The sequence below is a fragment of the Bacteroides sp. 11BF genome (genome assembly GCF_019633765.1).
Taxonomy (GTDB): Bacteria; Bacteroidota; Bacteroidia; order Bacteroidales; family Bacteroidaceae; genus Bacteroides; species Bacteroides hominis.
Genome location: NZ_JAFKPJ010000018.1, coordinates 57,672 through 115,342 on the forward strand (window position 1 = coordinate 57,672; position 57,671 = coordinate 115,342).

The 57,671-nt window shown below is 43.0% G+C and carries 54 protein-coding genes (1 of these 54 only partly in view); 20 read left to right on the forward strand and 34 right to left on the reverse strand.

Annotated features, from left to right (window positions below):
- The 4 genes from JZY04_RS17215 to JZY04_RS17230 all read left to right on the forward strand — a co-directional run.
- Positions 1 to 737, forward strand: the 3' portion of a protein-coding gene (locus JZY04_RS17215; protein ID WP_032541604.1) for a glutamate-5-semialdehyde dehydrogenase. 511 nt of this gene lie to the left of the window's left edge; the window shows 737 of its 1,248 coding nt (coding positions 512–1,248); the start codon falls outside the window, past its left edge; the stop codon is at positions 735 to 737.
- 491 nt (positions 738 to 1,228) lie between these two features.
- A complete protein-coding gene (locus JZY04_RS17220; protein WP_022011448.1) occupies positions 1,229 to 2,251 on the forward strand; it encodes a L,D-transpeptidase in 1,023 nt (340 codons plus the stop codon).
- Between the two features lie 39 nt (positions 2,252 to 2,290).
- Complete coding sequence (locus tag JZY04_RS17225; protein ID WP_122142906.1) at positions 2,291 to 3,019, forward strand: murein L,D-transpeptidase catalytic domain family protein; 729 nt, start codon at positions 2,291 to 2,293, stop codon at positions 3,017 to 3,019.
- A 52-nt stretch (positions 3,020 to 3,071) separates the two neighbouring features.
- Entirely contained in the window at positions 3,072 to 4,025 is a 954-nt protein-coding gene (locus JZY04_RS17230) for an acetylornithine carbamoyltransferase (protein ID WP_005810784.1), read from the forward strand.
- 59 nt (positions 4,026 to 4,084) lie between these two features.
- On the opposite strand, the gene JZY04_RS17235 is transcribed toward JZY04_RS17230, so the two are convergent.
- The 7 genes from JZY04_RS17235 to rpmH all read right to left on the reverse strand — a co-directional run bounded on the left by JZY04_RS17235 (position 4,085) and on the right by rpmH (position 9,451).
- Positions 4,085 to 4,480 carry a rhodanese-like domain-containing protein gene (locus tag JZY04_RS17235; RefSeq protein ID WP_122142907.1) on the reverse strand — a complete coding sequence of 132 codons (396 nt, stop codon included), beginning with the start codon at positions 4,478 to 4,480 and terminating at the stop codon, positions 4,085 to 4,087.
- 19 nt (positions 4,481 to 4,499) lie between these two features.
- Positions 4,500 to 5,180 carry a NigD-like protein gene (locus JZY04_RS17240; protein WP_032542901.1) on the reverse strand — a complete coding sequence of 227 codons (681 nt, stop codon included), beginning with the start codon at positions 5,178 to 5,180 and terminating at the stop codon, positions 4,500 to 4,502.
- Entirely contained in the window at positions 5,177 to 6,325 is a 1,149-nt protein-coding gene (locus JZY04_RS17245; protein WP_032542931.1) for a 1-acyl-sn-glycerol-3-phosphate acyltransferase, read from the reverse strand. The genes JZY04_RS17240 and JZY04_RS17245 overlap by 4 nt, the downstream gene beginning before the upstream one ends.
- A gap of 99 nt (positions 6,326 to 6,424) precedes the next feature.
- A complete protein-coding gene (locus tag JZY04_RS17250; protein WP_022011444.1) occupies positions 6,425 to 7,399 on the reverse strand; it encodes a D-alanine--D-alanine ligase in 975 nt (324 codons plus the stop codon).
- Positions 7,396 to 8,469 carry an RluA family pseudouridine synthase gene (locus tag JZY04_RS17255; protein ID WP_005810796.1) on the reverse strand — a complete coding sequence of 358 codons (1,074 nt, stop codon included), beginning with the start codon at positions 8,467 to 8,469 and terminating at the stop codon, positions 7,396 to 7,398. Before JZY04_RS17255 ends, JZY04_RS17250 begins: the two co-directional genes overlap by 4 nt.
- A 29-nt stretch (positions 8,470 to 8,498) precedes the next feature.
- Complete coding sequence (locus tag JZY04_RS17260) at positions 8,499 to 9,140, reverse strand: PASTA domain-containing protein (RefSeq protein ID WP_005822974.1); 642 nt, start codon at positions 9,138 to 9,140, stop codon at positions 8,499 to 8,501.
- A 149-nt stretch (positions 9,141 to 9,289) separates the two neighbouring features.
- Entirely contained in the window at positions 9,290 to 9,451 is a 162-nt protein-coding gene (gene rpmH / locus JZY04_RS17265) for a 50S ribosomal protein L34 (protein WP_004292199.1), read from the reverse strand.
- Positions 9,452 to 9,643: 192 nt separating this feature from the next.
- Here rpmH and efp point away from each other — a divergent pair, with 192 nt between their 5' ends.
- From efp to radC, 3 genes are all read left to right on the forward strand, one after another.
- Entirely contained in the window at positions 9,644 to 10,210 is a 567-nt protein-coding gene (gene efp / locus JZY04_RS17270) for an elongation factor P (protein ID WP_005778982.1), read from the forward strand.
- A gap of 138 nt (positions 10,211 to 10,348) precedes the next feature.
- A complete protein-coding gene (locus JZY04_RS17275) occupies positions 10,349 to 11,338 on the forward strand; it encodes a glycosyltransferase family 2 protein (RefSeq protein ID WP_032542900.1) in 990 nt (329 codons plus the stop codon).
- A gap of 58 nt (positions 11,339 to 11,396) precedes the next feature.
- The gene (radC, locus tag JZY04_RS17280) at positions 11,397 to 12,092 is read left to right on the forward strand and encodes a DNA repair protein RadC (protein ID WP_122142908.1); all 696 of its coding nucleotides are present in this window, start codon (positions 11,397 to 11,399) and stop codon (positions 12,090 to 12,092) included.
- 28 nt (positions 12,093 to 12,120) lie between these two features.
- Here radC and JZY04_RS17285 read toward each other — a convergent pair whose 3' ends face one another.
- From JZY04_RS17285 to JZY04_RS17320, 8 genes are all read right to left on the reverse strand, one after another.
- Entirely contained in the window at positions 12,121 to 12,885 is a 765-nt protein-coding gene (locus JZY04_RS17285; RefSeq protein WP_032540312.1) for a UDP-2,3-diacylglucosamine diphosphatase, read from the reverse strand.
- A 45-nt stretch (positions 12,886 to 12,930) separates the two neighbouring features.
- Positions 12,931 to 13,242 carry a metal-sulfur cluster assembly factor gene (locus tag JZY04_RS17290; RefSeq protein WP_005778989.1) on the reverse strand — a complete coding sequence of 104 codons (312 nt, stop codon included), beginning with the start codon at positions 13,240 to 13,242 and terminating at the stop codon, positions 12,931 to 12,933.
- Between the two features lie 191 nt (positions 13,243 to 13,433).
- A complete protein-coding gene (locus JZY04_RS17295; RefSeq protein ID WP_122142909.1) occupies positions 13,434 to 14,834 on the reverse strand; it encodes an alkaline phosphatase in 1,401 nt (466 codons plus the stop codon).
- Between the two features lie 221 nt (positions 14,835 to 15,055).
- Complete coding sequence (locus JZY04_RS17300; RefSeq protein WP_122142910.1) at positions 15,056 to 16,252, reverse strand: acetate kinase; 1,197 nt, start codon at positions 16,250 to 16,252, stop codon at positions 15,056 to 15,058.
- Between the two features lie 18 nt (positions 16,253 to 16,270).
- On the reverse strand, positions 16,271 to 17,290 hold the full coding sequence (gene pta, locus JZY04_RS17305; RefSeq protein ID WP_005810809.1) for a phosphate acetyltransferase: 1,020 nt from the start codon (positions 17,288 to 17,290) through the stop codon (positions 16,271 to 16,273).
- Between the two features lie 133 nt (positions 17,291 to 17,423).
- The gene (locus JZY04_RS17310) at positions 17,424 to 18,977 is read right to left on the reverse strand and encodes a hypothetical protein (protein WP_181996446.1); all 1,554 of its coding nucleotides are present in this window, start codon (positions 18,975 to 18,977) and stop codon (positions 17,424 to 17,426) included.
- Positions 18,978 to 19,021: 44 nt separating this feature from the next.
- A complete protein-coding gene (locus JZY04_RS17315) occupies positions 19,022 to 19,819 on the reverse strand; it encodes a DUF4384 domain-containing protein (RefSeq protein WP_005778994.1) in 798 nt (265 codons plus the stop codon).
- A 25-nt stretch (positions 19,820 to 19,844) separates the two neighbouring features.
- Positions 19,845 to 20,528: a hypothetical protein gene (locus tag JZY04_RS17320; RefSeq protein ID WP_005778995.1), complete on the reverse strand. Its 684-nt coding sequence runs from the start codon at positions 20,526 to 20,528 to the stop codon at positions 19,845 to 19,847.
- A gap of 208 nt (positions 20,529 to 20,736) precedes the next feature.
- Here JZY04_RS17320 and JZY04_RS17325 point away from each other — a divergent pair, with 208 nt between their 5' ends.
- Genes JZY04_RS17325 through eis form a run of 4 tightly spaced genes read left to right on the forward strand, consistent with a single transcriptional unit; the run spans position 20,737 to position 23,764 of the window.
- Entirely contained in the window at positions 20,737 to 21,075 is a 339-nt protein-coding gene (locus JZY04_RS17325; RefSeq protein ID WP_122142912.1) for a CidA/LrgA family protein, read from the forward strand.
- On the forward strand, positions 21,072 to 21,767 hold the full coding sequence (locus tag JZY04_RS17330; RefSeq protein ID WP_005778997.1) for an LrgB family protein: 696 nt from the start codon (positions 21,072 to 21,074) through the stop codon (positions 21,765 to 21,767). The genes JZY04_RS17325 and JZY04_RS17330 overlap by 4 nt, the downstream gene beginning before the upstream one ends.
- Before the next feature lie 55 nt (positions 21,768 to 21,822).
- A complete protein-coding gene (locus tag JZY04_RS17335; protein ID WP_005778998.1) occupies positions 21,823 to 22,740 on the forward strand; it encodes a DUF2156 domain-containing protein in 918 nt (305 codons plus the stop codon).
- Between the two features lie 7 nt (positions 22,741 to 22,747).
- Positions 22,748 to 23,764: an enhanced intracellular survival protein Eis gene (gene eis, locus JZY04_RS17340; protein WP_122142913.1), complete on the forward strand. Its 1,017-nt coding sequence runs from the start codon at positions 22,748 to 22,750 to the stop codon at positions 23,762 to 23,764.
- An 87-nt stretch (positions 23,765 to 23,851) separates the two neighbouring features.
- On the opposite strand, the gene JZY04_RS17345 is transcribed toward eis, so the two are convergent.
- The 11 genes from JZY04_RS17345 to folP form a co-directional block, all read right to left on the reverse strand.
- Complete coding sequence (locus JZY04_RS17345) at positions 23,852 to 24,946, reverse strand: BF3164 family lipoprotein (protein WP_182007626.1); 1,095 nt, start codon at positions 24,944 to 24,946, stop codon at positions 23,852 to 23,854.
- A 70-nt stretch (positions 24,947 to 25,016) separates the two neighbouring features.
- The gene (locus JZY04_RS17350) at positions 25,017 to 26,930 is read right to left on the reverse strand and encodes a discoidin domain-containing protein (RefSeq protein WP_122142915.1); all 1,914 of its coding nucleotides are present in this window, start codon (positions 26,928 to 26,930) and stop codon (positions 25,017 to 25,019) included.
- A gap of 117 nt (positions 26,931 to 27,047) precedes the next feature.
- On the reverse strand, positions 27,048 to 27,461 hold the full coding sequence (locus JZY04_RS17355; protein ID WP_147347883.1) for a hypothetical protein: 414 nt from the start codon (positions 27,459 to 27,461) through the stop codon (positions 27,048 to 27,050).
- Positions 27,462 to 27,543: 82 nt separating this feature from the next.
- Positions 27,544 to 28,554 (reverse strand): hypothetical protein, encoded by a 1,011-nt coding sequence (locus tag JZY04_RS17360; RefSeq protein ID WP_122142917.1) that lies wholly within the window; start codon positions 28,552 to 28,554, stop codon positions 27,544 to 27,546.
- Positions 28,555 to 28,728: 174 nt separating this feature from the next.
- A complete protein-coding gene (locus JZY04_RS17365; protein ID WP_122142918.1) occupies positions 28,729 to 29,007 on the reverse strand; it encodes an NVEALA domain-containing protein in 279 nt (92 codons plus the stop codon).
- A 134-nt stretch (positions 29,008 to 29,141) separates the two neighbouring features.
- Positions 29,142 to 30,029, reverse strand: coding sequence for a DUF1573 domain-containing protein (locus JZY04_RS17370; protein WP_122142919.1), 888 nt, complete (start codon positions 30,027 to 30,029; stop codon positions 29,142 to 29,144).
- Positions 30,029 to 30,256, reverse strand: coding sequence for an NVEALA domain-containing protein (locus JZY04_RS17375; RefSeq protein ID WP_005801623.1), 228 nt, complete (start codon positions 30,254 to 30,256; stop codon positions 30,029 to 30,031). Before JZY04_RS17375 ends, JZY04_RS17370 begins: the two co-directional genes overlap by 1 nt.
- A 65-nt stretch (positions 30,257 to 30,321) precedes the next feature.
- Complete coding sequence (locus tag JZY04_RS17380; protein WP_122142920.1) at positions 30,322 to 31,392, reverse strand: response regulator transcription factor; 1,071 nt, start codon at positions 31,390 to 31,392, stop codon at positions 30,322 to 30,324.
- Entirely contained in the window at positions 31,389 to 31,616 is a 228-nt protein-coding gene (locus JZY04_RS17385; protein ID WP_005811873.1) for a hypothetical protein, read from the reverse strand. The genes JZY04_RS17380 and JZY04_RS17385 overlap by 4 nt, the downstream gene beginning before the upstream one ends.
- 419 nt (positions 31,617 to 32,035) lie before the next feature.
- Positions 32,036 to 32,800 (reverse strand): diadenylate cyclase CdaA, encoded by a 765-nt coding sequence (gene cdaA, locus JZY04_RS17390; RefSeq protein ID WP_005779023.1) that lies wholly within the window; start codon positions 32,798 to 32,800, stop codon positions 32,036 to 32,038.
- A 33-nt stretch (positions 32,801 to 32,833) separates the two neighbouring features.
- Positions 32,834 to 33,694 carry a dihydropteroate synthase gene (gene folP / locus JZY04_RS17395; RefSeq protein WP_122142921.1) on the reverse strand — a complete coding sequence of 287 codons (861 nt, stop codon included), beginning with the start codon at positions 33,692 to 33,694 and terminating at the stop codon, positions 32,834 to 32,836.
- A gap of 110 nt (positions 33,695 to 33,804) precedes the next feature.
- On the opposite strand from folP, the gene JZY04_RS17400 reads away from it, so the two are divergent.
- Complete coding sequence (locus JZY04_RS17400; RefSeq protein WP_181996444.1) at positions 33,805 to 35,817, forward strand: HAMP domain-containing sensor histidine kinase; 2,013 nt, start codon at positions 33,805 to 33,807, stop codon at positions 35,815 to 35,817.
- Positions 35,818 to 35,894: 77 nt separating this feature from the next.
- On the opposite strand, the gene glsA is transcribed toward JZY04_RS17400, so the two are convergent.
- Positions 35,895 to 36,860 carry a glutaminase A gene (gene glsA / locus JZY04_RS17405; protein WP_005811878.1) on the reverse strand — a complete coding sequence of 322 codons (966 nt, stop codon included), beginning with the start codon at positions 36,858 to 36,860 and terminating at the stop codon, positions 35,895 to 35,897.
- A 14-nt stretch (positions 36,861 to 36,874) separates the two neighbouring features.
- The gene (locus JZY04_RS17410; RefSeq protein WP_005779031.1) at positions 36,875 to 38,317 is read right to left on the reverse strand and encodes a glutamate decarboxylase; all 1,443 of its coding nucleotides are present in this window, start codon (positions 38,315 to 38,317) and stop codon (positions 36,875 to 36,877) included.
- Between the two features lie 261 nt (positions 38,318 to 38,578).
- On the opposite strand from JZY04_RS17410, the gene JZY04_RS17415 reads away from it, so the two are divergent.
- Together JZY04_RS17415 and murF are read left to right on the forward strand one after the other, a co-directional pair.
- Positions 38,579 to 39,814 carry an MFS transporter gene (locus tag JZY04_RS17415; RefSeq protein ID WP_005779036.1) on the forward strand — a complete coding sequence of 412 codons (1,236 nt, stop codon included), beginning with the start codon at positions 38,579 to 38,581 and terminating at the stop codon, positions 39,812 to 39,814.
- A gap of 88 nt (positions 39,815 to 39,902) precedes the next feature.
- On the forward strand, positions 39,903 to 41,201 hold the full coding sequence (gene murF, locus JZY04_RS17420; protein ID WP_005811881.1) for a UDP-N-acetylmuramoyl-tripeptide--D-alanyl-D-alanine ligase: 1,299 nt from the start codon (positions 39,903 to 39,905) through the stop codon (positions 41,199 to 41,201).
- Between the two features lie 4 nt (positions 41,202 to 41,205).
- Here the strand turns inward: murF and JZY04_RS17425 are convergent, their stop codons facing one another.
- Positions 41,206 to 41,598 (reverse strand): VanZ family protein, encoded by a 393-nt coding sequence (locus JZY04_RS17425; protein WP_122130414.1) that lies wholly within the window; start codon positions 41,596 to 41,598, stop codon positions 41,206 to 41,208.
- Positions 41,599 to 41,702: 104 nt separating this feature from the next.
- On the opposite strand from JZY04_RS17425, the gene JZY04_RS17430 reads away from it, so the two are divergent.
- From JZY04_RS17430 to JZY04_RS17450, 5 genes are all read left to right on the forward strand, one after another.
- Complete coding sequence (locus tag JZY04_RS17430; protein WP_122142923.1) at positions 41,703 to 43,070, forward strand: sodium-dependent transporter; 1,368 nt, start codon at positions 41,703 to 41,705, stop codon at positions 43,068 to 43,070.
- A 2-nt stretch (positions 43,071 to 43,072) separates the two neighbouring features.
- Positions 43,073 to 43,978 (forward strand): helix-hairpin-helix domain-containing protein, encoded by a 906-nt coding sequence (locus JZY04_RS17435; protein WP_122142924.1) that lies wholly within the window; start codon positions 43,073 to 43,075, stop codon positions 43,976 to 43,978.
- Positions 43,979 to 44,974: 996 nt separating this feature from the next.
- Complete coding sequence (locus JZY04_RS17440; protein ID WP_370635139.1) at positions 44,975 to 45,229, forward strand: NVEALA domain-containing protein; 255 nt, start codon at positions 44,975 to 44,977, stop codon at positions 45,227 to 45,229.
- Between the two features lie 191 nt (positions 45,230 to 45,420).
- Positions 45,421 to 46,443, forward strand: a complete 1,023-nt coding sequence (locus JZY04_RS17445) for a 6-bladed beta-propeller (RefSeq protein WP_122142925.1) — start codon at positions 45,421 to 45,423, stop codon at positions 46,441 to 46,443.
- A gap of 38 nt (positions 46,444 to 46,481) precedes the next feature.
- Positions 46,482 to 47,336, forward strand: coding sequence for a DUF1573 domain-containing protein (locus tag JZY04_RS17450; RefSeq protein WP_032542883.1), 855 nt, complete (start codon positions 46,482 to 46,484; stop codon positions 47,334 to 47,336).
- A 56-nt stretch (positions 47,337 to 47,392) separates the two neighbouring features.
- Here the strand turns inward: JZY04_RS17450 and JZY04_RS17455 are convergent, their stop codons facing one another.
- Genes JZY04_RS17455 through JZY04_RS17465 form a run of 3 tightly spaced genes read right to left on the reverse strand, consistent with a single transcriptional unit; the run spans position 47,393 to position 50,896 of the window.
- Positions 47,393 to 48,046 (reverse strand): ABC transporter ATP-binding protein, encoded by a 654-nt coding sequence (locus JZY04_RS17455; RefSeq protein WP_032542882.1) that lies wholly within the window; start codon positions 48,044 to 48,046, stop codon positions 47,393 to 47,395.
- 4 nt (positions 48,047 to 48,050) lie between these two features.
- Positions 48,051 to 48,779, reverse strand: coding sequence for a ThiF family adenylyltransferase (locus JZY04_RS17460; RefSeq protein WP_005811888.1), 729 nt, complete (start codon positions 48,777 to 48,779; stop codon positions 48,051 to 48,053).
- The gene (locus tag JZY04_RS17465) at positions 48,761 to 50,896 is read right to left on the reverse strand and encodes a cation:proton antiporter (protein WP_005779049.1); all 2,136 of its coding nucleotides are present in this window, start codon (positions 50,894 to 50,896) and stop codon (positions 48,761 to 48,763) included. Before JZY04_RS17465 ends, JZY04_RS17460 begins: the two co-directional genes overlap by 19 nt.
- Before the next feature lie 198 nt (positions 50,897 to 51,094).
- Between JZY04_RS17465 and JZY04_RS17470 the strand changes: the two genes are divergently transcribed.
- Entirely contained in the window at positions 51,095 to 52,105 is a 1,011-nt protein-coding gene (locus JZY04_RS17470) for an aspartate-semialdehyde dehydrogenase (protein WP_005779051.1), read from the forward strand.
- A 50-nt stretch (positions 52,106 to 52,155) separates the two neighbouring features.
- Here JZY04_RS17470 and JZY04_RS17475 read toward each other — a convergent pair whose 3' ends face one another.
- Together JZY04_RS17475 and JZY04_RS17480 are read right to left on the reverse strand one after the other, a co-directional pair.
- Positions 52,156 to 54,015: a RagB/SusD family nutrient uptake outer membrane protein gene (locus JZY04_RS17475; RefSeq protein ID WP_122142926.1), complete on the reverse strand. Its 1,860-nt coding sequence runs from the start codon at positions 54,013 to 54,015 to the stop codon at positions 52,156 to 52,158.
- Between the two features lie 13 nt (positions 54,016 to 54,028).
- Positions 54,029 to 57,511 carry a TonB-dependent receptor gene (locus JZY04_RS17480; protein WP_122142927.1) on the reverse strand — a complete coding sequence of 1,161 codons (3,483 nt, stop codon included), beginning with the start codon at positions 57,509 to 57,511 and terminating at the stop codon, positions 54,029 to 54,031.
- Positions 57,512 to 57,671 lie beyond the last annotated feature (160 nt).

Genomic DNA, 57,671 nt, shown 5'->3' on the forward strand with positions numbered 1-57,671 from the left:
TCGAGTTGCTGCCGGCTGACCGCGAAGCGACCAACGAACTTTTGCATGCCGCCGGATATGTAGATCTGCTTATTCCCCGCGGTAGCAGTAGCCTGATCAACTTCGTGCGACAGAATGCCACCATACCGGTGATAGAAACAGGTGCAGGCATCTGCCATACATATTTTGACGAATACGGAGACACTGCTAAGGGAGCAGCCATCATTCACAATGCCAAAACACGCCGTGTCAGCGTCTGCAACGCACTCGATTGTGTGATCATTCATAAGAGCAGATTGTCCGACCTGCCTGCGCTATGCGAGAAACTCAAAGCAAGCAATGTGACTATCTACGCTGATCCGTTGGCTTATCAGGCACTTGAAGGACATTATCCTGCCAAAGGATTGAAACCGGCTACACCCGAAAGTTTCGGGACAGAGTTCCTGGACTATAAAATGGCGATCAAGACAGTCTGTAGTTTTGAAGACGCACTCGGACATATTCAAGAGTACAGTTCCCGCCACAGCGAGAGCATCGTCACTGAAAATCGGGAACGCGCCGCCCTTTTTACCCGGATGGTAGATGCAGCGTGTGTATATACCAATGTATCTACGGCGTTTACCGACGGAGCACAATTTGGGTTGGGAGCAGAGATCGGCATCAGTACACAGAAGTTGCACGCCCGTGGCCCGATGGGACTGGAAGAGATCACTTCCTATAAATGGATCATCGAAGGTGACGGACAAACGCGCCGATGATCTTTATTCAGGCGAAATCCGCAAAATAATCGGTTCAAAACTTGACTTTGCCCCCGGATTATGCTATCTTTGTAAATACAATCATACATTACATTCTATTTAGAATGCGATAAAAGGGAGAGGCCGCTGCCTCCCCCTTTCTTTTTTTCAAAGGCTGCATTTCCGAAAGACAGAGCCGGTGTTTCCCCTCAACAGAGCCGGTATTCCGTGCCGGAAGAGCCGGTGTTCCGGCCCGAAGACGGTTGCTTCCGGAGACGGAGACGGCATCTTCACCTTATTATCGCGGTTAACATCCGGCATAACTCCTCCGCGCAAAATCCGAAAAGTATAAATAGTTTAATCCGGCAGGACCTCACGTTAAAGAAGTGTAAACTTGCTCTTGACAAAACAAAGGGCAAATATGCAAATTATTAATAATACGAAAACAAAACGCTTTGCTATTCCTTATAAAAAATATTATATTTGTAAATGAACCCCTAACCCATCCCATTATGAAGCAAACAGCCCATATATACTTGTTCTCCCTCCTCTTCCTTTTCTGCGCATGCAACAGAGAAAACAAAACAAATCCGCTACAGCCCGAAACAGTTACTGTAGCAGATTCACTGGAACAAACACCTCCCGAAGAGAAGCCCAAGGCTATCTCGGCAGAGCAGATAGAGATTGTGAAAGACCTGCTCTACGACAAATATACCCTTGAAGATACTTACCCGTACAAAGATACCACCCGCAGTTTCCAGTGGGATAAGATCAAAGAACGTCTGGCTCTGCTCGAAAATATCCAGCAAGAGCCCTCTCGATGGGGTATCCTGCAAAACTATAAGAATCGGAACGGTGAAGCCCCATTGGTGCGCCACTACAAACGGAATGCTTACAAACGCATTGCCGACACCCTGGGCATAGAGCGTTACCAGTCCGTTCCGCTCTATCTGCTCACCGATACACTGGTACCCGAACGTTATGGAGAAGACGGTTCGCTGGTACGTTTTCTGGCAGACGGAGAAAAGTTCGTTAAGGTATCTCCCATCTACATAGGTGAAGAGTGGTATGTACCCAAGAAATACGTCAAAGTACTCCCGGATACGACCCGTTTCACCAAAGCAATCATGATAGACCGGAGAGACCAGAACATAGCAACACTGGAACAAACCGGCGAGGCCCGATGGGCTGTACGCAGCATGAACCCCGCCACCACCGGACGGCACCGCCCGCCGTATGCACAGGAAACCCCGTTAGGCATCTTCGTATTGCAAGAGAAAAAGGCACGTATGATATTCCTCAAAGACGGTTCTACCGCTACCGGAGGCTTTGCACCTTACGCAAGCCGGTTCTCGGACGGAGGATACATTCACGGAGTCCCGGTAAACGAGCCACGCAAAGCACTCATCGAGTACAGTCCGTCACTGGGCACTACCCCCCGTTCGCACATGTGTGTACGGAATGCCACCTCACATTCGAAGTTTATTTTCGACTGGGCACCTGTAAATGAGACAATTATTTTTGTTTTGGAATAGAAATCCGTATCTTTGCGCCGTTATTTTTCTCTGTTTCCTATGCAAAAAGTATTTCTATTTCTCCTGTTGTTTCTTCTTCCTTTGGCAGAAGCACCCAGCCGCGTACCGGTCAGTGAACCTGTATCCGTTGCCTCCACTCCCGAAACGGACGAAGTGGATCAACTGTTCGACGATATGCACCTGGATGGTATCGTAAGCTATACAGCCTTTCGTCAGGCAGTCACCGGCTACCGGAAAATTGAGCAGAAAAGCAAGTCTATCATGACGCTGATAGACTTTTCTAAACCATCTACCGAGAAGCGCCTCTATGTGCTCGATATGAAGAATAAGAAATTGCTTTATACCTCTGTCGTATCACATGGCAGAAACAGCGGAGAGAACTATGCAACTTCTTTCTCCAATAAAAACGGTTCATACAAAAGTTCACTTGGCTTTTACCTGACAGAAAATACATATCAAGGGCGCAACGGCTACTCTCTGGTACTGAACGGACTGGAAAAAGGAATTAATGACCAAGCCAAACAACGTGCCATCGTGATGCACGGCGCCGCTTATGCCAACCCTAACATAGCCGCTTCTGCCGGCCGCCTGGGACGAAGCCTGGGTTGTCCTGCCCTGCCGCAGGCACTTGCCAAACCGATAATCGACACGATTAAAAAGGGCAGTGTGCTCTTTATCTATGCCAATAATAAGGATTATCTGGCCAACAGCACTTTCCTGTCCCCACGGCAAACGGAGTATCTTTCATGGGCACAGTCTGCCAATTGAAAATTTTATCATACCTTTGCGGAAAGGTATATTCATTCTAACAAAGACAATTATGAAGAAATTTACTTGCGTACAAGACATCGGCGACCTGAAATCAGCCCTGGCCGAATCATTCGAGATCAAGAAAGACCGGTTTAAATATGTAGAACTGGGACGTAATAAAACCTTGTTGATGATCTTCTTTAACTCCAGCCTCCGCACCCGCCTCAGCACTCAGAAAGCTGCGCTTAACCTGGGTATGAACGTAATTGTGCTGGACATCAACCAGGGAGCCTGGAAGCTGGAAACGGAACGTGGCGTCATCATGGACGGCGACAAACCAGAGCATCTGTTGGAAGCCATTCCAGTTATGGGATGTTATTGCGACATTATCGGTGTACGTTCGTTTGCCCGCTTCGAGAACCGCGAGTACGACTATAACGAAGTAATCATCAATCAGTTTATACAACATTCCGGACGCCCGGTATTCTCCATGGAAGCGGCTACCCGCCATCCGTTGCAGAGCTTTGCCGATCTTATCACCATCGAAGAATATAAAAAGACTGCCCGTCCGAAAGTAGTAATGACCTGGGCACCGCATCCGCGTCCATTGCCACAGGCAGTCCCCAACTCGTTTGCCGAATGGATGAATGCCACTGACTATGAATTTGTCATCACCCACCCTGAAGGTTATGAACTCGACCCGAAGTTTGTAGGAAACGCACGGGTAGAATATGACCAGATGAAAGCATTCGAAGGAGCCGACTTTATATATGCCAAGAACTGGGCAGCCTACACAGGTGACAACTACGGACAGATTTTGAGTACAGACCGCAACTGGACCGTAGGCGAACGCCAAATGGCCGTAACCAACAACGCCTACTTCATGCATTGCCTTCCGGTAAGACGGAACATGATTGTGACGGACGATGTTATCGAGAGCCCGCAATCCATTGTGATCCCAGAAGCTGCAAACCGCGAAATATCAGCAACAGTAGTATTGAAAAGACTGCTGGAAAATCTATAATAACAATGAACAATCAACGATGAACAGGGTTGCACATGATTGCTGTTCATCGTTGATCGTTATTTCTCTACTTTCTCTCCCGCTTCCTGCCAGGCATTAAATCCCTTATCCAGTTCGTAAACTTTATAACCTTTCTCACTGAGGATGGCAGCCGCTTTCTTGCTGCGCTTACCACTACGGCAATACAAAGCTACCGGCTTATCTTTCTGAAGCGTAGAGTCTGCCATAGCGGAAAACGAATCATCAAGCACATTGATATTGATGGTCCCCGGGATATGGCCTTCAGAGTACTCGGCCATTGTACGGACATCCAACCGCTGTACGCTCTCGTCCTGAATCAGTGAAGCAAACTCCTTTACCGGCACTGTCTTGAAGTCCCCTTTCGACTGCTGGCAAGAAAAGAGAGATGACAATAAAAACCATATTCCCATAAGCATTGAATTCATTTTCGACATATAATTTAGTAATTAATGATTAGTGACTGGGTACGTACTCAAACTGATAGGTCTTCACCTTCCCGTCATACGTATGCAAGCTGAAATAAATCATTGCCGGTTCGGCAGCACTTGCCGCATACCGGCCCAACGGCACCGAGACATAAGCCCGCTTGGTATAGGCTTCCATATCTCCTCCATTATCATGATAGAGCATCAAACGGACAGTTAACCGCCCTGTTACGGCATCCCTCACAACGGACTCTTCAATGAAATGGAACCTGTGTTTCTCACTTTGTGCTTTGATGGAGAGGGTCATATTCAGAAAATCACGCCCCATCCAGATACTCAGCACATCAACCGGGTCCAGTTTCAAACCATTCCCGAACTCCGCAGCGGGTACCGGGGCAGGAGATACAGTATTGGCCAATGCATAAATCCGCACCTCCTTCTGCCCACCGGCGGACGAGATTACTTCATAATTACCCACCACGCGGCTACTTCCATTCGGGAATAATTCCGTCCGGGTGCGGTCTTCTGCCACCACCAGACGCTCTCCCTTATCCGTTACCAATGTTTGCAAAGTACCGTCTGCTCCCGCCTCAGCGGTCAGAAACTCCAGTTTCACAGGAGGGTAAGAGGCTCCCTCTTCTTCATTACAGGAGATTAGGAAAGCAGAGAGCAATACAAGTCGGGCGATATGCAGCACCCATATTCTCATTGACGTGCAGCTAAGTAATTCACAAGCGGATTAGCATACATCAGCAACAACTTTTCACGCAAGAATGGAATATCCTTATCGGGTATCTCAATTTTTCCAAGCTGTTTCTCCATATAGGCTTCGAAACGTTGTTTGTCGGCCAATGTATAATGGGACTCAAAATCATTTTTGCCGGTCAGCAAGTCATGAGCCACATAATTGCCCGGGTAGAGTCGATAATTGCCATGAATGCGTTCGTCGATCCATGTAGAGATGCGTGTAAACAGCTCAGGCTTAGGCAAAGAACGATCCACTGTCGAAAGCAAATCATTGAGGCAGGCCCCGGTCTGGAAGTGTACCTTACCTTTATAACCAAACAGACCGGTCTGCATATTTTTCAGATCGTCTTCCATGGTCTTCTTATACCCCTCTATATCACGTTTCAACTGGAACTCCTGTGCTTTCAGGTAATCGCAAGGATCATATTCATAAGAAATAGCAAGAGGAGCAATATTCATCTCCATCAGACGATCCACTACATCACCCTCTCCACCCATCGCAAGCATCTTGAGCACACTGTCCTGAGTGCGGTCATTGGAGTCCTTGGCACGTCCTTCACGCTGTGCAATCCAAATGGACTGGTTCTTTTCACCAATCGTATAGTGCATATAACGGGACATACGTGCCGATGATTCAAGCATTTGCCGCATAGTCAGTGCGCGCTGTACGATAAATGATTTATTGACCCGGACAAACTTTTTGATCCACGGATAAATCAGCAGGTTATCACCAATGGCAATTTCCACCGTATCCATCCCCTGGTCGACTAACAGTACCGACAAGAAGCCGGAATCGAGGATTATATCCCGGTGATTCGAAATGTATGTGTATGCCTTACTCTTGTCCGGAATAGCCGTATGATCTAATGAGATACCATCAGTACACTCCCCCGCCAGTTTCCACAGCAGACCGTAACAGAAGGTCTTCTGAAATTCCAGTTTCGTTTTGCAGGCACGCATCTTTTGTGCCAACATCTCAAAGGGGACATCCGGTATCACCCCGGCAACCACTTTCTGAAAAGCCGGATCGGCAATCAGTTCTTCGAAAACTCCGGGGAGCTCTTCGTCGTTGTAAGGACGGATTTCATCAAACTCGGTTGTATTCATAGCTTTCATTCTTTGTATAAGCTACGAGAGCCACGCTATCTTATACCACACCAAACTTGCGGTTTGTTCAGCCTGTAGCCCATTGCTCACAGCTTACAGTTAAAATTTATTCTCAATAATATCAGTCATTACATCTTTTATATCCATTCCGGCAGCACGCACCTGTTGGGGAATGAAGCTGGTAGCGGTCATACCCGGTGTGGTATTCACCTCCAGAAGATTAATCTTTTCACCTTCCGTAATGATATAGTCTACGCGGATAATGCCCGAACATCCCAATATATCATAGATAGCCGAAGTCAATGCCTGTACCCGTTCGGTCAGTTCTTCCGATACACGTGCCGGAGTGATTTCGTCTACTTGTCCGTTGTACTTCGCATCGTAATCGAAAAACTCATTATGCGTCACTACCTCAGTCAACGGGAAAACGACCGATTTTTCTTTCGTCTTATAACAACCGCAAGTCAATTCTGTTCCGGCCATAAAAGCTTCTATCATTACCTCTTCCGCTTCGCCGAAAGCTTTAGCGATAGCCGGCTGAATTTGTTCGCGCGTTTTTACCTTTGTCACTCCAAAACTGGACCCCCCTAAATTGGGTTTGATAAAGCAAGGTAGACCGATCTTCTCTATCACATCCTCATCGGAAACAGTCTGTCCCTGACGCAACAACAATGATTCGGAGATACGTACGCCAAATGCCTTGAGATACTGGTTGCAGACAAACTTATCGTAAGTGATGGCAGCAGCCAATACACCACAACACGAATACGGAATGCGCATCATGTCGAAATACCCCTGCAAACGTCCGTCTTCACCCGGCGTCCCATGAATGGTGATATAGGCAAAGTCGAATACAACCTTCTCCGCCCCATTCATAAAACTAAAGTCGTTTCTGTCTACCGGCGTTTTACTTCCGTCCGGCAACTGCACTTCCCAGCGACGGCCTTCCATTTCTACGATGTACAAATTATACTTCTCCTTATCAATGAAGGAGTAAATGCCCTGTGCACTACGCAGGGAAACTACGATTTCGGAGGTATCGCCTCCTGCCACGATGGCAATGTTGCGTTTCATTCTAAATCTCTGTTGCTAATATAGCCTCGCCACTTCTCTATCAACCGGGTCATATCATCCGGCAACTCCGAAGTGAAATGCATCTCTTCACCAGTGACGGGATGCACAAACCCCAGCGTCATGGCGTGCAAGGCCTGCCGCGGACAAGTGTCGAAGCAATTGTTTACAAATTGTTTGTATTTACTAAAGTGAGTTCCCTTCAGGATTTCGTGACCGCCATACCGTTCGTCATTAAAGAGTACATGACCGATATGCTTCATGTGTACGCGTATCTGGTGCGTACGTCCTGTTTCAAGAATACATTCCACCAGAGTGACATATCCCAGACGCTCGAGTACCCGATAATGGGTGACAGCATGTTTTCCTTGAGCCGGGTCGGGCATAACGGCCATTTGCATCCGGTCTTTCGGATTACGAGCGATACTCCCTACGATGGTACCTTCGTCCTGATCGACAATTCCCCATACGAGTGCACGGTATCTGCGTTTGGTAGTCTTGTTGAAAAACTGAATGCCCAAATTGGTTTTGGCATCCGGAGTTTTAGCAATGACCAGCAGCCCCGAAGTATCTTTATCGATGCGATGTACCAATCCCACATGAGGGTCGTTAGCATCATAGTCCGGATTATCTTTCAGATGCCAGGCGATGGCATTGACCAATGTACCATGATAGTTTCCGTGTCCGGGGTGCACAACCAGCCCGGCAGGCTTGTTCACCACCATCAGGTATTTGTCTTCGTAGACAATATTCAAGGGAATGTCTTCAGGAATAATCTCATTATCGTAGCGGGGACGATCCATCATCACCGTAATCACATCCAGCGGTTTCACCTTATAGCTACTCTTCACGGGCTTGCCGTTAGCCATGACAAAACCGTCTTCAGCAGCCTTCTGTATGCGATTGCGCGAAGCATTGACGATGCGTTCAAACAAATATTTATCTACCCGGACCATCGCCTGCCCTTTGTCCACTACCACACGGAAATGCTCGTAGAGCTGGTTCTCGTCACCTACAGGTTCTATATCATCCAATTCGTCCTGTTCAAGTTCGTCAGGCAATTCTTCTATCATGCGTTTTTTCTACGTATACGTTTCTTACATTAAAACCAGGAATCGTCTTCAGTACCGGAATCATCAGCAGAAATGGCAGCATCTTCTACCATATCGACCGAATCGGCTCCGGCAGATTGCACCCCGTCACCCACCATCAGAGTCAAAGTAGCGCCGATAGGAGCTTTATCTCCAATCTGCAACTGGCGTCCCTGATAAATGACACCATATACCCAGTCCTTCTCTCCGCTCACCATCCGGTTCTCGGTCAGCTTAAAGCCGGCAGCCATTAACTTTGCCTGTGCCTGACGCACGGAGCTGTTATCGGCCACATCGGGCACTACGCACAAAGGAGTACTGAGTGTATTTATTGTGAGGTAGATCGTTCGTCCTTCTTTCACTTTCTGCCCGACCGACGGATTAAGATCAAGAATGATGCCGGACGGTTTGTTCTTTACATAATTGGAATCGGACACAACATAAGTCAGTCCCTGATCCCGGAACATCTTTTCAGCCTCGCTTACAGACATCCCTTTTACGTCGGGCACCACTACAGCTTGGCCATGGCGTGTGTATATATCCAATCCTTTAAGTGCGCCGAACACAATGAGCACAGCCACCACAACCATGGCTATGATGTTTACCCAGAAGAATCTATTGGCTTTGAAAGAAAAAAATTCTTTTATCGTCATAATTATAAGCTGTTAATCCGGACAAAGATACTATTTTCGCTACACAGTATCACAGAGTTTCACTGAGTTTTTGATAAAAGCTTATTAAAACAAAAAGAAGCAAAGGAATCCTCCTTCACTTCTTCTTATTCGTTTGCTATGGCTAATACTTATGCCTTCACTCCGTTGTATTCGTCAGAAACAGTCAGTTTCTTACGACCTTTAGCGCGACGCGCAGCCAATACTCTACGACCGTTAGCTGTAGCCATTCTCTCACGGAAACCGTGTTTGTTTTTTCTCTTTCTGTTAGAGGGTTGAAATGTTCTTTTCATTACTGTATCTTGTTTTATGTTATTATTTCTACGGATTCGGGCTGCAAAAATAGGCACTTTTTTTAAATAAACCAAGAGTTAAGTCATTTTTAGTCAAAACATTTTGTGTTTTTTGCCGATTTAGATTACTTTTGCACTCGAAAAGGTTCGAAGATAACTCAATAACAATCTATAAAATAAAGAATATCAAGTATGATTAATGCTCAAGACATCAAGAACGGAACTTGTATCCGCATGGATGGCAAACTGTATTTCTGTATCGAATTCCTCCACGTTAAACCTGGAAAAGGTAACACTTTCATGCGTACTAAACTGAAAGATGTGGTAAGCGGCTACGTTCTCGAACGTCGCTTCAACATCGGTGAAAAGTTGGAAGATGTACGTGTAGAACGTCGTCCCTACCAGTTCTTATATAAAGAAGGTGAAGACTATATCTTTATGAATCAGGAAACTTTCGACCAACACCCGATTGCCCACGACTTGATCAACGGTGTAGACTTCCTGTTGGAAGGTGCCGTTCTGGAAGTAGTATCTGATGCTTCTACTGAAACCGTACTTTACGCTGATATGCCTATCAAAGTTCAGATGAAGGTTACTTATACAGAACCGGGCATGAAAGGGGATACAGCTACTAACACATTGAAACCGGCTACTGTAGAATCAGGTGCAACCGTTCGTGTTCCGCTATTTATCAACGAAGGCGAAACAATCGAAATCGATACTCGTGACGGCTCTTATGTAGGTCGTGTAAAAGCATAAACAGGTTAACTGCCGAAAAAAAATGTGGCCTCTATCCCTTACGGGAATAGGGGCCGCATTTTTTTATTACCATCCATGACGGTTATCGAAAAATAATGGCATATATTTGCAAGTCAACAACCGATTATCATTAAACCTATGCGATACTCCGTTATTATCCCCGTTTACAATCGTCCCGATGAAGTGGACGAATTATTGCAAAGCCTCACTACCCAACATTTCAAGGATTTCGAAGTCATAGTGGTAGAAGACGGATCATCTGTCCCTTGCGAAGCGATAGTAAATAAATATCAAGGGAAACTGGACATACATTATTACGCCAAACCAAACTCCGGCCCGGGACAGACCCGTAATTACGGGGCCGAACGCAGCGGAGGGGACTACCTTATCATATTAGATTCGGACTGTATCCTTCCCGAAGGATACTTCGATGCAGTGGAACAGGAACTTTCTGCCACCCCGGCCGATGCCTTTGGCGGACCGGACCGGGCACATAGTTCTTTCACTGATATACAGAAAGCTATCAATTATTCGATGACTTCTTTCTTCACTACCGGAGGCATACGCGGGGGTAAAAAGAAAATGGATAAGTTCTATCCGCGAAGTTTCAATATGGGTGTCCGCCGTGAAGTCTATCAGGCATTGGGAGGTTTCTCTAATATGCGCTTCGGCGAAGACATCGATTTCAGCATTCGCATTTTCAAAGGAGGATACCGATGCCGTCTCTTTCCCGGTGCCTGGGTATACCACAAACGGCGCACAGATTTTAAGAAGTTCTTCAAGCAGGTACACAACTCCGGCATTGCGCGTATCAACCTCTATAAAAAATATCCCGAATCGTTGAAAGTCGTCCACCTGCTACCGGCTGCATTCACATTAGGAGTTACACTTCTGCTATTATGTACTCCCTTCTGCCTGTTCAGTCTTGTCCCGATTCTGCTTTATACATTGCTGGTCTGTCTGGATTCTGCGCTGCAAAACAAAAGTTTACGCATCGGCATCTATTCCATCGCTGCCTCTTTCATCCAACTTATCGGATACGGAACGGGATTCTGGCGTGCCTGGTGGGAACGCTGTGTATTGGGAAGAAACGAGTTTGAGGCTTTCCGCAAGAACTTCTATAAATAAAAAAGGCTGTCTTTCAGTTGTTGATATAAAAAGAATACAAAAACTCTCTATCCGACTTATGAAAAACAAACAAAAACTAAACATCAACCAGTGGTCCAAAGCCGATAGGCCACGCGAAAAAATGATGGCAAAAGGTGCCGAAGCATTGAGCGACGCCGAGCTATTGGGCATCTTGATAGGTTCGGGCAATACGGAAGAGAGTGCCGTTGAACTGACGAGAAGGGTACTTGCCTCTTGCGACAATAACCTGAATGAACTGGGAAAATGGGAAGTACGGGACTTTTCCTCGTTCAAGGGCATGGGACCCGCCAAAAGTCTTACTATCATGGCAGCTCTTGAACTGGGGAAAAGGCGCAAACTACAGGAAAGCAAAGAGCGTGAACAAGTCAGATGCTCAGAGGACATTTACAGGCTGTTCCACCCATTAATGTGCGACCTGCCACAAGAGGAGTTCTGGATCCTACTTTTGAATCAGGCATGCAAAGTAATCAGCAAATTACGTATCAGTACTGGGGGGATTGACGGAACATACGCCGATGTACGTACCATCTTGCGGGAAGCCCTGATAGGACGTGCCACACAGATAGCTCTGATTCACAATCATCCGTCGGGCAATGCAAAACCAAGCCAGGAAGACAAACGCCTGACGGCAGCTATACAAAAAGCGTCGCAAACAATGAATATTACCCTGACGGATCATATCATTGTCTGCGACGGTTGTTTTTATAGTTTTGCTGACGAAGGGCTTATCTGATTCGTCTCCGGCAACTGACTCCGGAAAATTAAAGTTGTGTTTCTCCCTCGATGTAATTCTCAAGAAACAGGTTCTCACCATCAAACACCGCATAGGAGAAATAATTGATCCAGTCGCCCAGAATAAGTATACGTGCGGTAGCACTCAACATCAAGTCAAGTTCAATGTGACGGTGACCGTAGATGAAGAAGTTTATATTGGGATGATTTTTCAGATACTCCTTTGTGTAAAGCACCAAGAACTCCTTGTCTTCACCCATATAATCAGGCTCTTTCCCCCCTTCACGTTTCAATCGGCTATGTTTGGCCCAATTCAGTCCTAAATCCATACTCCAACGGGGATGAATGGCGGAAAATAAAGTCTGCAACGTACGACTATGGAACATCGTGCGCAGTAACTTAAACTTTTTGTCCGGATCGCCCAGTCCGTCACCATGCGCCAAATAGAACTCTTTCCCATAGATTTCCGTAGTCACCGGCTCACGGTGAATCGTCACCCCACACTCCCTGGTCAGGTAATCGCCACACCAAAGATCATGGTTGCCCGTAAAGAAATGCACCTCTACTCCCATATCAGTCAGTTCAGAGAGTTTTCCTAAAAAACGGGTATAACCTTTGGGCACCACCAAACGGAACTCATACCAAAAGTCAAACATGTCACCCAGCAGATATACCGCGGCAGCTTTATGTTTTATGCTGTCGAGAAAATTGACCAGGCGCCGCTCCTGTGTACGTCCGTGCTCTATGGCACGTGAACCCAAGTGGGCATCAGAAAGGAAATATACGTTCTTCATACTGTAAGAATGGATCGTTTAAGAATAGAGGTAAAACAGTAACGATTATAAAAAGCCCAGTTCCAGTTTAGCCTCTTCACTCATCATATCTTTGTCCCACTCCGGCTCAAAAACCAGATTGATAGTGGCAGAATTCACTCCTTCAATTGACTCTACTTTCTGCCGTACATCTTCCATAATGAAATCTGCCGCAGGACAATTAGGAGCAGTCAGGGTCATATCGATAGAAACCTCTCCCTCTTCGGCGACGTCTATCTTGTAGATCAGTCCCAGATCGTATACGTTTACCGGTATCTCGGGATCGAATACGGTTTTGAGCATATCTACTATCTTTTCTTCTATTTCAAACTTAGTCATTTCTATATTTCTTTGAAAGTTTACAAGACAAAGCTAAAGAAATTCTTTGAAAGATAGAGAATATTGAGGATAAATTAACGTCAACGAGGCAAGTTCATTACAAAACACACAGAGTACACAGAGTTTATTAATACGTATATCAACAAATCCTCTGTATACTCTGCGTGCTCTATGGTGAACTTACCTGCCGGTTACTTATATCCGCCCGCTTTTGCAATACGTCTCGGAATCTCTGTATTATCCATTTTACCGATGAACAGATCAGAACCGGCACCGATAGCAAACACCGGCACATATCCTGCAGAATGCCCACCGCTGGTCCAGCCTACCATAGCGATCTGATCCATCACCTCTTTGGCTTTGGCTGCCATCGGTTCGGTCTTGGCATACATACTCTCGGCAAATTCTACTTTATTTTTCACGAATGACTTTTCATATTCGTCACGCAGTTTCTTTTCCTGCTCCCACGAGATAGGAAGTACAGACCAGAAGCCCATCTGTTCGGACAACAGATTTTTAACGTCTTCCCAAGCCACATGGTTGTTCTTAGCTTTGCGCAAATCACTGATCTTCTTAGACAATTCTTCAGCAGATGCCTTCTGGTTTTCAAGTGCTTTAAGATTCAGAGCGTATCTTCCGGTTCCCAATGCTATACCACCTGTCTCATGATCGGCAGTTACTACAATCAGGGTTTCTTTCGGATGTTTTTTGTAAAATTCATAAGCAACTTTGATCGCATTATCCATATCGGCTACTTCGTGGAACACTGTAGCAGCATCATTTCCATGGCATGCCCAGTCTATCTTACCACCTTCTACCATCAGGAAGAAACCTTTATTTTTTCCTTTGGTCAGAAAATCAATCGCGCTTTCCGTTATCTGTGTGAGGGTTAAGTCACCTTCTTTACTGTCGATAGCATAAGGCAAAGAACCCGCATCGGCACCTTCCTCCTGAATCAAAATCATCTTACCGGCTGTGGCAGCTTTAGCCTTATAATCGTTATATCCACGGGCAATGGTGTAACCGGCTTCTTCGAACATCGGGAAAACGCTCGGAGCTTCTTTTTTGTCGTAAGTAGTAGTCGGTTTCAGGAAACCGGCACCGGCATAAAAGTCAAAACCGGCTTTAGGAAGATCGGTAGCTATTTCATAATACATATTACGATCCGGCTGGTGTGCATAGAAAGCAGCAGGAGTAGCATGATCGACGCTTACACTGGTAGTAACCCCAACCTTCTTGCCGGCTTTCTTAGCTTTCTCGGCAACAGTCTGTAAGGGATTCTTCTGATCATCCATGCCAATAGCACCATTATAGGTCTTTTCACCGGTTGAAAGGGCTGTCCCGGCAGCAGAAGAATCAGTCACGGAGTTGGTAGCAGAAAAAGTAGTAGCCATCGTTCCGACGGGAAACTGGGTGAAAAGCAAAGGCTCCACACCAATGCGTCCTTTCTGGATTTCGGCACGGTACATCTCCGTACCATTTACTTGGTTCACACCCATTCCATCACCAATGAAATAGAAAACATATTTTGCCTGAGCATTCGCAATAACTGCCACACAGACAAAAAGAAAGAAATAAAAAAGTCGTTTCATTCTTGTATCATTTAAGTTTATTTGAGTTAGTGATAGCAAAGATAAAACTTTTAAAATGAAGAAAAGGAGAAAGGGATATGAATATTCTGTTAAATAGCTCGTCCCCGGCTGCTTAGTGCTCAAAACGGATTGCCTCCCTCCACAACCAAACTATATAAAAAGCCGGAGTACAGAGAATAAATCTCCGCCTCCGGCCTTTTCTCTATATTACTTATCAACCTTTATTTATCCAGGATAGCCATTGTATCAGACGCAATCAGCAATTCTTCGTCCGTAGGGATCACCACTACCTTCACTCTTGAGTCATCAGCTGAGATAATGGCCTCTTCGCCACGAACCTTATTCTTTTCAGCGTCGAGTTTCACGCCCAGAAATTCCAGTCCTTCACAAACACCGGCACGGCAAGTTGCCTGATTTTCACCGACACCACCTGTGAACAGGATAACGTCTACGCCTCCTAAAGCAGCAGCATATGCACCAATATATTTCTTAATGCGGTAGAAATACATCTGTTCTGTCAAGATAGCCTGAGGATCACCTTTTGCAACGGCAGCCTCCAAGTCACGCATATCACTTGAACCGTTCATCATACCAGCCACACCGCTTTTCTTATTCAACAGGTTAGAAATGCCTGTAGTTGTCAAGCCTTCCTTATCCATAAGGAATGTTACAGCTCCGGCATCGATATCACCAGAACGGGTACCCATCATCAAACCTTCCAACGGTGTCAATCCCATAGAGGTATCGATACATTTGCCATCTTTGATAGCGGCGATCGAACCACCATTTCCGATATGGCAAGTAATCAGTTTCAGTCCTTCCGGTTTAATCCCCAGATATTCGCACACGCGCTGTGAAACGTAACGATGGGAAGTTCCGTGGAAACCATAACGACGTACACCGTACTTTTTGTACAATTCATAAGGAATAGCATACAGGTATGCATATTCCGGCATGGTTTGGTGGAATGCAGTGTCGAATACACCGATTTGCGGAACATTCGGCAGAATAGCCGTAATGGCATCAACTCCTTTCAGGTTAGCAGGATTGTGGAGGGGAGCCAGATCGTTGCAGGCAGCGAAAGCTTCAAGCACTTCTTTAGTCAGTAATACTGATTTACTGAAGCGTTCACCCCCGTGTACCATACGATGACCTACGGCATTGATCTCTTCAAGTGATTTGATAGCGCCATATTCCGGGCTTACCAAGGTATTCAGGATGAACTCTACACCTACAGTATGTTCCGGAATATCCTTCTCAAGGATTTTCTTCTCACCGTTGGGCAAAGTCAGTTTCAGGAATGAATCTTTCAAACCGATTTTTTCGATTCCTCCCTGGGCAATCACTTCTTTGCTGTTCATATCGAACAGCTTGTATTTGATAGATGAACTACCACAGTTCAACACTAAAACTTTCATATCTGATTTTCGATTTAATTATTTACCATTCTTTGCAGCAATCGCCTGATTGGCTGTGATTGCAATCATTCTGTATACGTCTTCAATAGAACATCCGCGTGAAAGATCGTTTACCGGGCGGGCAATACCCTGAAGAATCGGGCCTACAGCATCGGCATGTCCCAAACGCTGAACCAGTTTATAAGAAATATTACCAACTTCCAGACTCGGCACAATCAGCACATTTGCCTCACCGGCAACCGGAGAACCGGGAGCCTTGCTCGCACCTACCGAAGGAACCAGAGCGGCATCCGCCTGCATTTCACCATCGATATTCAAATCGGGTGCCATCTCTTTAGCTAATTTCAATGCCTCTACCACCTTGTCCACATTTTCATGCTTTGCCGAACCTTTAGTAGAGAAACTAAGCATTGCTACTTTCGGATCAGCTATTCCTGCTACCGCCTGAGCAGTACGCGCTGTACAAACGGCAATCTGTGCCAGTTGTGAAGCGTCCGGAACCGGAGTTACAGCAACATCCCCCATCACCAGCAGACCATTCTGACCGCATTCCGGTGCATGTGTCAACAGCAGCATAGCACCCGACACACATGTAATTCCCGGAGATGTCTTTATAATCTGGAGAGCCGGACGAAGCACATCTCCCGTAGTATTACGGGCACCCGCCAATTGTCCGTCAGCATCACCGCTTTTAATGATCAGACAGCCCAGATACAACGGATCGAGTACCAATTTACGGGCTTCTTCGATAGTCATACCTTTTTTCTTACGGAGTTCGCACAACAATTGCGCATATTCTTCTTTCTTCGGATGATTCTCAGGATCAATAATAGTGGCCCTGTTGATATTTCCGAGTCCCCATTTGGCAGCGGCAGCATTAATTTCTTCCGGATTACCCAAAAGAATCAAATCTGCAACTTCATCTGTCAAAATCTGATTGGCAGCTTTCAAGGTACGTTCTTCTGTACCTTCGGGAAGGACAATGCGCTGGCGATTAGCTTGCGCACGCGCAACGATAGAGTTAATTAAATTAAGCATAGATATTTAATATTGTATATAAATTCAGTAGGGTGTGTTATTTCACGCCGCAAAAGTACACAATATTGCAATATCAACATTGCAATTCGGGGTATTTTTTACCCCGAACCTGCAATTATTATAATATTTAACACTAACGGATTATTTCCGGAGCTACACTCTTGAAACGATCCATACACATTCCTATCGGTGCACCGATATAAGTAGGATCACATATAAGATATTTTTTACCATCCAGCAAGATGTAGTCACCCGAGATTTCTTCGTTGAACCGGACAGCCGAAGCGATATGGTTCGGATAGTCGAGCAACACAGCGTCCAATCCCATCAAGTCTTTCACCAGATTGGAGAACAAGATGGCACGGTCCTCACAGTCACAAGCCGGATAATAAAAGTTCTCGTCCATGAAGAAAGGCTTTTCATAGCCAAATTGTTCACCATCTGTCTGATATTGAAATGAATTCTGTACAAAATCAATCAGAATGTTCGCAGCATCCTTCTCTGATTTTCCCTTTATAGCTGTCTGCAAAGACGGGTAAAGGGCACTCTTCAACTCTTTGCTCATGGGTGTTTTATAGTAGACAGCAACCTCACATTGCGGATAATCTTTATAAAAGTCCATCAGGTTCTTATTGACAACCGCATTGATTTGAAGAAGAGATTTTTCCGAAGGAGACACTGTTTTACCCAACTCTTGCATACCGAACTGTGGCACAGCGTTCAAATCCATACACACCAGATTCTTGGCATTGGCAAAATCCTGACTGTAGGTATAAACAGCCATCGAACCGCCCTTATCTGCTTCAAACACATAGTACTTGACGCCCTTGAAAGTAATATACGGAACACCGAATATAGTTCCTGCCGGAGCCACCAACAACTTCAGCTTATCGTTTATTTTAGACAGACGCACCTTATATCCACATTTATTGAGAATAAACATCTGTAAAAAAGCAACATCATCTTTCCGGACAGCACCACACATTTGTACCCCTAACTGTTTAATGAACAGCAAGAATGCCCAGTCGTTCATCCGGTGCTCATTCTTCAAACGGACGCAATCGTTAATCAATTGCTCGTGATCGGCTTTACACAACCGGCTCCAAGCAGCCGCAACTTTACTCTCGCTTGTCCCCCCCAGTACAAAGTCTTCAATAATATCCGTAGCCACCTCAAACTGAGTACCATAGAACTCAATCACATTGCGACGGGCCGAACTTCCGGGCAGCGGAACCGGGATATCAACTTTCACAGGAGTATAAGGTTTACCCGGTACATAGACACCGGGTGCCGGCTTATCTGCTACCGCAGGCAGATCCGGTTTTTTAACTTCCACATTTACTTTATCCCCTACTCCCGGTCTATCGGACACAGGTATTTTGGGAGCCGCCGGCTTAATCTCTACCGGAGCAGGGACAGGTTTCTTTTTATCGAAAAGTGTCGGTTTCACCGGTTCCGGTCGTGTCGGCATTGAATCCCCCACAGAGGCATTATACTTTTGCCACGCTTCCTTCAGAAATGTGGCAAACTCTTCGTCTGCTTTATTTTTAAAGTCTTTATATTCTTTCTGCTGTTTCTTTTGGAAATTATCAAACTCCTTCTGATAGTTCACATCCTGTGCCATAGCAACGGATGGAACCAGAAAGAGTGACGCAAAAACGAAAGAAAAGTAATATTTCGTTTTCATCATAATAAGTGATTAATGATTAACGGTCAGTAGTTCGGGAACCACTATTTTATAAGTACCATATCATAAAAAGCACAACGCTGAACTGCCGGAATAGAGTACACCCACTCTAATACATTCTGATAAGTGACCTCTTTAGTAAACGGAATATCCTCTTTAGTTGCCACCATCATCATATTTATCTTCTCGCTCTCCTTGTTATGCTGTTTCTCCATACGATAGTCCACAGCATTACTGAAAGGAATCGAATATTCTTTGCCGGCTTTCAACAACGTATTGGGTTCGTAACTATTAGGATAAAGCAAAGCTCCCCCATTACTGTCGAACCAGAAAAACTTCAAGTATGAATCCGTACCATGTACAGTCAACTTACAGTGAAACACATCCCCCTCACGATAGAGTGTCTCCACCCCTTTCACTTCGAGAGCATACGAACTGTCCGGTTTATCCTCTTTCTGCACTTCGGCATCGATGGTTACTACCTTATACAAGCTGCGTGTATCTGTGTCCCAAACCTCTTCTACCTTTTTATTAGTAATATTCACCATTCCTCCGATAGCAAGCACATTCATTTGCGAATAAGCTTCGTGGAGCTCCTGTCCGTCTTCCTGGGTAATCTGCCCAAAAACAGACCACACATTCTCCATCACGCCCGCCTTTTGCAAAGCAGCTTTCTTTGCTTCCATAAAAGCACGCTCTTCCGCCTGCTTCAATGTGATGTCATCGCTGACCTGCCAACGCCCTTGTACACCTTTCACTTTTACGGGTTTCTGGGCATAAAGAGCGCTGGCAGCGGTCAATAAAAGTACAGCTAAAATTCCTAATAGCCTGTTTACGTTCATTCAGTTTGCCTTTTTATATTAAAACTCACTGAGCAAGTTTATCCAGTTCTTTAGCCAGTTCCGGTGATTTTTTAGCCAATTCTTCGCTAAGCGCTTTGACAGCAACTTTGTTCGCCGCCTCCAGACTGTAACCAATGGTAACCATTACCTCAACATTTTTATTTGGCAATGTCCTGTACACTTCCACCAAAGGAATAGTGCGCCCCAACGTTCCGCTGATAATACTTTTTCCGGCAGCTACAGCACTCGACAGGCTGGCCGCTTCTTCCTGTCCCATATCGTCATTGGCAACCTTCGATTCAATCAATTGAGTCACCTTTGTCTGAACCTGTCCGGCAATGTCAATCTTAGCAGTATTGGTTGCCTGCATAGCCGCAGCCGACTGATTTCCACCAATCACTCTTGCAGTTGCTATATACCAATATGGATTGCCATTCATATCGATTTCCATCTGTTTTTCCCATGAATTTTCCAGCTGTTTGTCCAACGGCAATTTTCCAACCGGAGTCTTGAAGCCTTCTTTTGCCAGTGCTTTCGCCTCTTTGCGGGCTTCTTTAATCGCTTTTTTCTGCAAATCTTTGTTGATTACTTTTTCGTCCTTTTGAATTGCTTTATAAGCCTTACCTGTCGCTTTTTCTTGTGCAAATGCATTTAAAGAAATCATCATTGCCAGTGTTGCAAAAACACTGATTAATAAACTCTTTTTCATGTCAATTCTGTTTTTAGTAGTTAATATTCGTTATGTATATTCGTTTTTCATTTTGCAAAAATAGATAAAGTAATCCATTTCGTTTACTTTTTCTTGATTTTTTTGTAGTTGCCCACTGTTAAAAAAGAATCTTCGTACCATATTAGTTGATACCCTAACTCTATTTTTCATAACTTTGCAACGTTTTCAAAATTCAATAGGTAATAGTATGATACGTCAGTGTGCCATTTTATTTGGCTGTTTGGCTTTGGGTGAATTGATTGTTTATCTCACGGGGATTAAGCTCCCGTCCAGCATCATCGGGATGTTGCTGCTCACCCTTTTTTTAAAATTAGGTTGGATCAAATTGCATTGGGTGCAAGGAATGTCCGACTTTCTGGTTGCTAATCTTGGTTTCTTCTTCATCCCCCCGGGAGTGGCCCTGATGTTGTATTTCGACATCATTGCGGCGCAATTCTGGCCGATTGTGGTAGCTACCTTAGTCAGTACCCTGCTGGTGCTTGTCATCACCGGATGGGTTCATCAATTAACACGTAAACTCAAATGAACTATTTAGAAAATGAATTTTTCCTGTTGGCAATCACTTTTGGGATTTACTTCTTTGCCAAGCTTTTACAGAAAAAGACAGGAATTCTGTTGCTAAATCCGATCCTGTTGACTATTGCAGTCATTATTATCTTCCTCAAAATAACAAACATCTCTTTTGAGACTTACAATCAGGGTGGACATCTGATTGAATTTTGGCTGAAGCCGGCAGTCGTAGCGCTTGGAGTTCCTTTATATCTGCAACTTGAAACCATAAAAAAGCAGCTGCTTCCCATCATTCTGTCCCAATTGGCCGGCTGTATCGTCGGTGTGATATCAGTAGTATTGATAGCCAAGTTAATGGGAGCCTCGCAGGAAGTAATTCTGTCACTTGCTCCTAAATCGGTAACCACTCCGATTGCTATGGAAGTCACTAAAACATTGGGGGGAATTCCGTCACTGACAGCAGCTGTAGTAGTATGTGTAGGTCTGCTGGGTGCTGTATTAGGTTTCAAGACCATGAAAATCATGCACGTAGGTAGTCCTATAGCTCAAGGACTCTCCATGGGTACGGCCGCACATGCCGTCGGCACCTCAACGGCTATGGACATCAGTAGCAAATACGGAGCCTATGCAAGTCTTGGCTTAACGCTCAACGGTATATTTACCGCATTGTTGACTCCAACTATTTTACGAATGTTAGGCATTCTCTAACAAAATCGTTTTATCTTTGTTATATATAAACAGTTAATTAGGAAACAAAAACTTTATGATCGCATTCAAAGATATAACGATCCAGGATAAGGATACCATCACAGCTTACACGATGAATAGTTGCCGCCGCAACTGCGACCTATCTTTTTCAAACTTATGCAGCTGGCGGTTCTTGTATCACACCAAGTTTGCCATAGTCGATAACTTTCTGGTTTTCAAATTTTGGGCCGGTGATGAACTGGCTTATATGATGCCTGTCGGTGAAGGAAACCTCGAAAAGGTATTGAACGAACTGGTTGAGGATGCCCGGCAGGAGGGCGAACCTTTTTGTATGCTGGGTGTCTGTTCGTGTATGCGCGAAGACCTTGAGGCTATCATGCCCGGTCAGTTTGGATTCACGGTTGACCGTGATTATGCCGACTACATTTATTTGCGCAGCGATCTCGCAACACTGAAGGGAAAAAAATTCCAGTCAAAGCGGAATCACATCAACAAATTTCGCAACACATACCCTGATTACGAATACACTCCGATCACCAAAGACAGAATTCAGGAGTGTCTGGAACTGGAAGCAAAATGGTGCAAAGCCAATGACTGTGACCAGCAGGAGGGAACCGGAAACGAGCGCCGTGCTTTGCTCTATGCCCTCAACCATTTCGAAGAGTTAGGATTAACGGGAGGTATCCTGCATGTCAATGGTCAGATTGTAGCTTTTACTTTCGGCATGCCGATCAATAAAGAAACCTTCGGTGTACATGTGGAAAAAGCAGATACGAATATTGATGGAGCTTATGCCATGATCAATTACGAATTTGCCAACCACATCCCCGAACAATATATTTACATCAACCGTGAAGAAGATTTGGGAATAGAAGGGTTGCGTAAAGCTAAGCTCTCATATCACCCGGAAACGATTCTGGAGAAATATATGGCTTGTTTGAAAGAACAACCTGTAGAAATGATAAAATGGTAGCATACTGATGATAAGAGAACAGGTAAAATCATTATGGAAATTGTGTTTCGATGATAGCGAAGCATTCATCGAACTCTACTTCCGGCTTCGTTATAACAACGAAGTCAACTTAGCCATCCAAAGTGGCGAAGAAGTGATTGCTGCGCTCCAAATGCTCCCTTATCCCATGACGTTTTGTGGTCAAACCGTGCCTACTTCATACATATCCGGCGCATGCACTCATCCCGACTATCGAAGCAAAGGGGTGATGCGCGAACTACTGTCACAAAGTTTTGCACGTATGCTCCGCAACGGTGTCCTGTTTAGTACGCTTATTCCCGCTGAACCCTGGTTGTTCGGTTATTATGCAAAAGCAGGTTATGCCCCGGTTTTCCGCATCTCTCACCAATCCTTCTCTCTTTCAGAATTACCTGCCGATTCGGAAACGGGCAGCATTGAGGAAGTTACAGAATACCAAGAAGATGTTTATCAATATTTGAACGGCAAATTATCAGAACGTACCTGTTGTTTACAACATACGTCCACTGATTTCAAAGTAGTTCTTGCCGATCTTGCCTTGACACAAAATACCGCTCTCGTAGCCCGAAAGGACAATCGAATAACGGGTATAGCTGTTGTCTATAAACACGATAATACCTCGTATATCAACGAGTTATTTGCTGACAATGAAGTTGTCCGGGCACAATTGCTCTGCCGGGCCGGGCTAAGGAACGGCACCGACCGGATCATTCTTCAACTTCCCCCTGTAGCCTCCCTGCCCAACGAAACATTAGGAATGGCACGTGTCATTGATGCCCGGACAGTTCTTCAGCTCTATGCAGCCAGTCATCCGGAAATAGAAATGAACATTGAACTGACCGATGAACAATTGTCAGCCAATAACGGATATTATTATCTTTGCAATGGAAAGTGCATGACCAGTGAGGTCCGCTTACCGGGAGCACACACCCGAATGACCATCGGTGAACTATCAGAAAAAATACTGTGCGAGATGCAACCGTATATGAGTCTGATGATGAACTAAACCTTTCAGTCCTGGGGAAAAAAGAGGCTCACAACAGAATTAACAATATTAATTCATCCAGTTAGTAATAAGCACACATCTTTATTATTACATATTTATAGTCACCAAAAAGAAGCCATCTTCTTCTGTGTAACCAACGGCATAAATACAATGTCTGCGTTCATCAATTGTCAAACAACGCAAGTTTAAATCTAACTGATATATCTTCTGAAGGTTGCCTTGCCAGTCAAATACTAAAATTTTTTTCCCTAACAAAGGATTCTCTTCTGCTGTTTCTCCATTGTAAATAGCATAAACGGCACTATCAGTCACAGAAACATCCTCAAAGCCATAAACCCACCCCTCATGTTCTTTTGAGATTTGCGACTTTTTGATAGGTACCTCCAGTTGCCTGGAGTACACATGATGTATTGAATCGGGCAGCCCCTTTAAATCATAGAACTGAATTAACGCACCCCTATAAGTTGCAAAAACGGCTTTTCCCCAGTCGGGAGATATCTTAAACAAAGCAGGATCAAATAGCATCTTTTGCAAATCATTCTCCGGATCCACCAGCAAATCTGACAATGCGGGGTAGTTTCCCAATTGGTTCATAATCTGGCAAGCACTATCCAATACGGCAAAACGCCTCTGTTGAAATATGCCACGCTCCCCTAGGGCGATATAATACTTACCACAAGGAATCATTTCTTTAAAATGTGTATCTTTGCTTCCTTCCATCCCCCTTAAAGAGTGACTATCACTATATTTAAAAAAGTCTCCATATTTACGATAAGTTACCAGAGCCCTTTTATTGGCACTAAAATAAGATAAAGTTCCTTTTGTCCGGTCCCATACAGTATTCAAAGTTGCATCCGAATATTCCCCCGGTCCATCTCCCCAAAGACAAAACTCTTCTTTCAATAACCCATCCGTCAAGTTTATCAGATGGAAAAGTTTGGTAACAGCCCGTTTATCTTGAACAATCAAGCAATCACCATCTATCCACATACACTCCGGATAAGAGAATAAATAATCAGTTCGTACCACCTGATAAGGAACAGAAGTAGCAGAAGTTAAATCTAACGGTAAAACAGGAATAGACACCTCCTCCGGTTGTCTTTGGCAGGAAACAACCAAGAATAATATTCCTAAAACGGCTGTAAGTTTAAGTCGCATGTCTTTTAATAGCAATATCTCCATAGTACACCAATTAAGATTAGACCCACAAATATATAACATATCCACCTATATGCCATCGCACACCCGACTTTTATAAATCAAACGTAAAAGTTTGCCTTCCATTTTTATAGATAAAAACCTGTTCTTCCCGTCCTTTGGTACAGTTTCTCAACCACAATAAGGCATTCTGCGGAACTAAAAATTCAATTTTTCTTTCCGTCGCCACTTTCCTGCCTAATGACTTCCATCCATTGATTCCGTCTTGATAGAATAACTCATAATTATCCCCGGGCCAAATGTAATTATCATCGTTACGCGGAGAGAAAACAATTCTTTCAATCGGCATACTTTCTCCCAGATCATAGGCCAGATAAGAAGATGTATCACGTGCCTGAAAATAAGTCAATATATTGCCATCTGTAACATACTCTAATTTTGCAATCGGTTCTATACTGTTTATCCTCCTCAACCGAATCTTCTCCTGACACAGTGAATCCTTAAATAGTGCCAGTTCCGCCAACTCCATTCTTTTCCCTGCCGGAGCAACATACCGCACATACCTATGCTTCTTTCTTGAAGGCGGAGTTAATATGCAATAATTAGTGGTAAGCGTATCCTCAAATTGCCATAACAGATCTGCATGTATAAATGACAAATCACTGGCAGCTTCAATCTTTGCCCCTATAACTGCTCGATAAGCCCATTCCGCAATTGTCTTTTGCTGAGGCATTTTCCGCCTTAATATAGCTTCCTCCATCAAATCGATATTGGGTTTCAGCAAAACAAACTCACCTCCCCTTTTAGATATGAACGGATATCCCGCCGGATAAAGTTTTCCTCCATCTCCCTGATAAAGAGTCTGATAAATCACATCGGGTTCTATATCCCGGAAAGTAACCTTACCTGCATTACCAAGTGCCATATCTACAGGAATCCATCCGCCGGGACTGAATATCCCTAAGTAGATGTATTGCTCTCCAGGTATTTGTATCGGTATTGTCGTATCATTACTTCCAAAATATTCAGATGTCACATCTTTCACAAATCTATTTCTAAACACAGGATACAACCGTTTATTGCCCGAAATCCCGGAGATTTTCTCAGGTTGTACGCCAAAACAATAGCGATACACCTTCCCCTTTTTCCTTCCGTCATGCCGTAAGGTATCACGTGACGCTTCAAACTCATTAAATCCGAATTGAAGAAAAGTTCCTGTTGTGTCACGCAACATCGTCCAACAATGATAATGTTGATAATCGGGTGAATAAACAAAATAGTCGGTCGCAACAGGAATTCCACAAGCACGCATAGCATATATTGTCAGGTCGCATGCTTCACGACAATAACCAATCCGATTATGATAAAGAAAAACAGCATCCAAGTGAGGTATCCGAAAATCAGTATTGTAGATGTAATACAGCTTTCTCAGTTTCCCGTCAATGATCTTAGAAGCTTCAATAACATCATCCCCTTTATAAAGAGAATCGAGTAGAGTTCCATAATCTTCATAATACAATTTACGCCAATCCGATAAAGGTTCATCGGCTATTCTGTAAGGTAATATCAGTTCGCAAAAATCATCGAACGGCAAATTTCTATTCCAAGGATATTTCCTCCAAACTTCAAAAGCCAGGTCTATATTATCTATCAAATATTCCGCTGTTATCACTTGGGCGTCATATATCTTGGAGAGAGAGTCAAAGGAAATTCTGTTCCATTTATTCTTCTCCCTTTTAGATATAGGACGCCCTTCACAAACCCCAACTAATAAATGGTGAATAGAATCAAGTTCATTTCCTTCATAAGAATACCATCCCGGCATATTACGAATTAAAAAACGAGCTGCCTCCAACTTTTCCGGATCGGTTCTATAATGTTCTAATACCTTTTCAAGCTCCACGCAATTATCGCCGGCAAATTCCAAAGCATATTCCAGCTGCTTCTCTTTCTCCGATTGACAAGCTGCCAAAGTTAAAACTAACAGGATAAACAGTATATATTTCATAGTTAAGACGCATGTTTCTTTCTATTGTGTAACATTGTTTCTTTGAAAAGTCTCAATTGATCGGGACTTTATCAATGACGGGCAGTTAAGATCATTCTAAAATTATATCGAACTTCTTTATTTTTGCAAAGCCTGTTTATACAACTTCCACAATTTATCATTATCTATTGGAGAACCGACTAATTTTATTTTGTTAGCCTTATCTATTAAAAAGGTTGTGAAGGGGACATCTTTTAGTATCTTATTCTCAGAATAAAAAGAAGATAAATTCGCAATATAATTTAACTTATAGCGTTTCATTAAATTCGCAATAGACTTATCTAATCTAACAGAATCATTCAAGACATAAATAATATCGCAATTTAATTCATGCTTATCCAAATCTAATTTATATATATACCAATCATAAACTTGCATTGCACAAGTTGTACAATCACCGGTATCGGGCATCAATATCAATATTTTAGATTCTTTCAACGTATCTGTCACACTTTCTTCAAACCAAACTTTTTGACCCCTTAAATTTTTCACGTAGTCAGTTGTATTTGCCTTGTTACTACAAGAACAAACTGCAAACAGCAAAACAAAGAAAAAATAGAAAAAACACTCAGTCTTACATCTCATATGAATAAATTTGATTATTAAATGTATCTACTGTATTAATCGCATACAATATACCGGTCTCAGAGACAGTTATTTGATTATATTTTTTATCAAACAATATACGCCTTGTCAAATTTCCATCCCAATCCCATACCTGCAACTCTGGAATAGCTCCTCCGGTATAAATAGTTTTATCAGTTTCTCCTGTATAGAATAAAGCGTAAATGTACCGAGATGTTGCTTGAACAATTCGCCAATATGGGCGATTCTGTAATTCGTGAGATTTAGAATCATCATTGTGTCGTTCTGCAACACCAACTAAACGAACTTCTTGTAGCAGTATCCCCTCTATACTATATTTACGAAGTAAATTATAGTTCTCATAAAAATCCCAAATATAAGGTTTCCCTGCTATACCAGCAGTATATTTAAAATTGAAAAAAAATTTCCTTTCATCAAACAAATCTGTAAATGGATATTCTCCAAACAATGTATATTCTCCTGTTTTTATATCATACAAAAAATGCTCTGCATTATTATTACCATCAGTATTTCCTGCCATAATATATTTACCATTATCCAAATGAACCATTTGATTAATGGCATCCGGAATAATTATGGGCTCCTTATTAATGACCTGTATACGCTGTTCTTCTAATTGGACTTCCCATTCTATATTAGAATCAAGAATAAAGAAACTAGAATCAGATACAGCGAAATAATTGCTCCGAGGACGTATGAACTCATTAGGACCTCCTCCAATGAATCCCTCAGAAAATTCATAGCGTAGGCTATCCGATGTCCAAAATGAAAAAGCAGGATTATTTTTTCGCTCAATAAGGATTACATGATTTTTATAACAATATATACCACCAGGATTCAATATTTTAGTGGAATCTATATTGTTAATATAAAATCTTGCTTGTTGGATAGGTATATCAACAACGTTTATTTCTTTTTGTGGAATTCTATTGCAACTTATCAATAAGAAAATTACAATCATATGATAAATATTTTTCATTAACCTCTACTTATTTACAAAAGTTTTTCACCTATATAAAATCAACAAATAAGAAAGACATAAAACAGTCTAAATATGATCTAAATTTTAAAGAACCAGCTCAAAGGCATATGAGCAAAAGCTAATATCAATAACTCTTCTAGCACATGTCTTTGAGCTAAGGCTAATCAAGCATCATTTCTTACATTTTCCTTTATCGGAGCAATCAACACAATCTACATCCATACAATCGCCACAATCCTTCACCGTTTTTTCACCTGAATTTTTTCCGATAAAAGAAGAATAGCAGGGAAGACGCCCTTCCGAATCAGTTTCACCTGCCGCGATAGCTTCAACATTCTCCAACGTTAATACATCCGTTATTTCATTTTCAGAGATAACATAAGACAGACTAGCTCCCAGTGATACAAAAAGTAAAATGGCAGCAAATACATAATTTTTCTTGTTTCTCATTGTATTTTCTTACTTTAGTTCATTATCATTTTATTTATTCCGTTTATCATTTCCACGGAAAAGCAATCAAATTGCCTTCTAAATCAAACTTTTTCCATAGGCTAACATTCTCCATATTTTTTTAAGGTTAACTATTAGTTTTCTTTATCAACCGCATTACCCCGAATCTTCAAACGTATTGGAGAGGTGGGAGTATTACAATATACAGTAATGGTCTTCTCAAAATGTTCGGGATGCTCTGCACGGTAAGTAACCTGAATATCGGCAGACTTCCCCGGAGACACAGGCTCCTTGCTGTAAGCAACAGATGTACAGCCACACGAAGCATTTATGTCCTCGATAATCAGAAGATGATTGCCAAGATTCCGCAAACTAAAAGTAGCGGTTCGGGGAGTTTTCCAATCAAAATCGCCCATTTCATCGAGGTTTTTATCCAAAACCACTTTTGTTTGAGAAGAGGTAGCGACTCCGGTTTGCTGTCCGGCAATAATTTGCAAATAAAGGTCACGCACCTTTTTATTATGGACAGGATTACCAATCGCAATCACCCTGTTCTGACTATCCAAAAGGAAAGTTTGAAAGTTCACATCCGAAGGAAAATGATTCAAAGCATCAAAACCTCCCTTTTCATCGATAAAAACCGGATAAAGGAATCGATCTCTTTTCAATAGAAAAGAGATTTCATTTTTGTTTTTCGGATGGAAAGCAAAGAGAAAAGATACCTTTCCATTGGCCATTGTGTCGACCATAGAAATGAAATATTTCCATGTAGGAAGTTGCAATTTACAACTGGTGCAGCCCACCGAATCCACGTAAGTCATTATGGTATATTCATTTTGGGGAAATGAATAACCGGCACTGTCCTTTCCCAAAACATTGAATGTCATATCAGCGGGATAGACAATCGTTCTACCTTCCCATTCGTGGATCAAACGGGATATTTGCTGCTCTTTGGTCTCTTTACATGAGTAAAGTGCCATCAGAAAGCATAAATAGCCGATAAGTTTAATAGCCCGTCCCATTATTCTTCACGGTATACTACCTCAACTTTCAGATATGTGAACGGACAGTCCACAGATCCGTCACCGATACAGGCTATATCTCCATCGGGGAACGACTCTCCTGTAGCCAAAGCTTCCACATTTTGCAATAGCAAACCGGCTTCTTGTACCTTTCCTTCTTTTCTCACAGAAACAAGACCTATTAGCAATAGCCCGATAAGTCCAATAGTAATTTTTGCGTTTTTCATACTCTATGTTTTTGTTGCAAAGGTATGGCTTATCTCGGCCACCGCCAGTGAGAAAGACTGATTTCTCACTGATTTTTCACTGATTTCTTACTATTTTCTGAACGAAAGTGGAGTTGATAGCCTCCATTTACCAAAGTAACACCAAGATTAGCCCCTATTTTCCTTAAATCAGTACGTAAATCAGTAATCAGTCGGTTCCTGCGTTCCATACAAGAATCTACATCCTCTAATTCTTTCCAGAATAGTTTTTTCAAATCTTCATTCAACAGCAAATGGCCGGGTGCTTTAAGAAATGCCAGCAATACCTCAGCAACTTGTTTTCGGAGTATACAAGTCTGTTTACGATAAGTGATACTCCTCTCCAGATAATCAAATGTAAGTCCATTGACTTCCCAAACAAATTCACTTTTTTGTTGAACAAGCGGTTGCGACGACTTAACATGATTATCTACTATTCTGAACTTAGATAAAACTTGAACAAGAAAAAGACGAACACCCGGAACATAAAACAAACAAAAGATCAGTGAAAAAAGAACATAGCTCCAAGTCCAGATATTATTCCAATGCGCTTTTAAAACAACGGTCGCCCAAAAAGGTCTTATAAAAGCATCCATTTTTATACCATAACCGACCCCTGTACTATAGGCTAATAAAAAACAATCGGGTTCATTTAGCCCACTCGATGCCGATATCCGCTCTCCGTTCTTTAGAGAATTTGTTAGTTTTATTCCGGTCTTAGCACAGATTCCATCCATACGAAGTTTCAACTGCCATTTCTGATTCAGAGAATCCACATTAATAGAGTTTCGCTCTATAAGGTAAGATTGTTTAACTCTCTGCACAAAAGATGTATCCGTATAAACAGTATCAATGGCAAATTGACGTACATTGTGAGTCCCGCTCTTATCTGTAAGGGTTACTTTCTTATTCTTTGTATGTTTCTTTCCGGTAACGTACGCCTGATTGGGTTTCAATTTTCGGAATCTACATTCCAAGTCTTCATCAATTGTACACAACAAGAGTTTTTGTGCACTTGCATTTACAATAGGCAGACCCATACGATAAAGATAGGATCCAAAAGTAATTGTAACCCCTATCCAAAGTAAAGCAAATAAGATACTATAGATAAATTTCATTGTTCATCATTTTCTTTTGCAAAGAAAATCAAAAAAAGAGTTGATTGCAAATAAAATATAATTTTTCTACCTCCAGTTTCATCTATAAATCTTATCAATAACAGTCCGGCATTATCCAACTGAGCCACATGCAAATACACTATTGATTCATTACTCTTCACACAATTTCCCAAAGACCTTTCCCCCTGCACAAATAAGGAAGAGACCAACTTGATTTCCCCCATATCATAAACCTTTATGAACAAGATAATTACCATTTTTCATACGATCTTTACTCCGGCCCGCATACGTGGGCTCATGGGCCCGCATACCGGGGCTTATCGGCCCACGTACCCGGGCTCATGGGCACAGACATGCGGGCCCAGATAAGATTCAGACCATTTTCGCTAAAGATACTAAGGAAAACAAAATGCTTTTATAGGTATAAGCAGAAAGAACAGCCCACCCATCGTGCTATATATAAATAGATTACGCTTATTTCCTTTACTAAAATGAAGGGTGGAAGATGGAAGATAGGGGTGGAAGATAAAAGCCCTTAAAAACAGCATCTTCCACCCGCTAAGAGTCTGTTTATCAGAACCAAAATTCTTAAAAGGTGGAAGATGGAAGATCGAAATGCATTTTTTGTATGAGAGCGTGATATTTAGCTTTCCTTTGTCAGCAGACTTTCAAGTTCTTCAGCACTCTGGCGAAGATAAAACTGTCCGCGCCATGCTACAGAAATTGCTCCGGTTTCTTCGGAAACGATAATGGCTAAAGCATCCGAGACTTGAGATATGCCCATTGCTGCCCGATGACGGAGTCCCAGTTCTTTGGGTATATCCAAATTATGTGACACAGGAAGAATACATCCGGCAGCTTTGATACGCTTCTTACTGATTACCATTGCACCGTCATGCAAAGGACTGTTCTTAAAGAAAATGTTCTCTATCAGGCGCTGGTTGATATTGGCATCGATAATCTCACCGGTACGAATGACATCGTCAAGAGGGACATTACGTTCCATCACGATCAAGGCCCCCACCTTCTGCTTTCCCATACTGATACAGGCCATCACGATGGGCATGATATCATCATGCTGAAGTTTTTCTTTTTTATTTCCGGTAAGGAAACGTACCAAGGCACTGGCATGTTGATGCGAACCGAGCGTGAGAAGGAAACGCCTGATCTCATCCTGAAACAAAACGATCAGTGCCAATACTCCCACGCTTACCAACTTATCGAAAATAGAACCGAGGAGTTTCATCTCGAGCACTTGCGAAACAACCAGCCAGATAAGGATAAACACCAGAATACCGGTAAACACATTGATAGATCCGGAGGCTTTCATCAGCTTGTATGTATAGTAAAGCAGGAAAGCCACCAACAGGATATCAATAAAATCTTTTATGCCAAATTCAAAAAACACGGATTAAAATATTAAGAGTTAAATATTCGGATATCAGGAATGAAACGATACGCTTTTCAGTTTTTCAATCAACCGGACCGCCTCCACTGCTTCACGTACATCATGGACACGTAGTATATCGGCTCCCTTCATCAATGCCACCGTATCGAGCACAGTCGTCCCGTTGAGTGCCTCTTGCGGAGTAGCTCCGAACAAGCGATAAATCATCGATTTGCGCGAGACTCCTACCAACAAAGGCAATTCGAAGATACCGAACTCCTCCAGATGTGCCATCAGTTCGTAATTATGCTCCAGTGTTTTGCCAAAACCGAAACCGGGATCAAGAATAATATCTTTCATCCCCAAATCACGCAACTGCCGGACTTTCCGTGCAAAATACATAAAAACCTCTTTCAACAAGTTTTCATAGTGGGGTTCCTTCTGCATGTTCTGGGGAGTGCCCTGCATATGCATCATGATGTAGGGAACGTTCAGACGGGCTACGGTTGGGAACATCTGCTCGTCCATCTCACCCGCCGAAATATCGTTGATAATGGCGGCTCCATACTCCTCGACACACTGCCGCGCCACTTCGGCACGGAATGTATCCACGGAAATAATAGCATCCGGGTGATTACGGTTCAATATTTCCAGCCCGGTACGCAGCCTTTGCATCTCTTCTTCCGGTGAGATATGCTCGGCATTGGGACGTGACGAATAAGCACCGATATCAATAATTGATGCACCTTCATCCAATATCTGACATGCACGCGCAGCGATCTCGGCTTCAGTCCGGCTACGGCTGCCTGCATAAAAAGAATCGGGCGTGACGTTGAGTATTCCCATGACCTGCGGAGTGGAAAGATCGAGTAAACGTCCGTTTACATTCAGACTTTTGAGAATCATTGAATCCATTTTCTGTTTTTACAGTTGATTGTCGCAAAGATAAAGAAAAATAAATGTCCCTATGCTATCTGCACACTAAAAATAAAGTTATCTTTGCAGGTATCAAGACTACTGAAACAATGTTTATCAAATTATGCCGTCACATCATATTACCTATACTGGTTTTGTTCTGCTTTCAATATCAGACAAGAGCTGAACACACGCTTACAAAGACGGACAGCGTTTTGCGTAGCTACTTCTTAAAATGTAAGGCAGAAATCAACAGTCCGGCCTTCCTGCAAATAAACGATACCCTTGCCCGCCTGTCAAAACAGAAAAAGGACAGACACATGGAAGCTGTTGCCGCTTCGCTGAAGCTGGACTATTATTATTATAAAAATGATCTCGACAGCATTCTGATTGAAGTAGAGAACGTGAAAAAGATAAGCAAACAGAATGGTCAGTTGAAATACTTCTATTTTGCCTGGGGAAGCCGGCTGATTACTTATTACATAAAGCAACATCAAACCAGTACGGCCATTTATGAGGCGCAAAAAATGCTCCGGTCGGCCGAAGCTGATAATTTCATCCCCGGAATCGTACAGTGTTATCGGGCATTGGGAACCATTTATATGACTCAGTCGAATCCCAAACTGGCATATGAGAATTTCAAAAAACAAATAGAGCTTATCGAGCAAAACGGAATAGAAGACATCAACCTGCCTACCCAATACGCATCGCTTGCCCAGTGTGCCCTTGAATTGCACCAACCTGAGGATGCCAAAAAAGCGCTGGACGAAGGAAGCAAAAAGATAAAAAGTGCCTATCAGAATTTTACAATAAACAAGGCTTACATTCTGTACTACATCGAAACGAAAGAATACGACAAAGCGAAGAAAATACTTCGGAAGATGGAACAACTATTCGAAGAAGACAAAACACTTACCATTTACAGAAACGGATTATACTATGTACAAACTGAGTATTACCTGGCTACCGGAGAATATAATAAAGCGCTCGAAGTGATCGACCGGATCAAAGCCGACTCTCTCTTTTCAAACAAATACTTGAACTACAGCATCACTCAAAAAGAAGGAAATATTTACTGGGCAATGAACGACAGAGCACGGGCGGCCCAATTTTACCGGGACTACATCCTGGCTACCGATTCGATACGCACCCAGGAAATACAGAACTCTACCAGTGAGTTCTACGCCATCCTGGAGGTAGAACAGTTACAGAAAGAAAAAAGCGATTTGCTGCTTCACATGCAAGAGGAAAAGCTACAGACTATTTATACAATCCTGATCTCACTCGTTGTCGTCCTGTTAGTAGTAGCAATGATGTTCTGCCGCATTTCTAAACTGAATCAGAAATTAAAGAAGTCGGAAGCAATTGTGGTGCAACAGAACAAGGAATTGACAGAAAACGGTGAGGAGCTGCGCAAAGCCAAAGAACGTGCGGAAACTGCAAGCCAGATGAAAACAACATTCATCCAAAGTATGTCACACGAAATACGTACGCCGTTGAATGCGATTGTAGGATTCTCGCAAGTACTGAGTGCTTACTTTAAAAACGAAGATGAAACAAAAGAGTATGCCTCTATCATAGAGACAAGCAGCACTAACTTATTGCGGCTTGTGAGTGACGTACTCGACATTTCGTATCTTGATCAGTCGGAAGAATTGCCATACAATAAACCCGACGACATCAACAATTGCTGCCAGACAAGTATCGAGCGGTCAAGAGATTCTGTGAAACCGGGGGTCAGCCTTTACTTTGAGCCACAATGCAGACAGCTCACCATATTGACTAATCCGACAAGAGTAGCGCAAGTACTGACCCATTTGCTACACAACGCAGCTAAATTTACGGATAGAGGAAGCATTATTCTGGCCTATACTATAGCGGAAAGTCCAAGCCGGATCATATACACCGTTACCGATACGGGAAAAGGCATTCCTGTAGAACAACAGGAATATGTATTCGAGCGTTTTGCCAAACTGAACGACTTTTCTCAAGGTACCGGACTGGGACTCCCGATATGCCGTATTATCGCAGAAAAGTTAGGTGGCAGCCTCATCATAGATAAGAACTATACAGGAGGATGCCGTTTTATCTTCACCCTTCCTTTGATCCGGGCCAATGTGTGAAAAGAAAAAGGTTGCCCCTCAGGCGGAAACCGCCCTCGGAGCAACCTAAACAAAAAAACGGTAAAGCGTTACCGCTACTACTCAACAATGGTTACTCTTGCACCATTGAATACATTCAACCCCAACTTGTTCATGATGTATTTAATGGCCAACTGTGCTTTCACTGAGTTGCCCGAACCATCCAAAGGAGGTGCAAAGGCAGAAATACCGAATACGCCCGGCAATACCCCCATCACACCACCACCTACACCGGTCTTGGCAGGAATACCAGAAGTATACATCCAGTCACCCGAATGTTCGTAGAAACCTACGGTGGCAATCATAGAAGTGATTTTAGGAGTCAGTTCGGCATCGAACACCTGCTTCTTGGTAACAGGATTCACACCACCATTGGCAACCGTACCGGCAGCCACCGACAACATCTGTGCAGTAACTCCCAAAGAGCACTGACGGGTATAGAGGTCGAGCGACATATTCGGATCATCATAGATACGGTTATAATTCTTCAGCAGCCAGGCAATGGAACGGTTGTTGAAGTTGGTAGCTGTTTCCGACTTATAGAGTTCTTCAATCAGCTGTGGAGCAGAGCCGCAAAGATCGGTAATATTCTGTACAATCGCATCCCACTTCTTATCGGAATTACCAACCGGCGTCACCATGGAACAAGCAGAGATGGCTCCGGCATTGACCAACGGAGTAGACGGATGATCATTTTCCAATAAGATGGCAATGATAGAATTGAAAGGCAGTCCGGTAGCATCCGCTCCAATCATTTCCAACACCTTCTGCGCCCCGTATTGACGGAGAATCAGAATGGCTGTATGTACTTTAGATACGGATTCGATACCGAAACGATAGTCAAAATCCCCTACGGTAATAGTTTGACCATTCAGCAAACAGACACTGATACCAAAAAGGTTCTTGTCAATATTAGCAAGATAGGGAATATAATCGGCATTCTTACCACCGGTATTACCCTTGACTTGCTCATAGGCCTGTTGTACTACCTCTTTTATTTGGGAAATAGATATTTTTTTGTCCATACCAATAATGTTATTTATTTCTTAGCAACTTGCGGTTTACCGGTATGGTTAAACACTTTGGTTTCTACCGGCAGATTCTTTTCCTGGGCGATACGGGTGGTTGTCGGGTATTCCAGTTTTTCAAGTTCGGTAATAGCATTCTTGATATCTCCCAACAGCATATCGGCCATATCCCGGCTGAATCCCTGACGAACTACCACACGCATAACCACATAATTCTCCAGTTTAGAAGGCAGTGTATATGCCGGAACCATCCAGCCGTGCTGAGCCAGTTTATCCTGCAAATCATAAAGAGTCCATTTGGCGTTCTTTGCATATTCCGGTTTCATGTACCAGATAAACAACGGGTTCACTACATCTTCAGAGTAGTTGACAAACGGAGCCATCTTAGCGATCTGGCTGTGGATATATTTAGCTATTTGCAGAGAGTTATACTGTACTTCCTTGTAACCCTGGAATCCTAAACGGATGAATTGATAATACTGTCCCAGAATCTGAGCAGCCGGACGTGAGAAGTTCAAACCTACCTGAGTAATGTTAGCTCCTAAATAGTTTACGCTGAAAGCCATTTCTTCGGGCAGATATTCTTTACCTTTCCAGACAACCCAACCTAAACCCGGATATACAAGACCGAACTTATGACCGGATACACTGATAGAGAGTACCCATTTCAGGCGGAAGTCCCACTTGGTTTCCGGATACAGGAACGGAAGGATAAAACCACCGCTGGCAGCGTCTACGTGGATAGGAATGTCATAACCGGTCTTGGCGTTATAAGCATCGAGGGCTTTGTCAAGCGCTTCAACGTCGTCATTCAGGCCTGTCCATGTAACACCCTGGATAGGAACTACACAAATTGTATTTTCATCACACATCTTCAAGGCTTCTTCCGGATCGAGTGTGGTCTTGTCCAATGTCAGAGGAACCTGACGCATCTCAATTTGCCATAACTGCGCAAATTTCTCCCAAACTACCTGAAAGCCGGTTGAAATCACAAAGTTTGGTTTGTCAAACGGTTTGCCCTGTGCCTGACGTTTTTTACGCCAACGCAGCCAAGCTGCAACACCACCCAACATACAGGCTTCTGAAGAACCGATAGCCAACGCACCTGTCTTCCAGGTATCTTTCTCCGGAGAATTCCACAAGTTGGCTACAATGTTGATACATTTACCATTCATTACGGCAATACGCGGGTATTCTGTCTCGTCAATATAGTTGATATTGATAGCTTCATTCATCAGCTTCGTTGCATAGTCATCCATATAAGTAGTCACGAATGTAGCAAGATTCAGACGGGGCTGAGTTTGAGCAAAAGTTTCGTCCTTCACCATCTGGTAGGCGATTTCCGGAGTCGTAGGTCCATCAGGTATTTTCTCCACCGGAGAGGGTTGCAACATTTTGTTTGAACCAAATACATCGGTTTTAGCATCACCTTTTCTGAAATTTAAATCTTCCATAATTACTCTTATTTTTAATTAGGTTTAGGCGATGGGGATTTTCCCCGTCGAATTTCCCACAACAACATCGAAGGGATATGAAAGTTCTTCGGTTTTACATTATTTGGCGTTTATTAAAAAGGGAGGGAAACGGAAAAGTTAATAAGTTATCTTCAATCCTGCAGGAAGATATCCCAACACACTTTCTGCTGCTTAGATGCCGAACATTCTAACGAATCGTTTGTTCTTCACACACCTAAACTTTATAATACCTATACAACTATGCGTATTCAAACTGGCCAAGGGACTATACCCCTTATCACCCTTATCGGCATCTGGTCTATCTCGGCCCTGAATGCCCTACCCGGTCTGGCGGTTTCTCCTATTTTGGGGAAGCTATCCGTCATCTTTCCACACTCCACCGAACTGGACATACAGATGCTTTCATCTCTGCCCTCACTACTGATTATCCCATTTATCCTTCTGGCGGGCAAACTGACCGAGCGGGTCAATTTCATACATCTATTACAAGCCGGGCTTGCCATCTTTGCCTTAAGCGGAATACTTTATCTACTTTCGGGACAAATGTGGCAACTGATTGCTGTAAGTGCTTTACTGGGAGTAGGATCGGGGCTGATCGTTCCGTTGTCCACCGGCCTGATCTCAAAATACTTCACCGGTTCATATCGTGTGAAACAGTTCGGATTAAGTTCCGCCATTACGAATATAACCCTTGTAATAGCTACGGTGGTCACCGGATATCTGGCTGAAGTCAACTGGCATCTGCCATTTGTGGTCTACCTGTTGCCGATTGTCTCACTTATCCTGTCAGTATATCTGCAACGCAGCATGGCAAGCGAAGGAAGCACCTCACTTACCAATGATAAAGATACGGCAAGCCAAGAGGAGGATGTAGATACGGGAAACAGTAAATACGGCATTCATATCCGCCATCTTGCAGGAATCATGTCTGTTTACGGGCTTGCCACCTTCCTGGTACTGGTAGTCAGTTTCAACCTGCCGTTCCTGATGGAAGAATATCATTTCACCAGTGGTAACTCCGGCATTATGATCTCACTCTTTTTTCTGGCCATCATGGCTCCCGGCTTCTTTTTAAGTCGCATCGTTGGTACACTGAAGGAGAAAACTAAATTCTACAGCTTCCTCAGTATCGGCATCGGGCTGGCACTGATCTGGATCTCACCCAAAGAATGGATGATAGCTCCGGGATGTATCTTGGTAGGATTGGGATACGGAGTCATTCAACCTGTTGTCTACAATCAGACAACCCACACGGCAATCCCCCGCAAAGTGACATTGGCATTGGCATTTGTGATGGCGATGAATTACCTCGCCATCCTGTTGTGCCCTTTCATTATCGATTTCTTCCAGTCGACCGTGTTTCATATCAAATCCCAACAGTTTGCTTTTGTATTCAATTTATGTATCAGCATTGTGATGCTCGTCATTTCTTATACCAAACGAAATTCGTTCCTATTTAATGATAATCTGAAATAGAAAATGTAATTTTGCAGCAACAACAGAAGAGGGTGTTACTAAAGTCTGTGATGAGCTTTTGCAACATCCTCCGTAAAAACGGATTATTATGAAACTTTCTGCTCTCTACCAGATATTCCTGGATTGTGCCGTAGTGACCACCGACAGCCGTAACTGCCCTGAAGGTTCACTGTTTATTGCCTTGAAAGGCGAATCGTTCAACGGAAATGCTTTTGCCGCCCAGGCTTTGAAGGACGGTTGTGCCTATGCTGTGGTGGATGAAGCGGAATATGCTCCGGAAGATAATAAACACATCATACTTGTGGACAACTGTCTGCAAACCCTGCAACAACTTGCCAATTACCATCGCCGGCAGTTGGGTACGAAGGTGATCGGTATCACCGGAACCAACGGTAAGACGACGACTAAAGAATTGATTTCTGCTGTTCTGGCGAAAGCCCACAATGTGCTTTACACGGAAGGTAACCTGAACAACCACATTGGCGTACCGATGACCTTGCTTCGCCTAAAGGCGGAACACGACCTGGCAGTGATCGAGATGGGGGCTAACCATCCGGGAGAGATTAAGTTTCTGGTACATATTGCTGAACCGGATTATGGAATCATCACCAACGTGGGTAAGGCCCATTTAGAGGGTTTCGGTTCATTCGAAGGAGTGATTCGGACAAAAGGGGAATTATATGACTACCTCCGTGAGAAGGATGATTCTACCGTATTCATCCACCATGATAATGTTTATCTGATGGACATCGCACGGGGGCTGAACCTGATTCCTTACGGAAGTGAAAATTCGCTGTACGTCAACGGCCACGTAACCGGTAATTCTCCTTACCTGACTTTCGAATGGAAAGCAGGCAAAGATGGAAATTTACATCAGGTACAAACACAACTTATCGGTGAATATAACTTTCCGAATGCACTGGCTGCCGTCACGATCGGACGATTCTTTGGAGTAGAATCCTCAAAGATAGATGAAGCTTTGGCCGGATATACTCCCCGCAACAACCGTTCGCAACTAAAAAAGACCGCGGATAATACACTGATTATAGATGCTTACAATGCCAATCCGACCAGTATGATGGCCGCTCTGCAGAACTTCCGTAACATGACTGTGGAACGGAAAATGCTGATATTAGGTGATATGCGCGAGTTAGGAGCAGAAAGCGCAGCCGAACACCATAAAATTGTAGAATACCTGCAAGAGTGTTCGTTTGAAAAAGTCCTGCTGGTAGGAGAATTATTTGCATCAACCAATCCTCCCTATCCTACATATGCTAACGCACAGGAATTAATAAAGGACTTACAAACGGAAAAACCCCAAGGCTACACCATCCTGATTAAAGGCTCAAATGGCATTAAGCTAAGTACGGTCGTAGAGTTCCTATAATAAGTTACTTTGGGGCTACCATCCGTGGACGAACTACAAAATACCCTATCAGACTGGCCAATACCGCTCCTGTGGTATTGGCGGCAAAGTCCAACCAATCTCCTCCGCGATAAGTAGTGCAATATTCCTGTAGCAATTCTACACATCCACTGAATAATACAGGACAAACGAAAGCTCCTACCCATGCATGCCATATCGGGGTATGATCTCTACGGTGTGCCCGCAAAAACTCCAGCCACAACATACCGGACATGCCGAAGTACATACAAATATGAACAATCTTATCGATATTAGGAATTTTACTGATCTCCGTTGAAGGAGGTTTAAAGAACGATAAATAGATGACCGCAAGAATAATAAAGAGCGATACGGGATATTTCTTAATATAAGATAGCATACCTAAATAAATTACAGATGAGTCGCAAATATAAGGAACATTTTCTATATTTGCACGTTTAAAACAATAAAATCTATCGAATTGTAAGATAACATACGCTTTCTATGACAAAAAAAGACAGAGGTAATTTTGGTAGTAAATTAGGTGTGATACTGGCTTCTGCAGGTTCAGCTGTCGGGCTGGGTAATATATGGAGATTCCCTTATGAAACAGGTAATCATGGAGGAGCAGCTTTTATCCTTATTTACCTGGGATGTATCCTTCTACTCGGACTACCGATTATGATAGCTGAATTTTTAATCGGACGGCACTCACAGGCAAACACTGCCCGTGCTTACCAAATACTGGCTCCCGGCACTCAATGGCGTTGGGTAGGACGAATGGGAGTTTTGGCGGGATTCCTTATTCTCGGCTATTACTCTGTTGTGGCCGGATGGACATTAGAGTATATATACGAGGCAGTCAGTAACAGTTTCGCAGGTAAAACTCCGGCGGAGTTTATCTCTTCTTTTCAAAGTTTCTCCAGCAATCCCTGGCGTCCGGCCTTATGGCTCACCTTATTTTTACTCGCTACCCATTTCATCATCGTGAAAGGAGTGGAGAAGGGAATCGAAAAATCATCCAAAATTATGATGCCGACCCTCTTCATCATTATCTTAATCTTGGTGGGATGTTCGGTCACTTTGCCGGGAGCGGGCAAAGGCATCGAGTTTTTGCTTAAACCGGATTTCAGTAAAGTAGATGGCAATGTATTTCTGGGAGCTATGGGGCAAGCGTTCTTCTCACTCAGCCTTGGAATGGGATGCCTGTGTACCTATGCCTCCTATTTCAGCAAAAACACCAACCTCACCCGAACGGCCTTCAGTGTAGGAATTATCGACACATTTGTCGCTATACTGGCTGGTTTTATCATCTTTCCCGCAGCGTTCTCAGTGGGTATTCAACCGGATGCCGGACCAAGTTTAATTTTTATAACTCTGCCTAACGTATTCCAACAGGCTTTCAGCGGGATACCGATATTGGCATATATCTTTTCAGTGATGTTCTACATATTGTTGGCGCTGGCAGCGCTGACTTCTACCATCTCATTGCATGAAGTGGTTACGGCCTACCTACACGAAGAATTCAACTTTACAAGGGGCAAAGCTGCCCGGTTGGTAACAACCGGTTGCATTTTGTTGGGGATACTTTGTTCACTCTCTCTGGGGATTACCAAAGACTTCACCATCTTCGGACTGGGCATGTTTGACCTGTTCGACTTCGTAACCGCCAAACTGATGCTGCCATTGGGCGGATTGTTCATCTCCATCTTTACCGGATGGTATCTGGACAAGAAACTTGTTTGGTCGGAAATCACGAACAACGGTAACCTGAAAGTTCCTACATATAAGTTGATTATCTTTATTCTGAAATACGTAGCCCCGATTGCCATTTCAGTGATCTTCATTAATGAACTGGGGTTACTGAAATAAAAATGTGGAAAGACTTCTTTTACTTCACACGTACAGAACGGCAAGGCATCCTGATACTTGTCGTTTTGTGTATTCTCGTATTTGTAGCCGGATGGATGATCCCCGACAAAGCAAATACGGCAACAAACGATACGGAAAAGATGAAAAAGGAATATGCCGAATTTATTGCCTCCATCCGCGAAAATGAACAAAAAGCATATACACATGACAGGAACTTCCAGCCCCGGCGAACAGTCAGTTTGACGACTTTCGACCCAAATACGACCGATTCTGTCGGATTCCTTGATCTGGGCCTGCCGGCATGGATGGCAAAGAATATCTTAAAGTACCGGAATAAAGGTGGAAAATTCCGTCGGGCGGAAGACTTTCGAAAAGTATACGGATTAACGCAGGAACAATACACGATTCTCCTACCTTATATCTGTATAGCTCCGGTCACAGAGCCCCACCAAGATACACTTCGCCTCTATATTCCTAAAGTGGAAAAAGACACACTGAAATTCTTTAAATACACTGCCGGAACAGTAGTCGAACTAAACGGTGCAGACACAACGGAACTGAAAAAGATTCCCGGTATCGGTAGTGCTATTGCCCGAATGATAACAGGATATCGCAGCCGTTTAGGAGGATTTTATGATATAGCACAATTGAAAGAGATACATCTCAATGTGGAAAAGCTTCGCCCCTGGTTTAATGTAGCAACCGACAATATCCGACAGCTGAATATAAACCAAACCGGCATCGAACGGCTCAAAGCCCATCCGTATATTAACTTCTATCAGGCCAAAATAATAGTAGAGTACAGAAAAAAGAAAGGAACATTAAAAAGCCTGAAGCAACTTTCTCTTTACGAAGAATTTACTCCTCAGGATTTAGAACGAATCAGCCACTACGTCTGTTTTGAGTAAAAACATCGTCATCCGACCATATTTCGATCCAACCAGTTACCGTTCCATCTGTTGGACTAACCGGCATATTTTTTCATTGTGTCACTTTGACAATCCAGACGTTTCAGAATCGTTTTTTTCGTGCCAAGGCTTGCCTGAATAAAACAACGTGGCTCCACAGGAAGTTTGCCAATATCAAATTTCTTTCTATTCCTCCGATTTACTGTCTAATAAGAATAAAAACTCCTATATCCTATCAGAAATATCACAATCAGAGTCAGACACCGTTTTTTTATCACTTCATTGAGCTCCGTCTGTGGTTGTCAACTAGAAGAATGAATACTCTTTTCAGACCGAATTTTGAATAACGACAGGAGGTCTTTTGGAAAACAATAGGAGATATTTCCAAAACATAAGGAGATTTTCGGAAAAGGCTTGGGCCTTTCGGAGCAAACGCTTGCTTCTTTTCCGGAAAAGGCCGGCTTTTCCGCTTCCTAAACCTGGATCTCCGACTTCAAAAGCCTCCATTCGGTCCTCTTCTTCTCCTGGAACATCGCAAACAAACAAGGTCCCTGTTAGCAAAAGTAGCTATTTACTTTCTTTTTGTACCGTTATTCCGACAATATCCAACATCTGCGATGCTTATGTTCAGCCATTCGGAAAGAATCTCTTCACCCTAATCCGTAACTGAAAAGTATCGGATTGCGCAGATCCGCAATGGATACGCGCCAAGGGTTTAAAAACAATATTTGCATACGTGCGTACGTGCATATTACGAAAATAAACAAACATAGCCCCATTACGATTAATTAACAAAAAAAAATAAATCACTCAAAAAAAGTGCTTATATTTAGCCAAGCACAATATGTTACTTAAAAAGAAAGGAGGTTTGTTCGTCACAAAATGAAGAAAAAGAAATAAGAAAAACAAATGCAACATTTGTCTAAAGAACAATGTAATGTTTGAAAAGAGAGAGCTAAAAAATAAAATTAACCATTTTATCCCCAAACAACAAATATGATGAACAAGAAGTTATTCGTAATATTGATAGTCGTTGTAGTTGCAACAATCGCAGGTTACAACACATATCAGGCACAAGCCAATCAATCGACAATGTCAGAGTGGGCATTGGCAAATGTAGAAGCGTTAGCCAGTGATGAAATAAATCCAATGTGCCCAAATGGTTGCTTGGATAACGGTGATGGTTGCCTTTGCTATATTTGGCATCCAACCTACCAAGAATATAAAGGCTGGAAAGATCCTGTCTTATAAAAATATGTCGGAAGTTTTACATGCACAGATATCCATAATTTTTCAATCAAGATTCAATCTCGTGTAAACCCGTAACGCTTCCGACACATTTTCATCACTGTGTTATAAAAAATCCAAACAATTAATAAATAAAGAGATTGCATTTTTACGTAGCTCAATCCCATAACAAATCTACTTATTTCAAATCACTTATGAATAAACTATTATATTTTTTTCTCATCCTTATCTGTATTGGCTGCACTTCGAATACCGAAACCGAACGCTATTGGAGCAAGTGTGCCCCCATGCAGAATATAAAAGAAAAAATAAAAGAGATAAAAATCGAAGATGTATTAATTGGCGGCACAAGTCGATTGTATTTGATGAAAGACTATCTGATGATAGTAGATCATGCTTCCTACGACAAACAAATACATATTTTTGACAAAAATAGTTTCAAATATATAACCAGCATTGCTCCTAAAGGCGAAGGTCCTAATGAGATTACGGTTATAGGGAATATAGGGGTCAATGAACAGAAAGGGGAGTTCTATGTATCCGATCATGGAAAACTAAAGATATATAGTTATAATCTGGACAGTGTGCTGACCGATTCGTTATACAAGCCACAAGTAAAAACACGAATGAATGCAGATCAGTTTCCCGACCGTTACCAATACATCAATGATACATTATGCATCGGTTTGATCATAGTACCCATAGGAGTAAATGACTATACGCCCCATGTAGCGAAATGGAATATTAACACAGGCGACATCCGGCTTATGAAATATGAACATCCGGATATCACCAAGAAGCGTATCAGTTACGCCGTTTCTATACCTTGCGGGCTTTATGCCGAAGCGTATAGAGGGAATGATCTATTGACCATCTGCAACTTGGACGGTCATCTGAAATATAATATTTACGGTCCCAAATGGGAAAAAGAATCAAATTTTCAGACTCTCTATTACAGAACAGTGAAATTTTGTAAAGATAAGATATTGGCATCTTATTCCGGAGAAAGTGGATACACACGAAAATATGGAAAGCTTCAAGGTAACAGCCCGACAAAAATTAATGTTTACGACTTGAATGGACATTATATTAAAACCATGGAAACGGAGTATCCGATAATAGATTTTATTTATGATGAGTCCAAAAATCGTTTGATCATGAGTCTGGATGCTGAAATTCAATTCGCCACTTTAGACTTGGACGGATTACTCGACTAATCTTTCACATTGGTAATATGAACATATAAGAAATACACATGAAAAACATATTAAGTATCCTGTTGATACTTTTACTTTTCTCTGCCTGTCAACAGACACAAAGAGACAGAGTTGCAGACTTAATTCGCAAATGGGAGGGAAAAGAGATCCTTTTCCCAAAGGGAATGACCTTGACGATGGAAGGACAGAATTACGAAGACTCAACCTTTTTCGACACTAATCATATGATTTTAGCTTATGTTGATTCTTTCGGTTGCTTTTCTTGCAAATTACGATTAAATGAATGGAAAAAACTGATAAAAGAGTTGGACTCAGTTCCGGTACTGTTCGTTTTTTGCCCACTAAGCATAGAAGAAGTCTATTCTTCTTTACGACAAGAACACTTTCCTTATCCTGTGTGTATAGACACTACTGACATATTGAACCAACTGAACCAATTCCCTCCCGAAGAGAACTTCCATACCTTCTTATTAGATAAAGACAAAAAAGTCGTAGGCATAGGTAATCCGATACAAAACCCTAAAATCAGAGAACTGTACCGAAATAGAATTATCGGTAGAGAACCGCCTCTCAACAAAACCCGCTCCCTCACCGAAGTAAGAATAGACAATTCTTCCATCGATTTGAGACAATTTAGCTGGAAGCAACAACAAAAATATGTGTTCATTTTACATAACACAGGTAAAAAATTGCTTGTAATTGATAACGTAAACACTTCATGCGGCTGTATTTCTGTGAGTTACTCCCAAGAGCCCATCAAACCGGGACAATCCTTAAACATGACTGTTATCTATAAGGCAGATCATCCGGAGCGCTTTGACAAAAGTATCAAGGTATATTGCAATACCTCCGGTTCTCCCTTACAACTAAGAATAACGGGCAATGCCCAATAAACTGAATAACTGGAATATAATAGGATATATACTTTATCCCCAAAGAAGAAAAATCGCTATTTTTTTATACTTCCATCCACCATATGAATCGTACGGTCAGTGATTTTTGCTAATGTTTCATCATGTGTCACAATCACAAAGGTTTGTCCAAACCGATTTCTCAGGTCAAAAAAGAGTTGATGCAGTTCTTCCTTGTTATGGGTGTCCAGACTTCCCGAAGGTTCATCGGCCAGAATAACCGCCGGCTGATTGATCAATGCACGAGCTACAGCCACCCGTTGTTTTTCTCCGCCCGAAAGTTCATTAGGCTTATGTGATGCACGCTCCGTCAATCCCATAAAATCAAGTATCTCCATGGCATGTATAGAAGCTTCTTTGGTAGACACACCCGCAATAAATGCAGGGATCATCACATTTTCCAATGCCGTGAACTCAGGCAGTAATTGATGGAACTGGAACACAAAGCCAATGTGTTTGTTCCGGAAAGCAGAAAGTTCCTTCTCCTTCATCTTGCTTACGTTCGTACCATCAACATTTATCGTACCTGTATCCGGACTATCCAAAGTCCCCATAATCTGAAGCAGTGTGGTCTTTCCGGCTCCGCTGGGACCTACGATACTTACTATCTCTCCTTTGGCTATCTCCAGATCTATCCCTTTCAACACCTGCAACGAACCGAAACTCTTGGTTATACCTTCTAAATGAATCATAATCTTACAATCTTTTTATAACGTACTCTGCCAGATAACAGCCAAACACAGCCGGCATATAACTCACTGTTCCACAAGTCGATTTCTTATTTCTCTCATCCTCCGTCAGCAATACTGCTTTCGGATCGGCTTGTTCCGTACTAAAGACGACGGGCAACTTACGTTTCACTCCCATCTTTTGCAGACGTTTGCGGACAGCTTTGCTAAGACCGCAATGATACGTATCCCAAAGATCGGCAAAACGCACCTGAGTGATATCACTTTTCGCTCCGGCACCCATACTCGATACTATCTTTATACGGCGCTGAAGAGCGTGATAAATCAAGTAACACTTCGGACTGATGGTATCAATGGCATCAACTATAAAATCGTATTTTGAGGCATCCAGCAACTCCGGTATATTTTCGTCTTTCAGATAAACAGGCAATACGTTCAACTCTATCTCCGGATTAATATCCCTGAATCTTACTTCCAGCACCTTTGCTTTCTCCATACCCAAGGTGGCATGCGTAGCCGGTAGCTGGCGGTTGATATTAGTAGGTTGCACAGTATCGGCATCCACTATCGTCATTCGGCCTACACCTGCACGGCAAATCATTTCGGCCGCATAAGCGCCTACTCCACCTAACCCAACAACCAACACATGTGATTTTCTTAAACGTTCCGTTTTCTCTTCTCCTAAAAGAAGTTTAGTTCTCTGCTGCCAGTTTTCCATCAATTCTTTTTTAACCATTTATAGAACCATTTACCTACCTTATCGTAATGCTGAGATTCGTTGTACCCCCGTGGATCAGAAAAAGAAACTATCTCCTGAGGCTCGCCAAACTGATCGGGATACAGGATGATCAAGCTGTTGTTAGAAAAATATTTGCTAAGCTGGTTGGGTAACCGCTCAAACGCAGGATCATACGAAATAGATCCGCGCCGCGCACTGATAATCACTAACAAATGATCAAAATTCACTTGCCCGGTCAACAAAAGCAGGTCGTCCCATTCATCCAGTCTGGAAAATTCGGTGGGAGTACTTCCATACTTCTTCTTCACTAACTGCTGTAACCGCATCAGGGTCTGCTCATTGGCAAAGAAATGTACCCGACAACCCAACAGACTTCCCATACGGCAGAAATGTTCCACCCATTTAGAGAACCCGGTCTCGTATTCAGCTTTTGGGGGTACGGCAATAATGATCCGCCGAAGTGTATTGACCGGCATAAGGAACTTGGCAATAATCACTTCCCGGTGAGTACCTTTCAGCAAACTCTCAGCCAGATTACCAAAGAATGAATCGACAATATTTGCCTTACGGTGCAGACCGATTACTACGTCCGTCGCATCATACTCTTTAATGGTATGGATAATGCCTGAAGCAATATTAAGGTCGTAACGACTCACCATATTAACCGAAACATCGGCAGCGGCAGCAATCATTGCTGCTTTTTCCAGATTCCGTTTACCCTGTAACTCCTTATTTTCCGAGTTGTTATTATCATTAATTACGTTGAGTGCAATCAGTTCTTTCTTCTGTTTGGTATCCCTGATAACCAATGCGAGGTTAATCAGATCTTCAATAGTATCCGGATTCGCTACCGGAATCAGGATTTGTTCCTGTTCTGTTTTCTCCTTGTTATCTTCGAACTGCATCTCTTCATGCAAAGCGAAACGTCGTGCAGAGCGTTCGGTCACAAGTGAGCTGATTACGCATGTAAAGAGAATCATCACCACCGTACCGTTCAGCACATCGTCATTCAGCAAACGTTCCCCATTCTCCATTATAATGCCATGCCCTATCAGCACTGCTGCCAGAGTAGCAGCCGCCTGCGCATTGCTCAAACCGAACATCATGCTCCGCTCATTGGGCTGCATACGATAAATCTTCTGTGTAATCCAGGCAGCGAGCCATTTACTCAAAGTAGCGAATACGGTCATCACTACCGCAACCTTTAAAGCTTCGCCTCCGGCAAACAAAGTGCGGACATCAATAATCATCCCCACACCAATAAGAAAATAGGGAATAAACAAAGCGTTTCCGACAAATTCCAAACGATTCATCAAAGGAGAGACATGCGGAATGAGACGATTCAGTACCAACCCTGCAAGGAAAGCCCCCAAAATGCCCTCCATGCCAACAAACTCCATCAAGCCGCTACCCAAAAACACCATTGCAAGTACAAAAACAAATTGCATCACGCTATCATCGTACTTACGGAAAAACCAACGGCCGATACGCGGAAAAAAGAATACGATCAAAAAACTCAGGAATGCAACCTTTGCCACCAGCAGAATCCAGAACATGCCGTCGACAGTCCCTTTATACATACCTCCAATGACAGCCAGAATAATCAAAGCCAAAGTAACGGTTACGGCTGTCCCCCCAATCGTTATATTTACACTTCTTAGCTTAGATAGGCCATAACGACTGATAATGGGATAGGCAATCAATGTATGGGAAGCATACATGCTGGCCAAGAGCACAGCTGTGGTAAATCCATACCCCAATAACTCCATACTGCTCCATACGCCCAATGCCATCGGAATAATAAATGTAAACCACCCGAAGACCAGCCCTTTGGTCCGGTTCTTCTTAAAATCTTCCATGTCCATCTCCAGCCCGGCCAGAAACATGATATAGTAGAGTCCCACTTTCCCAAACAGCTCAAAACTACTATCCCGTTCGAGAACATTGAAACCATATTCACCAATAACTACCCCGGCCAGAATCATACCAATGATATGGGGGATATGCAAGCGTCCCAGTATCATCGGAGCAAATAGAATAATGATCAGAACCAAGAAAAACACCCATGTAGGGTCTGTTATCGGAAGTTGTAAACTGAGATCAAACCAGTGCATATATCGGGATTTTTGTATTTAACTGCAAAATAACAAAAAAGTTATCACACCGCCAATTCATTAGGAAAGAGATTTTCAATGAGAAATCTTCTCCCTAAAATGCTTATTATATTGCAAAATGTTATAATTTTGCAGCCAAATCCTTACGATTGATTTAAATTGTAGAGGATGAGTATTCACATAAAACAAAAGAAAAAGATGAAAGTAGCTATTGTTGGCGTAAGCGGAGCCGTAGGACAAGAGTTCCTGCGCGTGCTCGATGAGAGAAATTTCCCGTTGGACGAGTTAGTTTTGTTCGGCTCTAAACGTAGTGCCGGGACCAAATATACTTTCCGCGGTAAACAGATCGAGGTCAAACTTCTGCAACACAACGATGACTTTAAAGGGGTGGACATTGCTTTCACTTCGGCCGGTGCAGGCACATCTAAGGAATTCGAGAAAACCATTACCCAATATGGTGCGGTAATGATCGATAATTCCAGCGCTTTCCGTATGGATGCAGATGTACCTTTGGTGGTGCCCGAAGTGAATGCAGCCGATGCTAAAGATCGTCCGCGCGGCGTGATCGCTAACCCGAATTGCACAACCATCCAGATGGTTGTCGCACTGAAAGCCATCGAAGAGCTTTCTCATATAAAAACCGTGCATGTATCTACTTATCAGGCAGCCAGTGGTGCCGGCGCAGCCGCTATGGACGAACTTTATGAACAGTATCGCCAGGTTTTGGCCAATGAACCTGTCACTGTTGAGAAGTTTGCATACCAACTGGCTTTCAATCTGATTCCTCAGATTGACGTATTTACAGAAAACGGATATACAAAAGAAGAAATGAAGATGTTTAACGAAACCCGCAAAATCATGCATTCTGACGTAAAGGTTAGTGCTACTTGCGTACGTGTTCCGGCACTTCGTGCACATTCCGAAAGCATCTGGGTAGAAACAGAACGTCCTATTTCCGTAGAAGAGGCTCGTGAAGCTTTTGCCAAAGGCGAAGGATTGGTACTTCAGGACAATCCGGCAGAAAAAGACTATCCGATGCCGCTGTTCCTGGCAGGCAAAGACCCTGTTTACGTTGGCCGTATCCGCAAAGACTTGACCAATGACTGCGGACTGACTTTCTGGATTGTAGGTGACCAGATTAAGAAAGGTGCCGCACTGAACGCTGTTCAGATTGCCGAATACCTGATTAAAGAAGGAAATATCGGATAAGCCAAAATATTCATATCAAAAAAGGGGAAGCAATTGCTTCCCCTTTTTATTTACTTATTCTCCCAACCGGGAGTTTGACTCAATTTATAGCCTTGATCGGCATACTGATCGATTTGTGCTTTGCCCACAGGAGCCAAATAACATTCATCGCCAAACACATCACGGGCTACCGCCTTCAGCGGAACAAAGAAGCCAACCATATCGTCAGCATTACTACCATCATAAGTAACCATGGTACCGTCCATCTTGCGAACCTGATAAGCGGTATACTTTCCGTCTTTACCCTGTTCCAGATATGAAGGAAGTTCTTCTTTCAGATTAATCCACAATCCTAACATTGTATCCGGGTATTTATTATTATCCATATAGTCGAGTTTCTTCCAACGTCTGATATCAGCCAAACGAGTATGCTCGTATACAAATTCCATACGACGTTCACGACGGATCTCCCAAATCAAAGCAGGCACATCGGCATCACGATCGGGTGCAAAAGCTTCAGTGATATCGGCAAGTTTCATCGGAGCTGTTTTCTGTACCCCTTTAGCAATAGCCTCAGCGTCGAGATCTCTATTACGAATCGCATTGATTGAAATATCAATATCACCTTGTGTGACTGCCGCTTCTCCCATGATTGCCAACTCTGCTTTAGCTTCTATCCAGTTCAAAAGCACTTCAGAATAACGCATAACAGGAGCATCGTTGGTGTTGGTCATGCTTCCGTACTGAGGTGGTATAGTTGCAGCATTCCAGTATGTTGGCCCGGTGCGGTCGATAAATTTACAAGCGTATAAAAGCGTACTGGCCTGTACTCTCGGTTCATCCCAGAAGGTAGCTTCAAAACGGGGATCACGGGTTTTAACCATGTGTTTGATATCCAGTTTCGCGGCATCAGGCACTGCTGATGCTTCATACGGTTTACCATCATTACATAAGAATGACTTAGCCAATGCCAGATTAGGAGACGGGGACTGCCCCTCGTAACCATTCGAATAAGAAGCCACGTGATGTGTCGCATTCGCAGCATCATAGTGCCTGTACATCAACATCTCTTTGTGTCCCTTCAAGTCCTGAGAACCGAACAAGCTTCTGAAATCTCCGGAAATCGCATATTTCCCGGTACCAATCACATAATCACCCGCTTCCTTGGCAAATTCCAGATATTTTTTTGCCAATGCCTGATCTAAATTATGATATTTCTGCCAAGTGCCTTCATACAACATAATCCGGGTAATAAAGCCGGCTGCTATGTCTTTATTCAAATACATCGCACCGTCTGACAAACGAAGATTCTCAAAAGCAAACTTCAAATCATCATAAACTTTCTCCATGACTTCAGCTCTCGGCGTCCTGTCTTTATACATTTGAGCTGCGTCTGTCTCCAAAAAAACCTTATCAAAATAGGGGACGTCTCCAAAAGACCAGACCAAACGATGATATTCGAATGCCCGGAAGAAGCGGGCAACCCCCATCCAGTGATTGTATGCTTCTTCTGTCAGATTTACTTTGCCATACATATCAAGTCTGTCGATCATCGTATTAATTTTACGTACCCATGCAAAATTCCAAGTTGCACTTCCATACTTAGTCAACCAAAGGTCGCTACCAGTAGACAAGCTGCTCGATCCCCTGCTGGACGGAACGGCATTTTCCATCACAGACTGCTTTCCTGCCCATGCGTTATCATCCGAAAAATAATATCCACGCAACGGAGCATAATCCACTCCCCATGTATTGTTATAGCCAACAAAGTAATTAGGATAACATTCATTGGCATACAGACGGAAATCTGTTTCGCTTCGCCAATAGTTCGTATCAACCGGTTTCGTCAACTGAGGACGGTCTAACACATCATCGCAACTGGTGAAACTCAGTGCGGCAAGTGAAAGTAAAGTAAATATATATTTTTTCATATTCTTCTTTATTTTAGAAATTCAACTGAATACCAACGGACAAGCTCTTAAAGGTAGGAGTTCCGACACCGGTACGACCCGAATTATAATTATCTGTATTAAACATCGAAAATCCTTGTACCTCTTCCGGATCGATAGGCAGACCATTCAAATTATCCCAAGTCACAAAGTTCTCTAAAGACATATAGATACGCGCTTTCTGCATCCGCACTTTTCGTAGGATATCGGCAGGTATGGAGTAACCTATCGTGATATTTTTCATTCTCAAATAAGACATATCGAGAAGGTAACGCGACTGAGTTACCATATTCAAAGAGTTATTGGAACCGGCTAAATTGTAAGGACGCGGATAAAAAGCATCAGTACGGTCTTCCCGCCAATAATTTCCGGCAATAGCCTGAGGCATGGCACCATCCGAAGAGTTATATCCGGCAATAGCAAGAAAACCATTACCCCAAACTTCGCGTTTACCAACACCTTGGAAGAATACAGAAAAATCAAACCCCTTATAGTCGGCTCCCAAACGGAAACCATATTCGTAGCGCGGAGTGGAATTACCGATTACTTTACGGTCACCCGGATCATCGACTGTTCCACTTCCGGAATCGATCAATCCGTCGCCATTCAAATCAGCAAATTTTACGTCACCCGGACCAAAAACAAAGTTGCCACTCTGCAAAAAGTCCTGATAAACAGGATTATCCCCTTTCAGTTTATTCACTTTTTTAGCACCTTTAGTTCCCTGAGCAACCTCTTTACCATTCAAAGCCCAAGTTGTCACAATCTGATCTCCATTATATACGAAATCATCTTTCTGATATAGACGTTCCGTCTGATATCCCCAGATCTCTCCATACTTTTTACCAACATACCAATCACTAACGACCCGGGTATCACTATATTTAGTAATCTCTGTTTCAGCATCAGACAGGGTAGCCATCGCATTTATACCTAATCCGTTAGAAAAACGGTGATTGTAATCAAGTGCGATTTCCCATCCTCTGGTTCTCAAAGAACCAAAATTTCCTTTCGGGGCTCCGGTACCAAACGCCAAAGTAACACCGGCACCCGGGACAATCATATTTTTTGTATCACGTTGATACCAGTCAACAGTTAAACCGAGTTCGCCATCCAGAAAACGTGCATCCAAGCCGACATCGACAGTCTGAATGTCCTGCCAAGTGATGTTACTTGCCACTGCACTGGGTGTACTTACATAAACCAGCTTATTTCCACTCTCGTCCAGCCAATTCAGTTGGCCGGTAGACATGGTAGGAATATATAAAGAATTGGATACAGTCTGGTCACCGATAATACCCCACGACCCTCTGAATTTCAATGATGTGACAGCAGGTTTCATCCACTGCATGAAAGATTCTTCACTTGCACGCCATCCGGCTGAAAAAGATGGGAACCATCGCCATTGCAAGTTATCCGGAAATTTGGAAGTTGCATCATAACGGAGATTAGCCTCCAATAAGTATCTATCCTTTAAAGCGTAATTGATACGTCCGAAGAACCCGAGTTGACCCTCCCAATCGTATCCTCCACTTGCCTCTTGTAAACCTACAGCGAGGTCAAACTGTGGATTGGTAATATCAGATAAGTCACCTTTCCGCGACCAGTTGTATTCTTCATCATAAGTCACCCGGTTCATGCCGACCAAAAACTTAAACGCATTATTCTTATCTACTTTCCAGTCATATGTAGTAGAAATATTCCAAGTGTCCTGGTTCGTTGTCTCAGAACGTCGATACATATGGTCGGGATTCGCTCCATGAGCCGTATACTCTGTCATACCTAATTTATAGGCAGGCATTGCTCCCGGAGTTCCGGCAGCAACTGTTTCGCCGGCTTCATTGACATAAATACGATTACCACTGGCATCATTTTTAGCTACTGCTCCACCCCATGAATTAAGAGCTGTATAGCGGGTACCAGGAGTTTTAAGTACATATTCATTGGTAGCATGTGTATAGTCAATATCCAACTTCCAGTTTTTCATAATATTGACCGTAGCCCCTACGTTTACATTTATATAGTTGTATGCACGTGATGCCGTATTGGCTTGAGCTACTTCCGAATGCGGGCTGCGGATAATATTTCCTTCATCATCATACCCCATCGGCATGTTCGGTCCCCAGCGGTATAAATACAACCAAGGATCAGCTGTAGTAGAGGAAGTAGCATAGGCGTATCTCTTTTCACGTTTAGAATACATGGCTCCAGCTCTCACTGTGACATATTTATTAATATCGGTACTGATTCTTAAAGAGCCATTATAGCGTTTAAAATCATCATCTTTCGCCGGTTTCATCAGTCCTGTTTGATCCAGATAACCGAAGCCAATATTATAAGTCGTACGTCCGCTTTTACCATTAACCGAGAGATTATGAGTCATTGAGGGAGTCCACTCTTTAATCATATAATCATATGGATCGAAAGTTCTCAAACCAATCTTACGGTTATTGGCGTCTACATACCAGTCACGACCATACACGTAAGGATCATTAGGACCTAACTTGCCACCATACTTTTGGTCCCACTCTTTGGCTTTGACAAGCCCCTCTTCAGTAATCTGAACAAATGCACCGGCTACGGTTCCTCCCACACGTTTAAAAGCTTCGACCGAATACTCCAAGGCATCAATGCCTCCCATCTCCATTTTCTTGGAAATATTCTGCCAAGAAAAGTTTCCGGAGTAGCTCACATTTATACTTTCCTGCTTAGCTCCTTTTTTAGTAGTAATCAATACAACACCAAACGCAGCTTTTGCACCATAAATAGAAGATGCTGCCGCATCTTTCAAAACCGAAATAGATTCAATATCGTCCGGATTGACCATCTGAATACTTGGAATCTCAACATTGTCCATTAAAATAAGCGGAGCGGAACCTCCGTTAATAGACCCAATCTGGCCACGGATCTTCATGGTAGGATCCGAACCAATTTCTCCACTCGGGATTACAACAGAAAGTCCTGGAGTCGTCCCCTGTAGACCACGTCCGACATCCGCAATCGGGCGGCTACTCAACGTTTTATTCACATCTACCGATGCGACTGCACCTGTCAGGTTCTCTTTCTTTTGAGTGCCATAACCTACAACGACAACTTCATCCAAAAGCTCACTGTCTTCTGTCAAAATGATTTTCATTGTTCTTGTAGCTTTCACTTCATGTGGCTTATAGCCCACAAATGTGACTTTCAAGACAGCCCCGGGTTTAACATTTAAACTGAATTTGCCATTAATATCTGTAATAGTACCATTTGTTGTCCCTTTCTCTGAAACACTGGCACCAATAACAGGCTCTCCGTTTGCATCAGTCACTACACCACTAATAGCTTGCGACTGTAATTGTTCTGTCACTTCATAAGCACTGCCGGAAGCAGTTGAAGCAGCCACCGCATTACCACTGCCTATAAACAAAGCAGTTATTGCCACGGCCGTAAGGAGCTTGCTATTTGCTAGTCCTCGTTTCTTGCGATCTTCATTCATAAAAGATAGATGATTAAATTGTTTGTTAATCGATTGATTTCTCAAAATGCAGGTAAGGTAAAATTAGGAAGTGGGAATCATCCCACCACAAGAGGTTGTTTATTCATCATAGGCTTCTTGTCATTTAAAGGTTTTAATTTTTATATTATCTCTATTATTG

Bases quoted from the DNA above. Each gene is read 5' to 3' on its own strand.
- JZY04_RS17370 (WP_122142919.1), bottom strand. From the start codon at position 30,029: ATGGGACGGGCTATTAAACTTATCGGCTATTTATGCTTTCTGATGGCA.
- JZY04_RS17470 (WP_005779051.1), top strand. From the start codon at position 51,095: ATGAAAGTAGCTATTGTTGGCGTAAGCGGAGCCGTAGGACAAGAGTTC.
- JZY04_RS17335 (WP_005778998.1), top strand. From the start codon at position 21,823: ATGATCGCATTCAAAGATATAACGATCCAGGATAAGGATACCATCACA.
- JZY04_RS17235 (WP_122142907.1), bottom strand. From the start codon at position 4,480: ATGTCGAAAATGAATTCAATGCTTATGGGAATATGGTTTTTATTGTCA.
- efp (WP_005778982.1), top strand. From the start codon at position 9,644: ATGATTAATGCTCAAGACATCAAGAACGGAACTTGTATCCGCATGGAT.
- JZY04_RS17375 (WP_005801623.1), bottom strand. From the start codon at position 30,256: ATGAAAAACGCAAAAATTACTATTGGACTTATCGGGCTATTGCTAATA.
- pta (WP_005810809.1), bottom strand. From the start codon at position 17,290: ATGCTTAATTTAATTAACTCTATCGTTGCGCGTGCGCAAGCTAATCGC.
- JZY04_RS17445 (WP_122142925.1), top strand. From the start codon at position 45,421: ATGAATAAACTATTATATTTTTTTCTCATCCTTATCTGTATTGGCTGC.
- JZY04_RS17230 (WP_005810784.1), top strand. From the start codon at position 3,072: ATGAAGAAATTTACTTGCGTACAAGACATCGGCGACCTGAAATCAGCC.
- JZY04_RS17345 (WP_182007626.1), bottom strand. From the start codon at position 24,946: ATGGAGATATTGCTATTAAAAGACATGCGACTTAAACTTACAGCCGTT.
- JZY04_RS17365 (WP_122142918.1), bottom strand. From the start codon at position 29,007: ATGAGAAACAAGAAAAATTATGTATTTGCTGCCATTTTACTTTTTGTA.
- JZY04_RS17455 (WP_032542882.1), bottom strand. From the start codon at position 48,046: ATGATTCATTTAGAAGGTATAACCAAGAGTTTCGGTTCGTTGCAGGTG.
- JZY04_RS17260 (WP_005822974.1), bottom strand. From the start codon at position 9,140: ATGACGATAAAAGAATTTTTTTCTTTCAAAGCCAATAGATTCTTCTGG.
- radC (WP_122142908.1), top strand. From the start codon at position 11,397: ATGAAAAACAAACAAAAACTAAACATCAACCAGTGGTCCAAAGCCGAT.
- glsA (WP_005811878.1), bottom strand. From the start codon at position 36,860: ATGGACAAAAAAATATCTATTTCCCAAATAAAAGAGGTAGTACAACAG.
- murF (WP_005811881.1), top strand. From the start codon at position 39,903: ATGAAACTTTCTGCTCTCTACCAGATATTCCTGGATTGTGCCGTAGTG.
- JZY04_RS17480 (WP_122142927.1), bottom strand. From the start codon at position 57,511: ATGAATGAAGATCGCAAGAAACGAGGACTAGCAAATAGCAAGCTCCTT.
- JZY04_RS17350 (WP_122142915.1), bottom strand. From the start codon at position 26,930: ATGAAATATATACTGTTTATCCTGTTAGTTTTAACTTTGGCAGCTTGT.
- JZY04_RS17250 (WP_022011444.1), bottom strand. From the start codon at position 7,399: ATGAAACGCAACATTGCCATCGTGGCAGGAGGCGATACCTCCGAAATC.
- JZY04_RS17380 (WP_122142920.1), bottom strand. From the start codon at position 31,392: ATGAAATTTATCTATAGTATCTTATTTGCTTTACTTTGGATAGGGGTT.
- JZY04_RS17240 (WP_032542901.1), bottom strand. From the start codon at position 5,180: ATGAGAATATGGGTGCTGCATATCGCCCGACTTGTATTGCTCTCTGCT.
- JZY04_RS17295 (WP_122142909.1), bottom strand. From the start codon at position 14,834: ATGAAACGACTTTTTTATTTCTTTCTTTTTGTCTGTGTGGCAGTTATT.
- JZY04_RS17255 (WP_005810796.1), bottom strand. From the start codon at position 8,469: ATGATAGAAGAATTGCCTGACGAACTTGAACAGGACGAATTGGATGAT.
- JZY04_RS17245 (WP_032542931.1), bottom strand. From the start codon at position 6,325: ATGAATACAACCGAGTTTGATGAAATCCGTCCTTACAACGACGAAGAG.
- JZY04_RS17285 (WP_032540312.1), bottom strand. From the start codon at position 12,885: ATGAAGAACGTATATTTCCTTTCTGATGCCCACTTGGGTTCACGTGCC.
- JZY04_RS17410 (WP_005779031.1), bottom strand. From the start codon at position 38,317: ATGGAAGATTTAAATTTCAGAAAAGGTGATGCTAAAACCGATGTATTT.
- JZY04_RS17325 (WP_122142912.1), top strand. From the start codon at position 20,737: ATGATACGTCAGTGTGCCATTTTATTTGGCTGTTTGGCTTTGGGTGAA.
- JZY04_RS17440 (WP_370635139.1), top strand. From the start codon at position 44,975: ATGATGAACAAGAAGTTATTCGTAATATTGATAGTCGTTGTAGTTGCA.
- JZY04_RS17320 (WP_005778995.1), bottom strand. From the start codon at position 20,528: ATGAAAAAGAGTTTATTAATCAGTGTTTTTGCAACACTGGCAATGATG.
- eis (WP_122142913.1), top strand. From the start codon at position 22,748: ATGATAAGAGAACAGGTAAAATCATTATGGAAATTGTGTTTCGATGAT.
- JZY04_RS17400 (WP_181996444.1), top strand. From the start codon at position 33,805: ATGTTTATCAAATTATGCCGTCACATCATATTACCTATACTGGTTTTG.
- rpmH (WP_004292199.1), bottom strand. From the start codon at position 9,451: ATGAAAAGAACATTTCAACCCTCTAACAGAAAGAGAAAAAACAAACAC.
- JZY04_RS17425 (WP_122130414.1), bottom strand. From the start codon at position 41,598: ATGCTATCTTATATTAAGAAATATCCCGTATCGCTCTTTATTATTCTT.
- JZY04_RS17275 (WP_032542900.1), top strand. From the start codon at position 10,349: ATGCGATACTCCGTTATTATCCCCGTTTACAATCGTCCCGATGAAGTG.
- JZY04_RS17385 (WP_005811873.1), bottom strand. From the start codon at position 31,616: ATGGGGGAAATCAAGTTGGTCTCTTCCTTATTTGTGCAGGGGGAAAGG.
- JZY04_RS17450 (WP_032542883.1), top strand. From the start codon at position 46,482: ATGAAAAACATATTAAGTATCCTGTTGATACTTTTACTTTTCTCTGCC.
- JZY04_RS17475 (WP_122142926.1), bottom strand. From the start codon at position 54,015: ATGAAAAAATATATATTTACTTTACTTTCACTTGCCGCACTGAGTTTC.
- JZY04_RS17300 (WP_122142910.1), bottom strand. From the start codon at position 16,252: ATGAAAGTTTTAGTGTTGAACTGTGGTAGTTCATCTATCAAATACAAG.
- JZY04_RS17415 (WP_005779036.1), top strand. From the start codon at position 38,579: ATGCGTATTCAAACTGGCCAAGGGACTATACCCCTTATCACCCTTATC.
- JZY04_RS17465 (WP_005779049.1), bottom strand. From the start codon at position 50,896: ATGCACTGGTTTGATCTCAGTTTACAACTTCCGATAACAGACCCTACA.
- JZY04_RS17290 (WP_005778989.1), bottom strand. From the start codon at position 13,242: ATGACTAAGTTTGAAATAGAAGAAAAGATAGTAGATATGCTCAAAACC.
- JZY04_RS17360 (WP_122142917.1), bottom strand. From the start codon at position 28,554: ATGAAAAATATTTATCATATGATTGTAATTTTCTTATTGATAAGTTGC.
- folP (WP_122142921.1), bottom strand. From the start codon at position 33,694: ATGGATTCAATGATTCTCAAAAGTCTGAATGTAAACGGACGTTTACTC.
- JZY04_RS17220 (WP_022011448.1), top strand. From the start codon at position 1,229: ATGAAGCAAACAGCCCATATATACTTGTTCTCCCTCCTCTTCCTTTTC.
- JZY04_RS17330 (WP_005778997.1), top strand. From the start codon at position 21,072: ATGAACTATTTAGAAAATGAATTTTTCCTGTTGGCAATCACTTTTGGG.
- JZY04_RS17430 (WP_122142923.1), top strand. From the start codon at position 41,703: ATGACAAAAAAAGACAGAGGTAATTTTGGTAGTAAATTAGGTGTGATA.
- JZY04_RS17460 (WP_005811888.1), bottom strand. From the start codon at position 48,779: ATGGTTAAAAAAGAATTGATGGAAAACTGGCAGCAGAGAACTAAACTT.
- JZY04_RS17435 (WP_122142924.1), top strand. From the start codon at position 43,073: ATGTGGAAAGACTTCTTTTACTTCACACGTACAGAACGGCAAGGCATC.
- JZY04_RS17315 (WP_005778994.1), bottom strand. From the start codon at position 19,819: ATGAACGTAAACAGGCTATTAGGAATTTTAGCTGTACTTTTATTGACC.
- JZY04_RS17310 (WP_181996446.1), bottom strand. From the start codon at position 18,977: ATGAAAACGAAATATTACTTTTCTTTCGTTTTTGCGTCACTCTTTCTG.
- JZY04_RS17225 (WP_122142906.1), top strand. From the start codon at position 2,291: ATGCAAAAAGTATTTCTATTTCTCCTGTTGTTTCTTCTTCCTTTGGCA.